The organism is Halohasta salina, assembly GCF_024178165.1.
Taxonomy (GTDB): Archaea; Halobacteriota; Halobacteria; order Halobacteriales; family Haloferacaceae; genus Halohasta; species Halohasta salina.
Map to the genome: position 1 here is coordinate 221289 of NZ_JAMZIE010000003.1, position 52224 is coordinate 273512.

The window sequence follows — 52224 nt, forward strand, 5'->3', positions numbered from 1 at the left end:
GATCCCGTCGGTGCTGCTGTTGGTCGTCTCTGGGCTCTCGATGGTCGTCATTCTGCGGCAGGACGGCAGCGGCCACTAGGGGCGCCCGCCGAGTTCGACCGTGACGGTCTCCCGGCTGCCCGCCCGCACGACCTCGACGTCGACGCTCTCGCCGGGTTCGGTTTCGAGGGCGATCTGTCGCAGGAGGTCGTGGTCGTCGCCGATCCGGCTCTCGTCGACGCGGACGATCACGTCGCCGCCGACGGGCACGCGCTGGCCGTCGACCGTTTCGGCGCGCTGTGGGCCGCGAAGCAGTCCGGCGGCCGGCCCCTCGGGGTCGACGGCGACGACCGCCGCGCCGCTGGTCTCGCCGAGGTCGTTGGCCGCGGCGATCGCCGGCACCACGGTTCGGGTCTCGACGCCGAGATACGGATGGGTGTAGTCGCCCGACGCGATCAGCGCGGGGACGACCCGGTCGACGATGGCCGCCGAGACGGCGAAGCCGACGTTGTCGGCGTCGGCGCGGACGGTGTTGACGCCGATCACGCGGCCCTCGGCGTTCAACAGTGGGCCGCCGCTGTTGCCGGGGTTGATCGCGGCGTCGGTCTGGATCCCGTCCGGCACGAGCGGCCCGCTCGGCAGCCGTAAGGCCCGGTCGACGCCGCTGACAGTGCCGGTAGTGATCGTCCCCTCAAGGCGGAGCGGCGAGCCGATGGCGACCGCCGGCGCTCCCTGTCGTGGGGGCTCGGCGGCCGTCGACAGCGGGGTCGCCGATGCCGGCGGCTCCTCGATTTCGAGGACCGCGAGGTCGGTCCGCCGGTCGACACCGACGACGCTCGCCCGCCGCCACTCGCCGCGGGCCCCGAACTTCACGTCGACGGTCCCCGCGCTGTCGATCACGTGGAAGTTGGTCACGAGGTGGCCGGCGTCGTCGTAGACGAACCCCGAACCGCTCGAACTCCCCGACTCGCCGACGACGTACACCGTGACGACCGAGTCGATCGTCTCCTCGTAGAGTCGCTGGCTGTCGATCGGGACGGGGGCCGCGTCGTCTGTAGAGGGATCGTCGTCGGGAGCCGGCTCCTCGTCGGCCGCCCCGCCCGTGCCGGTACAGCCGGCCAGCGCCGCCGCCCCGAGGAACCCCCCGGCCCCCCTGAGCACCGCCCGCCGGCCGGTCGACCCGCTGTCGTGTGCTGTCATCTAGCCCGTTCGACGGATCCCACACTGATAAGATCACCAGACGGTCGAGCAGTCGTGACAGTCGGCCGGTCGCGTCGTCCGGGCGAGTCCGCCTCATCGGTCGACACACACCCCCATGCTCGACGGAAGCCACAAACCATTTATTTTGCCTAATGAGATGTAATTACACGATGAGCGCCGATTTCCCCGACTACCTCGACGTCGACTACACCGACGGCGAGGGCGAGGAACCGACGGACTACCCGTCGCTGGAGCACAAGATCGAGAAAGCCATCGAGGTCACCAAGACCGGCCTCGAACAGTACGACAACCCCGCGGTGATGTGGACCGGCGGCAAGGACTCGACGCTGACGCTCTACTTCATCAACCAGGTCGCCGATAAGTTCGGCTACGAGAAGCCGACGGCGGTCTTCATCGACCACTATCAGCACTTCGACGAGATCACCGACTTCATCGAACACTGGGCCGACGAGTGGGACATCGACCTCGTCTACGCCCGCAACGAGGACGTCGGCGCCTACGCCGACGAACACGGTCTCGAACCCGGCGACGACATCCCGGTCGACGCACTGTCGGAGCACAACCAGCACCACGTCCGTGAGATCCTCGAATACGAGGAGGACTCCTTCCCGTTCCTGCTGGACACCTACGTCGGCAACCACCTGCTGAAGACGGTCGCGCTCAACGACGCCCTCGAAGCCCACGACATCGACGGCGTGATCTCGGGTGTGCGCTGGGACGAACAGGAGGCTCGCGCCGACGAGACGTTCTTCAGCCCCCGACATGATCCCGACATCTACCCGCCCCACGACCGCGTTCAGCCCATCCTCCAGTTCGACGAGCGCGACGTCTGGGACGTCTTCTGGAACTACGTGGTTCCGGATACGGTCGAGGCCTTCCCCGAGGACGGCTACGTGCCGGAGTCCGCCGAGGATCTCCCCGAGGGTGTCGACCAGTCGGACGTGCCGATCTCCCCGAAATACTTCGCCGGCTTCCGGAGCCTCGGCAGCGAGGTTAGCACCGAAAAGACGACCGACGAGCCAGCGTGGCTGCAGGATCTCGCCAACACGACCGAACGCGCCGGCCGGGCCCAGGACAAAGAGGACCTGATGGAACGGCTGCGCGATCTCGGCTACATGTAGGCCGCGGCGGCGAGCGCGACGGCGCGGTGTACGAACCGACGCTGCTGGCGGACGTCCTCCACGACGCCCGGATCATCCACGAGGAGCAGTTCGGCCCGGTTGCCGCCGCGACGAGTTTCGCGGCGGAAGACGAGGCCATCGATCTCGCCAACGCCGGCGACCTCGCACTGGACGCCTCGGTGTTCACCACCGACCACGACCGCGCCATGCGGGTCGCCGAGGCCGTCGACGCCGGTGGCGTCCGGATCAACGGCGCACCCTCCCACGGGCTCGGTGACGTCCCCTACGGCGGCAACGGGGCCTCGGGAACCAACCGCGAGGGGGTCCACACCACTATTGAGCAGATGCTCCGGACGAAGTCGATTATCCTCTGATCGACGGCTGCACGCGACGAAAACGGTATGATCCGGGCAGGAACCCGAACCACCAACACGTTTACAGACCCACTAGATCGATCCGTTTGAGGTGCGTACCTCACGAATAGTTCTCTGCCACGGTTCAAATAGCTTCGTTAGTATCACAGCAGATAATCGGGGGAGAGGGTTTAATTAATTGTTGAACGTCAAGTCAATCAACGTCTGTTACCCACACAGACTATACACACATGTTCAAACCAGACAACCGAGGTCAAGTCGGCATTGGCACACTGATCGTGTTCATTGCCATGGTCCTCGTGGCGGCGATTGCAGCGGGCGTTTTGATCAACACGGCCGGGCTCCTCCAGACGCAGGCCGAAGCGACCGGCGAGGAGACCCAACAGCAGGTCAGCGACCGGCTCCAGATCCAGAGTGCAACAGGAACGGTCGGTGATTCGGACCCGATAAACGTGACTGAGATAAACATTACCGTGACCAAGACCCCGGGCGCTGGTAATATTCAACTCGAAAACGTGACCTACGAGTTCGTCACGAACGATGCGGTCAACACGGATGTCGTCGACCCGAGTTCCGACATCAAATACATCGTGAACGAAACAAACGATAACGTCATTACCGATCGTAGCGATCGATACATCCTGTCGTTCGACACCGCGACACAAGTCGGTGAGGATGGCGTGAAACTCCAGGGTGGCGATACGGTAACGGTGACGCTGACGACCGCTCAGGGTGCCTCGACGATCAAGGAACTCCGCGTTCCCGACTCGCTGGTCGATCGCAGTGCAGTGAAACTGTAGACGCGCGTTTCGATTCCGTTTTTTTCGCGGCCGCTCGGTGCCCCACAGTCCGTGGTCGACCCACACATGTGGGTTCCGCGATTCGCACCGCCAGCCGGCTGTCGGCCGTAGCGAGCGCCCGCCGGCCGACGGTCGGGACCCAAAGCCGTATTATCCCTGCCGGTCTCCGGTGTGGTATGACAGACACGTGGGTCAGCCTCTTTTCGGGCGGCAAGGACTCCTCGTGGGCGCTCTATCGGGCCTTGGAGGAGGGACTGGACGTGAGCCGGCTGCTGACGGTCCACCCCTCCGAGGAATCCTACATGTACCACGTCCCGGAGACCCAACTGGCTCGGCTGGCCGCCGAGAGTATCGGGATCGAACTGGTGGAGGTCGAGCCGGGCGATCTGGCGGCCGCCGAGGCGGTCGACTCCGCCGCACAGGGCGACGCCGAACTCGAACCGCTGGAGGCGGCGCTCACCGACCTCGCCGAGGAGGTCGACCTCGCGGGAGTCACCGCTGGAGCCATCGAAAGCGAGTTCCAGACCAGCCGGATTCAGGGGATGTGTGACCGGCTGGGGATCGATCTGTTCGCGCCGCTGTGGCAGCGCGATCCCGACGAACTCGCCGCGGAGATGTTGGAGGCGGGCTTCGAGATCACGATCCTCCAAGTCGCGGCCTACGGCCTCGACGAGTCATGGCTCGGCCGACCCCTCGACGCCGAGGCGATCGAGGAGCTCCGGGAACTCAACGCCGAGTACGGCGTCCACCTGCTGGGGGAGGGCGGGGAGTTCGAGACCTTCGTGACGAACGGTCCGCACATGGATCGGCGGATCGACCTCGAATACGACACCGAATGGCACGGCGACAGCGGCCGGATCCGGATCACTGACGCGCGCCTTGCGGAGTAGTCGACCGGCAGGCTGAGGACGCTGGCGGCCCTCGCATCGGTATGGCCGACGCCTACTGCCGGCGCTGCGGCGAGGCCCTTCTGGAGAGCGTCGTTGCCACCGAACAGCGGGCCTGCTGTCTCAACGCCACGCCGATCGTCGGTATCTGTCCGACCCACGGCCCGCTCGGGCCGCACCATGTCGTCGACACGGCTGGCGACGCCCGAAACCCTTAGCCGATGGCGTCCCTCCCGGCAGATATGACAGCTCCACTCGACGGACAAACCGCGATCGTGACCGGAGCGAGCTCCGGTATCGGGGCGGCGACCGCCCGCCAGCTCGCCGCCGCAGGCGCGAACGTCGTGCTGGCGGCCCGCAGCGAGGACCGCCTCGACGAACTGGCCGACGAACTAGCGGCCGACTACGACGCCGAGACGCTGGCGGTCCCGACCGACGTCCGCAAGGAGTGGGCCGTCGACAGTCTGCTGACCGAGACGGTCGACACCTTCGGCGGGATCGACGTCCTCGTCAACAACGCCGGGCTCTCCCGCGGCAGCGACGTCGCAACGATGGACACCGAGGACTACGAGGCGATCCAGGAGACCAACGTCGACGGCGTCTTCTACACGACACGGGCGGCGATCCCCCATATCCGCGAGCGGGAGGGCCACCTGATCTTCGTCGGGAGTTTCGCGGGTGAGTATCCCCGGTCGTTCAACCCCGTGTATGCGGCCTCGAAGTGGTGGGTTCGGGGGTTCGCCAAGAGCATCGCCGCGCAGGTCGGCGACGACGGCGTCGGCGTCACCGTGGTCAACCCCGCCGAGGTCCGCTCGGAGTTCGAGTCGACCGACGGCCGGTCCTTCGCGGAGGTCTTCGAGGCGGGCGAGGCCAGCGAACCGAGCGAGGTCGCCGAGGCGATCGTCTTCGCGGCCACCCGCGAGGGATCGAGTATCAGCGAGATCGATATCAACCGCCGGGACAAGTTCGCCGACTCGTTTTAGCTGATCACAACGGTGATCAACGCCGGGCCCCGAAGGAGGAGACGACGGATGGAGTATATTTACACCGGGACTGCACACGAGGCGCTGGTCGACGCCTACCGCGAGGACGACGACCGGTTCGGGACGCACTGTCGCTCGGATTTCCCTACGCGTGAGCCCCCTATTGAGGAGGTCGGCATGCTCCGGCGGCTGTTGTTTCCGGGCTGCTGGAACGCCGCCGAGTTGGTCGACGACGAAGCGGCCGTCCGCGAGGCGTTCGACGCTCTCGGCGAACTGTTCTGCAAGGGGATCCAGCCCTACGCGTCGGCCTGCCTCTCGGATACTGTCACCGCGGTCCTCGACCGACTGCCCGAGATCCGCCGGCTGCTGAAACGCGACGTCGAAGCCGCCTACAAGGGCGATCCGGCCGCCACGAGCTACGTCGAGATCGTCCGGTCGTACCCCGGCCTCGAAGCCGTGATGGTCCACCGCGTGGCGAACGCCATCTACCGACAGGGCGAGGGGGCCTACGCCCGCGAACTCGCCGAGGCCGCCCACCGGTCGACCGGGATCGACATCCACCCCGGCGCGGAGATCGGCGAACACTTCTTTATCGACCACGGCAGCGGCGTCGTCATTGGCGAGACCGCCACCATCGGCGACTGGGTCCGCATGTATCAGGAGGTCACCCTCGGGGCGCTCCACTTCGAGGAGGAGGAAGACGAGGAACACGCGCTGAAAAAGGGGTACAAGCGCCACCCCGATATCGGCGATAACGTCGTCATCGGGGCCGGAGCCAAGATTCTCGGGCCGATCACCGTCGGCGACCACGTCAGCATCGAGGCCAACGCGTGGGTCACCGACGACGTCCCCGACCGCACGAGCGTCTTCATCAAGCATCCTGAACAGGAGCGCAAGCGGGTCGACTGACCTTCGGCGGTCGACGTACTGTGGTTCGTCGACGCAGAAGTGAATTATACATTAGCTCCTCCGATAGCCAAACAGTCCTCTCTGCATTCTGTCAGAATACTGCATGCAAGATAGACAGCGCGAATGTAGTACAAATCGGGACCAATCAACAGGAGTGAGCAATCGGACAGCACAGAGTATATGCTTCATGATATCCGTTTCGATGAATCCACATCGCTACTGTAAGAGCCCATAGAATGAGAATATAGACGTACACCGGGAGAAAGTCGATTAATTCGGTTATTTCAGTCATACCAATGACCATCAGAAATAGACCAAAAGGAACACCCACTTTCTCAAACGCTGTCCAGTCCTGTATGTCCGTCATAAATTATATATAAATAGTGTTGTAATAACGGTTATCTTCGTACGCTCGTTCCATCAAGTGATTCAGGATCTTTTGAAGAATATAACGTAGTTCTCGTGCTGACTACATCCTCTATATCTTGCACGCCAACTGGTAGCAATGTCGGATAGCTGTCTGCTGTTTCACGACAGTCGACACGTACGTTTCCAATCCCCCGCCGCACGACCTCCCCTCGCACAGTAATTTATAATAATCTATCAATAAAGTTTTCAAACTATCCACCATTGAATAGTTTGTTATGGCCACTCTCTCCGCGGCCGACCGGGACCGTCTCAGAGCCGAGTTCGACCGCCAACTCGACGTCGGGTTACACCACGGGGCCCAACTCGCGGTGTACGTCGACGGCGACCTCGCGATCGACTTCGCCGGCGGGGTCGACGGCCCCGAGGGCGAGCCGACGACGCCCGAGACGCGGCATCTGCTGTTTTCCTGTACCAAACCGTACGCCGGCGTCGGGCTCCACCAACTCATCGAGGCCGGCGAGGCCGACTACGATGATCGGGTCGTCGACCACTGGCCCGCGTTCGCCGACGAGGGGAGTCAGAAGGCCGAGATCACGATCCGCCACGTCCTGAGCCACACCGCCGGCATTCCCTACGGCGAGTTCGATCAGGCCGTCGACCAGTGGGGCGACTGGGACGCCGTCGTCGCGGCGATGGAGGCCATCGAGCCAGTGTTCGAGCCGGGCGAACAGCCGGCCTACCACACGTTCAACTACGGCTGGCTCGTCGGCGAGCTGATCCGCCGCATCAGTGGCCAGCCCGTCGAGGCGTACGTCGACGAACACGTCTTCGAGCCGCTCGGCCTCGATCAGACGTCGATCGGCGTCCGTGGCGACGCCGATCCCGATGCGGTGGCGACCCTGTCGGGCTTCGAGAGCTTCGACCGCTGTCGGGACCCGGGCGAGGGGTTGGACAACCCCGCCTCGGATGCGGCAGCGCTGTTCAATCAGCCGGGGGTCCAGCGGGCGGTGATCCCGGCGGCCAACGGCGTCGGGACCGCCCGCGACATGGCTCGGTTCTACGCCTGTATCGCCAACGGCGGCGCACTCGACGGCACCCGGCTCGTCGAGGCGTCGACCGTCGAGGAAGCCACCACGACCCACGCCGAAACCGACTCCGACGGCACCCTCTCGCGGCCGGCCCGCTACGGGCTGGGCTTTTGGACCGGCGGGCTGGCCAACGACATGTTCGGCTCGGTCAGCCGCGAGCGGATGTTCGGCCACGCCGGCCTCGGCAGCATCTTCGCGTGGGGCGACCCCGAGTTGAACGTCGGCTTCGCCTACGTCACCAACGGCATCCGCGAGGAGTCCTACGAACACGCCGCCCGCGTCAGTGGCCTCTCGGATTCCGTCCGACTCCTGCTGGCCGAGTGAGTCGGGGTCGACGCTGACCGGGCTCCCCTGTGGAGACGGGCTTTTCTCCGCCGAGCCCCGAGAAGAGATATGACCGATTCGACGCGGCGCGAACGGCTCGCCGAGACGCTCGTCGACCGGCCGGCGACCGCCAGCGAACTCGCCGCCGAACTCGATGCCCCGGCCTCGACCGTCTATCAGGACCTCAAACACGTCGCTCGCTCGCACCGCTACAAAGACGACAGCGAGTTCCTCGTCGCGCCGCCGGAGTGTGAGAACTGCGGGTTCAGCGCCTTCGACGACCCCGTCAACTACCCCTCGCGGTGTCCGGACTGCCGCAGCGAGTCGATCGAGGAAGCCGTCTTCAAAATCGAGTAACTGCTTACGCCGGCGTTTCGACGCCGAGTTCCTCCAGCAGTGTTTCGGCCGCGGCCGCCGAGGATTCCGGCCCGCGGGCGGTGATCAGATCGCCGTCGACCGTCACGCTGGTCTCCTTGTCGAGTTCGGCGTCCCAGTTCCCGCCGGCGGCGATCACTTCGTCCTCGACCATGTAGGGGAGTTTCCGGCCGTCGGGCATCAGGTCGTTGTCGTCGACGATGTCGACCTCCCACTCGTTGGGGAACCCCGTGACGTCGCGGCCCTCAACGAGGAACTCGCCGTTCGCCTCGCGCGTAAAGGCGAGGATCCCGACGGCGTGACAGACGACGAGTGCCGTCCCCTCGTCGCCGGCGACCGCGTCGGCTAGCAGTTGGCGAGCGTGGCGGTCGGTGTTGATATCCCACGCGGTGCCGTGGCCGCCGGGGAAGACGACGGCGTCGTAGTCGTTCGCCTCGACGGTGGCGATTGGCTCGGGGTCGGCCAGTCGCTCGTCGTTGTTGTCACACTCTTTGACCCGGCTGGCGACCTCCTTACCGACCGCTTCGGGGTCGATCGACCGCTCGTCGACCACCGGCGGCTCGCCGGTCGGCGTGGCGACCGTCGCGTCTACGCCTGCCTCATCGAGGGCCAGCAACGGCTCGATACATTCCTCGCCCCAATAGCCCCGCTCGCTAACCACGAATAGTGCGTTCGTCATGCAGTCGGTGTTGGGACTGAAGCCGCAAAAGGGACCGTGTCGACCGGTTGGACTGTTCAGTCAGCCGAAAGCCTCAGGCGCTCGGGACGGCGGCGTCGAGGGCGCGGCGGGCCTTGTCGATCTCGGTCTGGACGATGAACGTGTCGTCGGCGCCGTGGTCGACGACCGCTTCGAGCGCTCGTTTGGTGCCGATCTGCCGGAGCGCCCACGCGGCCTGTGCGCGGACGGTCGAATCCTCGTCGGCTTTGAGGGTCTCGGAGAGCGGTTTGATCGCCCGTGTGTCACCGATGAGCCCGAGCGCGCGGGCGGCCTGTGGCCGAACGGTGTCGTTGTCCATCAGGAGTTTGTTGGCGAGTGGTTGGACGGCCGCTTCGTCGCCAATCTCGCCGAGCGCGCGGAAAGTGACCTTCTGGAGCGCCGGGTCCGAGTCGGCGTCGACGTACTCCACCAGCGTCTCGACGGCCTCGGTCGCACCCATCTTGCCGAGGATCTTGATCGCAGTTTTGTCCCGTTTGCCGGCCAACTGGAGCATCTGGTCGATGGCCTCGTCGGTCGCCGCGACCGGACCCATCCGGGCCAGCGCGTCGAGGCAGTGTTCCTCCATGAAGTCCGAATCGAGGCTGTCGTACGCGAGGAGGACCATCTCGGTGTTGCCCTGCTTTTCGTGTTCCTTGAGGGCGGCCCACTCCGGCGGGTAGTCCTTGATGTGGCCCAGCACGTCGTAGTAGCCTTCGGCCCGGAGCGTCTCTCGAACGGTGAGATCCGCCCACTCCTCGGCGTCGTCGAGGTCGGCTTCGAGCTCGTCGGCTGCCTCGACCAGTTCCGCGATGGTTTCGCTATCCTCGTCGGCGTCGAGGCCGGCGTTCGAGACGACCGCGGCGGCGTCGCTGAGCGCGTCGAGCGCGCTGTCGACGCCCGTCACGGCGTCGTCGACCGGCGAATCGAGAATTTCGCCGACCGCCTCGGCGAACGCCGCGACGGCGTCGACGGCCTCGCCTTCACCCTGTTCGGTCCAGTCGCCGTCCTCGATGGTCGACTTGGCGTCCTCGGCGACCGCGACCACGTCCTCGGCGTAGGGGCCGCGCTGACTTTCGAGTTCCTCGCGGTACTCTTCGATCCGGGATTCCAACTCGTCGGCGGGACTTTCCTCGTCTTCGTCGTCGGGCACCGGCAGTTCCGATTCTTCGAGTTCCGACTCGATGTCGTCGAGGTCGCCCTCGATCTCGTCTAGATCGGCCTCGGTCTCGGCGGCCTCTAGGGCCTCGCCGACGGCCTCCAATCGCTCGGTGAGGCTGTCGACGGTGTCGGCTTCCTCGTCGCCGTTGCTCATATACGCTACCTCCGTGAGTCTCTCAAAAGAGCGTTTCCATTCAGCAGTCTCTGCTGCCGCCGTGAGCGACGAGGAGCTACCCACGGCACTGAATCATCTCCTGAGTATTTTATTTGTGTGAATATTAACTATTCACACCGAACTGTGAACCGACGATCAGTGGTGGCTGGCGTGGCAGTCTGGCTCGCTTCGGGTGCGGGGTGTGTCGCGTTGTCTCCGTCGATGCCCGGCGGCGGCCTCGTCATCAGAAACAACGACACGAACTCACACACGTTTTCGTTCGAGATCTTACAAATGAGCGAGGACGACGACCTTCCCCCTTCGCCAAACAGACCAGAGCGCCCGGATAGCCAACCACTGAACCAGTGGGAAGAGACCTTTGACGTCGCTGCGGGTGACTCACGTCGAGAACGGGAGTTCATCACCGAACCGGGTGCGTACTTCGTCGACGTCACGATCGAGACCGGTGTGACTGCCAGCGGTTGGATCGGACTGTATGCTGCAGGTCCCGATGGCCAACAACTCGCAGAATCACATCTTGCCGTTACAGCACGGGACGATGGTGAACTGAGCCTGTCTGCTGTTACCCTCGATTAGGGTGTGTCTTTGCCACCACCGTGGTGGCTGGTGCACAGAGCCACGGTGCGTCGACCACCTACCGGAACAACCGCGTCACCAGCAGGTGGTAGTCCTCGTGGGGGTCGTAGCCGCGGAACAGCAGGCTGTTTGTCATCACGCTGACGCTCGATCCGGCCATCGCCAGCCCCGCCAGCGCCGGGTTCAGCAGCCCCAGCGAGGCCACCGGGATCAACACCGCGTTGTACCCCAGCGCCCAGAAGAGGTTCTGGCGGATCTTCGAGAGCGTCGCCTCAGAGAGCCGGATGATCTTCAGCACGTCCGCCGGATCATCGCGCATCAGCGTCACGTCGGCGCTCTCGATGGCCACGTCGGTCCCCGAGCCGATGGCGACGCCGACGTGAGCGGTGGTCAGGGCTGGGGCGTCGTTGACGCCGTCGCCGACCATCATCGCGCGGCTGCCATCGGCCTGAATATCCGCTACGGCGTCGGCCTTGTCCTCCGGCAGCACCTCCGCGCGGACGTTGTCGGGGTCGATCCCGACCGCTTTGGCAACCGCGCTCGCGGTGCGTTCGTTGTCACCGGTCAGCATCACGACCCGAAGGCCGCGCTCGCGGAGTTCGGCGACCGTTTCCTTCGCGCTCTCGCGGACGGTGTCGGCGGTGGCGACGACGCCGACCAGCCGACCGTCCACGGCGACCAACATCGCCGTCTTCCCTTCCGATTCGAGCCGTTGCATCGTCTCGCTGGCCGGGGCGGGATCGACACCCTCGTCGGCCATTAGCTTCCGGTTCCCGATGAGCGTCTCGCCGTACTCGCTTTCGGCCCGGACGCCGTGACCCGGCACGTTCTCGAAGTCGGTCGGCTCGGCGAGGTCGACGCCGCGCTCGCGGGCCGCCTCGACGATCGCCTCCGCCAGCGGGTGTTCGGAGCCCGACTCGGCGCTGGCTGCGGCCCCGAGGACGAACGCCTCATCGACGGGGTCGGCCTCCTCGTCGGGGACCGCCGCGAGGCCGCCGTCGGTCGCTGCGGGCGTGTCGACGACCTCCACGTCGGTCAGTTCCATTGCGCCGTGGGTCAGCGTCCCCGTCTTGTCGAAGACGACGGTGTCGACGTCGCGGGCGCGTTCGAGGATGTCCGCGCCCTTGAACAGGACGCCGTTGGTCGCCGAGATGGTCGAACCGACCATCGTCGCCGCGGGCGTCGCCAAGCCGAGCGCGCAGGGACAGGCAATGAGGAGGGCGCTCGCAAGGACGATCGTCGAGAACTCGACGAGTGGGACGCCACCCGCCACCGGACCGCCGCCGACGGGCGACCACAGCGGCAGCGACTCGGCGACCGCGGCCAGCGTCTCGGGGAACAGGAACCACAGCGTCGCCCAAAGTACGGCGTTGGCGATCACTGCGGGGACGAAGTAGGCGCTGATTGTGTCGGCCAGCCGCTGGATGTCGGGCTGGCGGGCCTGGGCCTGTTTGACCCGCTCGACGATCTGCTGGATCGCGGTGTCCTTGCCGACCCGGGTCGCTTCGACAGTCAGCACGCCGTTCTCGTTGATCGTCGACCCCACGACCTCGTCGCCCGGTGCTTTCTCGACGGGGACGCTCTCGCCGGTCACCATCGACTCGTCGACCGCGCTCTCGCCGTCGACGACCACCCCATCGGTCGGCACGCGCTCGCCCGGTCGCACTTTCAACCGGTCGCCGACGTCGACCTCGGCAAGCGGGATCGTCTCTTCGGTGCCATCGTCGTGGAGCAGCGTGGCCTCCTCGGCTTCGAGTTCGAGCAGCGAGCGGAGGGCGTCGCTGGCCTGGGCCTTCGAGCGGGCTTCGAGCCAGTTGCCCAGCGTGATGAACCAGAGGATGAATGCCACGGCCTCGAAGTACAGGCCACTCTCGACTGACAGTAGGCCCAACAGGACGATGGTACTGTAGACGTAGCCGACCGAGGTACCCATCGCCACGAGGGTATCCATATTCGCTTGGCCGTTGTTGACCGCCGCGTGGTAGGCACCGACGAGGAACTCCCGGCCCAGCGTCGCCATCAACAGGGTGGCGAGGCCGAACTCGATCCAGCCCACCGGGATCCCGGCGACCGACTCCGGCATGACGTTGCCGCCGAACATGTCGACCATCACCAACAGGAACGGCGCGGTCAGAATCCCGCCGAAGACGACGAGTTTCCACTGCTTTTGCATCTCGCGTTGGGCGACCGACTCGCGTTCGGCCTCCGCTTCGTCGTCGCCCGTTTCGGGACGCACCGGCTCGTAGCCCGCTTCCTCGATGGCGTCGTAGATCGCCTCGATCTCGGTGTCGACCGGGTTGTACTCGATGGTCGCCTCGTCGGCCGCGAAGTTGACCGTCGAGTCGATGACGCCCGGCACCCCTTCGGTCGCGTCGGCGACCGCCGCCGAACAGGTCGCACAGGACATCCCGCCGACCTCGACCGACAGCGTTGCCCGAACCGGCTCGTACCCCGACTCCGTGATCGTCTCGTAGATCTCGCCCAGACTCATCCGTTCGGGATCGTAGGTCACCGACCCCTCGTCGGACGCGAAGTTGGCACTCACCTCGTCGACGCCGTCGAGGTCGCCGACCGCCTCCTCGACGTTGCCCACGCAGGTGGCACACGACATGCCCTCGATCTCTAGCCGTGCTGTTCGTGTCATGGGTGTATCTACGGGTGCCTATTTCATGCGGATTGTGGTTTCAAACCGAAAGTAAATATCCGAGTCGACTTTAGATCCCTGACTGGAGTTCCTCGAACCGCTCCTCGAAGTTCGCCAGACAGGAGCCACAGCAGAAGTGATACCGGGTGCCGTCGATGACGGCCGATTCGCCCTCGGTGGTGACGGCGTTGCCGCACTCGTCGCAGTCGACGGCCAGTGACGCCTCGCTGATCCGGGGTGTCCACGACGCATCCGACAGCAGGCTGACGTCGACCTCGCGGAGGTGGTCGGTGTCGACGCCCGCGAGCAGGTCGTCGACGCCACCCGGACCGAGGGCCGCGTGGACGACCACCCGCGCGTCGGCGGTCACGTACTGGTGTTCGACGCGTTCGAGATCGGCCAGCGACTCGGCGACCGCCTCGGTTTGGCCGGGATCGACCGCGAGGTCGACGAGGACCTCGACGCCCTCCCGGAGCATCGAGGAGTCGAGATCGAGTGTGAACCCCTCGATGACGCCGAGATCTTCGAGGCGATCGATCCGATCGGCGACTGCGGGCGGCGAGAGGTCGACGTGGTCGGCGAGGTCGCTGTAGGGCCGGCGGGCGTTCTCCAGCAGGAGTCGGATGATCGTCCGGTCGGTGTCGTCCAGATCGCGCATGGCCGGTCTACGTGGTCGCCACGCCTGTCGCTTTCGGTCCGACTTTCGATTCCAAAGTCTGTGTGTCGGCTCGGTTTACAACGCCCCGTCGCTGTCGAGGACCACTCGGCAGCACTGTTCGGCTGCCGCGATGTGGCGGTCGGCGGTCTCGTCGCCCGTTTCGGCGGCTGAATCGAGCAGATCGGCGGCCTGTTGGACGCGCTTGCGGCGCGTCTCACTGTCGAGGCCCTCGCTGGCGGCGTCGCGGGCGATGGCCTCGGCTTCCCCGAGCCACCGGTTCGTGGCCGGCGGGACCGGTCGCTCGGCGGTCGCGGTGAGATGGGCGGCCAGCGCGTCGACTGCGGCCCGTGGCTCGTCGGGGACGTCGCGTGTGTCGTCGCTCACGGATGGGGGTTCGGTCGGCGGTCGGGTAGCCGTTTCGCTCGCCTGTCGGTCGATCACCCTGTTTATATGCATGGGGTCATGACCTTCGGACTAGTCTTATGACTGACAATCCGACGTTCAACCGACGCCGCGTGCTCGAACTCTCCGGAATCGGCACGGGGGTCGCCGTCGCCGGCTGTATGGGACAGACTGGCGGCGGGGACGGCGAGAACCGACAGGTCGCGGTCTCGCTCCAGATCGACCAAGAGGAGGTCCAACGCCGACAACAGGAGCTCCAGCAGAAGGCGATCTCGGGGAACGCCTCCGAAGAGGAACTCCAGGCCGAACAAGAAGAAATTCAGGAACTCCAGCAGGAGGCGGTCGCCGACGCCGTCGAGACGGCCGAATCCGAGTTCGCCGACGCCGGGCTCACCGTCGAAGACCGACTCGAAGGCCAGGGGCTCCTGTTGATCTCGGGGCCGGACTCGGCCATTCTCGACACCCTCGAAACCGAGATCGTTCAGGCCATGGCAGCCGGCAGCCTCTTCGAGCAGGCACGGGCTGCCCAAGAGCAACAGCAGCAACAACAGCAGCAGCCGGCCGAGACCAACGAGTCCTGATCGCCGCACGCCGCGTCGACACCGATCCTTTTTGCGTCCCGCCGGCCCAGTAACCACATGAGCGATCCCCTCGCCCGCAACCGACTCGACGAGGAGGCCAGCCCGTATCTCCGCCAGCACGCCGACAATCCGGTCAACTGGCAGCCGTGGGACGACACCGCCCTTGAAGCCGCCCGCGAGCAGAACAAACCGATCTTCCTCTCGATCGGTTACTCGGCGTGCCACTGGTGTCACGTGATGGAAGAAGAGAGTTTCGAGGACGACGCGGTCGCCCAGCGGCTCAATGAGAACTTCGTCCCGATCAAGGTCGACCGCGAGGAGCGGCCCGACCTCGACAGCATCTACATGACCGTCTGCCAGCTCGTGACGGGACGGGGCGGCTGGCCGCTGTCGGCATGGCTCACCCCCGACGGCGAACCGTTCTACATTGGCACGTATTTCCCACCCGAACCGCGGGGCCAGATGCCCGGTTTCACGGAGCTACTGGACAACATCAGCACCTCGTGGGCCGATCCCGACCAGCGCGCCGAAATGAAACAGCGCGCCGAGCAGTGGACCGACGGCGCCCGCGACAAACTGGAGTCGACGCCCGACCGGCCCGGCGAGGAGCCCGGCGGCGAGGAACTCGATGACGCGGTCCGGGCCGCCCTGCGGTCGGCCGACCGCGAGTTCGGCGGCTTCGGCTCCGACGGCCCGAAGTTCCCCCAGCCCGGTCGGCTCGAACTCCTCCTGCGGGTGTACGCCCGCAGCGGCAACGCCGACGCCCTCGATGTCGCCACGACCACGCTGGATGCGATGTCGACCGGCGGCGTCTACGACCAGTTAGGCGGCGGCTTCCACCGCTATGCGGTCGACCGGGAGTGGTCCGTCCCCCACTTCGAGAAGATGCTGTACGACAACGCCACCCTGCCGCCGCTGTATCTGGCTGCCTCCCAACTCACGAGCCGCGAGGGGTACGCCGACGTCGTTAGGGAGACCCTAACGTTCGTCGACCGGGAGCTCACCCACCCCGAGGGCGGCTTCTACAGCACCCTCGACGCCCGCAGTGGCGACGAAGAAGGTACCTTCTACGTCTGGACGCCCTCGGACGTCCGCGAGCTACTGGACGAGGTCGACGCCGACCTCTTTTGTGACCGCTACGGCGTCACCGACGGCGGGAACTTCGAGCACGGGACGACCGTCCTGAACGTCTCTTCGACCGTCGAGGAACTCGCCGAGGCGTACGACCTCACTGCCGACGAGGTCGAGACTCGCCTCGATGCGGCCGAGTCGACGCTGGTCGAGGCCCGTGAGGACCGAACCCGACCGCCACGCGACGAGAAGGTTCTCGCCGGCTGGAACGGGCTGATGATCTCCGCGTACGCGCGGGCGGCCCGCGTGCTCGACTCCGAGTACGCCGACCGAGCCGCTGCCGCGCTTTCGTTCATCACCGACGAACTGTGGGACGCCGACGCCGGCCGACTCACCCGCCGCTACATCGACGGCGACACCAAGGGCGACGGCTATCTGGAGGATTACGCCTTCCTCGCCCGCGGCGCGTTCGACACCTATCAGGCCACCGGCGAGGTCGACCACCTCGCGTTCGCTCTCGAACTCGCCGAGACGATCGTCGCGGAGTTCTGGGACGCCGACGAGGGCACGATCTACTTCACCCCCCAGAGTGGCGAGCAGTTGGTGACTCGGCCGCAGGAACTCGACGACCAGTCGACACCCTCCAGCCTCGGCGTAGCGACCGACCTGTTGCTCGCCCTCGATGGGTTCGTTCCCGACGCCGACTACACCGAGATCGCCGGCCGAGTGCTCGAAACCCACGGTAACCGGATCCGAGGCAACCCCCTCCAGCACGTCTCGCTGACGCTGGCGGCCGACCGCTACACGGCGGGCAGCGCGGAGCTCACGATCGCGGCCGACGAGCTGCCCACCGACTGGCACGACGCCCTCGCCGACCGGTTCCTGCCGGCGGTCACGATCGCCCACCGTCCACCGACCGACGAGGGCCTCGAGGAATGGCTCGACCGGCTGGGCTTCGACGAGGCCCCACCGGTGTGGGCCGGCCGCGAGGCCGCCGGCGAGCCGACCGTCTACGCCTGTCAGTCGTTTAGCTGTTCGCCACCGGAGACCGATATCGAGGCGGCCCTCGACTGGCTCGACTCGAACCGCTGAAACGCGCCGTAGGCAGTTCCGACCGAGCTAACTGCCCGACGTAACGGGGATTCCCAGTTCTTAGGATTAGTGCGATACCGTTAAAAATTATCCGGCGAACGCATAGGTATGGCTGACCAAGCCAACCCGTTCGATAGCCTACAGGAACAGCTCGACGCCGCCGCCGAGTACGTCGACGCTCGTGATGACGTCCTGGAACGACTGAAACACCCCGAGCGCGTGCTCGAAACCACGCTCTCGGTCGAACTCGACGACGGCTCGATCGAACTGTTCGACGCCTACCGCTCGCAGTTCAACGGCGACCGCGGCCCGTACAAAGGGGGGATCCGCTATCATCCCGGAGTCACCCGTGACGAGGTGAAGGCACTCTCCGGCTGGATGGCCTACAAGTGCGCCATCGTCGACATCCCCTACGGCGGCGGGAAAGGTGGGATTGAGGTCGACCCCGCCAACTACAGCGAGAGCGAGCTCGAACGGCTCACCCGCGCGTTTGCGGCCGAACTCCGCCCGCTGATCGGCGAGGACCGCGATATCCCCGCCCCGGACGTCAACACCGGCCAGCGGGAGATGAACTGGATCAAAGACACCTACGAGACGCTGGAACACACCACCGCACCGGGCGTCATCACCGGCAAGGCCCTCGACTCCGGCGGCTCGGAGGGCCGCGTTGAGGCGACCGGCCGGTCGACGATGTTGACCGCCCGTGAGACCTTCGCGTGGCTCGGCCGGGACCTCTCGGAGGCGACCGTCGCCGTCCAGGGGTACGGCAACGCCGGCTCGATCGCCGCCCGGCTCATCGACGAGCAGGGTGGGACGATCGTCGCCGTGTCGGACTCCAGCGGCGGGATCTACGACCCCGAGGGGCTCGACGCCGAAGCGGTCGCCGACACGAAGGCCGAAACCGGCAGCGTCGTCGACCACGCCGGCGAGGAGATCAGCAACGACGAACTGCTAACGCTCGACGTCGACCTACTGATCCCGGCAGCGCTCGAAAACGCGATCGACGAGGCGTTGGCCCACGACGTCGAGGCCGACGTGATCACCGAGGCCGCAAACGGCCCGATCACGCCGGCTGCCGACGAGGTCCTCGCCGACAAAGAGGTCTATGTCGTCCCCGACATCCTCGCCAACGCCGGCGGGGTCGTCGTCTCCTACTTCGAGTGGGTCCAGAACCGCCAGCGCTTCTCGTGGACCGAAGAACGCGTCAACGACGAACTCGAAGCCGTGATCACCGACGCCTTCGACGACCTCGTCGAGGCCCACGAGACCAACGGCACGCCGACGCTCCGAACGGCGGCCTACGCTGTCGCCATCGAACGGGTCGTCGACGCCTACACGCAGGCCGGCAACTGGCCCTAAGGCTACCAACCGCTATTCGTTCGGCGCTCGGAGCTCTTTGCCGAGATAGACGGCGATCGGTACGGCTTCGGACTCGACGAACCGGACGAGTTCCTCGCCGTCCTTCTCGACGACGACCGTCGGGATGTACTCGATCCCGTACTCCTCGACACCGGGGCCGGTTTTCGAGCCGTCCTCGGCCTTTTCGACGGGGTAGTGTTCGACGTTTCCGGGGTCGACGCCCGCCGCATCGAGCGCGGCACCGAAATCCGGGAGCTGCTGTTGGCAGTCGATACACCAGTCGCCGCCCCAGACGTGAAAGGTGTAGTCGTCGGCTCCGAGCGCGGCGACGGACTCCTCGTAGCCTGCCGGCTCCCACTCCGTGTTCGGCTGCATCGTCTGTAGTTCCATACGCTTCCTTTGCCAGCCGCCAGTAAAACCTCCCCGGCTCCGAGGGTAGTCGGCGTATAACTACACCGGTCCGTTAGTCGTTTAGGCCCCGCTGTCGAAGCACGGCCCAATGGACGACAGCATTCTCGAAACGATCGGCTCGCCGCTGGTCGAAGTCGACGCCCCCGAGGGAGCGACGATCGCGGCCAAACTCGAATCGCGGAACCCCGGCGGTTCGGCCAAGGACCGACCCGCGCTGTGGATGATCGAAACCGCCGAAGAGGAGGGGACGCTCACGCCGGGTGACACCATCGTCGAGCCGACCAGCGGCAACACAGGCATTGGAATCGCCATGGTCGGGGCGGCCAAGGGGTATGACGTCCGGATCGTGATGCCCGCTTCCAAGTCGCCGGAACGGCGCTCGATCATGAACGCCTACGGCGCGGACCTCGAACTCGTCGAGGGCGACATCTCCGACGCCAAGGACCGGGCCGACGAGATCGAAGCCGACGAGGACGCCGTCCAGCTCCGGCAGTTCGACAACGAGGCCAATCCTCGCTCGCATTACGAGACGACCGGCCCGGAAATCCTCGAGCAGATCGGCGACCGGACCGTCGACGCCCTCGTAGCTGGTGTCGGCACCGGCGGCACGATCACGGGGATCGGTCGACGGCTCCGCGAGACGTTCCCGGAGATGGAGGTCGTCGCGGTCGAACCCGACGACTCGGCGGTGCTCTCCGGCGAGGAACCGACGGGCGACAGTTTTCAGGGGATGGGCCCCGGCTTTATCAGTCCGAATCTGGACACCGATCTCGTCGACTCGGTCGAGGTCTGTTCGGCTGCGGCCGCCGAAGCCGAGTGTCGACGCCTCGCTCGCGAGGAGGGGATCTTCGTCGGCCAGTCCAGCGGCGCGTCGAACCTCGCGGCCAAACGTGTCGCCGAGCGACTCGTCGACGTCGGGGTCGACGACCCGCTCGTGATCACGGTCTACTGGGACAGCGGCGAGCGCTACGTCTCGACCGGGATGTTCGACGCCGAGTAGGCGGCGACTACCTCCCCGCAGCCAGTGGCTACGGCAGCGCGGAATCCTTTTGGGGCGGTAGTTGCTCTGTCGGTCCATGCAATCCCGCTCGATGGCCCTCGTCGACGCCTTCACGACCGACCCGCTTTCGGGCAACGCCGCCGGCGTGATCCCTGACGCCGACGGCCTCTCCGACGCCCAGTGTCAAGCCGTCGCCCGCGAACTCGCAGTCAGCGAGACCGCCTTCGTCTCGTCGTCGACCGAGGCCGACCGGCAGATTCGGTACTTTACGCCGACACAGGCGGTCGACCTCTGTGGCCACGCTACTATCGCGGCCCATGCGTTCCTCCACGACGAGGGGCAACTCAACGCCGGTAGCCACAGCCTAGAGACGGCTGTCGGCACCCTACAGATCGAGATCGAAGCCGACGGCACCGTCTGGATGACACAGGACTCGCCTACGGTCGTCCAACAGACGATCGACTACGAGCGATTGGCCGAGGCCCTCGGGTGCGAGATCTCGACCCTGCAGGACGTGGGTGCGGATATTCCGGTCGCCCGTGCGTCGACCGGCCTTCCGGTACTCGTCGTCCCGATCAACTTCCTCGAATCGCTCGGTGGCCTCCAGCCGGATTTCGGCGCGATCGAAGCTCTCTCCGATGACTACGATGTCGCAGGGATATACGCCTTTACGTTCGACACGCTGTCGACCGATTCGACCGCTCACGGGCGGTTTTTCGCCCCCGCTGTCGGCGTCGACGAAGACCCCGTGACGGGGACCGCCAGCGGCGCGTGTGCGGCCTACTTCCACGCTGCCGGGAGCGCCGCCTTCGACGACCCGCCGACGGACCTCACCTTCGAACAGGGTGACTTTCTCGACCGAGCGGGGCGCGTTCGAGCGCAGATCGAGGACGACGGGTCGACACGCGTCCGCGTCGGCGGGCAGGCGGTGACGACGGTCGAGGGAACGATTACGATCCCCGACGACGAGACCGACGACATCATCGAAGCCTGACCCTCCGTATCAGTAGTCGGCCACTACTTATTGGCGTTCAGCGCCGACCTCGCGGCTTCGCGCATCGTGGTTCGTGGACGAGGCCCGATCGATCTCGGCTTCGGTTTCGACGATCTTCTCGAGACGGCGTTCGAACTCCGCGTCGTCCAACTCGCCGCGGACGTACTGCTGTTCGAGTTCGGTGACCGGGTCGACGGTGTCGGTCGACTCCGAGTCGTCGCTGCGGAGTTGCTGAATCCCGAACCCACTCGTGACCAGCAGCAGGAAAAAGGCAAAAAAGCCGAGGACGGCGTTGGCCTCGGCGAGGATGAAGACGGGAACGAGGAGCACCGAGAGAGCGCCGATGGCGATCGGGCCGCCGAACACGATGGCGATCGCTGCGACGAGCGGGTTTTCCCGAAACCACGCGGACCAGTCGGTCATACGCCTACGTCCACGTGGCAAATCAAAGACGTTTCGACCGCTCAAATCACGCCAGTTCTTGCTCGCGTTCGAGTTCGCGGAGTTTCTCGATCCGTTTTTCGGTCGGCGGGTGGGTGGAGGCGATCTTGCCGATGAATCCCGAGCGGATCGGGATGATGAAGAAGGCGTTCATCTCGGCCTGCTCGCGGAGGTCGTCCTGCGGCACCTTGTCCATCCGGCCGCTGATCGACATCAACGCGGAGGCCAACGCTCCGGGATTGCCGGTGATCGAGGCCGCACCACGGTCGGCGGAGTACTCGCGGTAGCGGCTGAGCGCCCGGATGAGGAAAAAGGAAATCACCCAGACGACCAGCGAGGCGATGATGGCCACGTAGACGGGGGCCTGATTCCGGCCGTTGCCGCCGAAGAGCCAGCCCCACCGGACGACGATGAATGCGAGCGTCGACAGGAACGACGCGATGGTCATCACCATCACGTCACGGTTCTTGATGTGGGCCAACTCGTGGGCTAACACGCCCTCCAGTTCCTCCTGATCGAGGGTTCGGAGGAGCCCGTTGGTCACCGCGACCGTCGCATTCTGCTGGTTCCGGCCGGTGGCAAAGGCGTTCGGGACTTGTGAGTCGGCGACCGCAACCTGCGGTTTGGGCAGGTCGGCCTGCTGGGAGAGCCGCTCGATGGTGCGGTGGAGTTCCGGCGCCTCGCTCTCCTCTACGGTTCGTGCCCCCATGCTGTAGAGGGCCATCTTGTCGCTGTAGAAGTACTGAATGAAGGAAAAGGCCCCCATTGCGATGACGATTCCGAGGAGGTTGGCGAACTGCGAGAGTACCGCTATGAAGGCGATATACAGGGCGAACAGGAGGAACATCGTCAGTCCCATCCGGCCGCGCAGTCCCCAATCTGTCGACCATTGCATACCTACCCATAGCAGTCCAATCCGTTAAACCCTGCCGGAGACTGGCGGCCCTCGGCCATTCGCCCCGGAGCTATTTGCGGCTCCGGTGCGAAGATGGTGTGGGTGAGTTTACCATGCCATTCACCGACCGCACCGATGCCGGAAACGCCCTCGCCGATCGGCTGATCGAGGCCGGTGTCGAGGCCGATCTGGTCTGTGCGATCCCCCGCGGCGGCCTCCCGGTCGGCCGGGCGGTCGCCGACCGGCTGGGGGTCGGCCTCGATGTCGTCGTCGCAACCAAACTCGGCGCGCCCTCGAACCCCGAACTCGCCATCGGGGCCGTTGCCGGCGACGGCAGCTACTGGCTCAACGACCAACTGGTCGACCAACTCGGCGTCGACGACGCCTACATCGACCGGGAACGCGAGCGGGAGGCCGACGTCGCCCGGCAGAAGGTCGCCGACTACCGCGGCGGCGAGCCGCTGCCCGACGTGAGTGGCAAGCGCGTCGTGTTGGTCGACGACGGGATCGCCACCGGCGCGACCGCCATCGCCTGCCTGCGCCAACTGCAGGCCACCGACGCCGCCGCGGTCGTACTCGGGGTGCCGGTCGCGCCACCCTCGGCGCGGGCCGACCTCGCCGACGAGGCCGACCGGGTGGTCGTCGTCGAGGAACCACAGCCGTTCACCGCGGTCGGCAGCCACTACCGGGAGTTCGGCCAAGTGACCGACGCCGAAGCCATCGATCTACTCGAAGGCTGATCCCGTTCGCCGTCGCCGGCCACACCCGACTGCCGCCGTACGATCGGTCGGTGTCGGGGCGCTTAACCGGTCGACCCCCATAAGGGGGAGATATGAGCGACACACGCGAGTTCTGTCCCCAGTGTGGGGATCCCGTCGCGCGGCCCGAGCCCCGCCCCGGCGAGCCGCGGGACGGGACGGCGCTGCTCTGCGACAGCTGTTATTTCGACGCCTTCGAGCTGATTGACGTCCCCGATCGGGTCCACGTCACGGTCTGCGGACGCTGTGGGGCGGTCCACCGGGGCAATCGGTGGGTCGATCTGGGGGCCGTAGATTACACCGACGTCGCCATCGAGGCGGTCTCGGAGGCACTGTCGGTTCACATCGACGCCGACGACGTCGAATGGGGGGTCGAACCCGAACAGGTCGACGAGACGACGATCCGGATGCACTGTTCGTTCTCCGGTGTCGTCCGCGGCACCCCGATTAGTGAGCAACTAACCGTGCCGGTCCGGATCGGCAAAGAGGTCTGCGACCGGTGTGGCCGGATCGCCGGCGGCTACTACGCCAGCATCCTCCAGATCCGCGCCGAGGACCGGCCGGTCCGACCCGACGAGGCCGACGCGGCCATCGAGGTCGCCGAGTCCTACGTCGCCGATCGGGAAGCTGACGGCGACCGCGAGGCGTTCATTACGTCGGTCGACCGGAGCGACGAGGCCGGCCCGAACGTCAAGCTCTCGACGAACAAACTGGGGCAGGCGATCGCCACCCGAATCACCGATCGGTTCGGCGGGACCGTCGACGACTACCCGACACTGGTCACGGAGGACGGCGACGGCAACGAAGTGTATCGGGTCACCTTCGTCGCCCGGCTCCCGAAGTACACCCCCGGCGACGTGGTCGACCCCGAGGACGGCGAGGGCCCCGTGGTCGTCACCAGCGCCCACGGCAACCTCAAGGGGACTCGGCTCCGCTCGGGGGAGCGCTACGAAGCGGGCCACGAAGACGGGACGACACCCGACGTGACGAAACTCGGGCGGACGAACGAGGCGGTCGACACCACGGTCGTCGCCGTCGAGGACGAGCATGCGGTCCAACTGCTCGACCCCGAGACCTACGAGGCCAAGACTGTCGGTCGACCCGACTACTTCGATCCCGACGCCGAGACGGTTCCCGTCCTCAAGGACGGACAGAACGTGTACATTCTCCCCGAAGAGATGGTATAAGCGGCGTCTTCGCTGGAGTAGCCAGTCGCTGTACTTGCGGTGTCGAGAATCTATCGGATAACACGAGAAAGTACCCTGTCTGTACTTTTTACACTGGTGACAACAGTCGTCCGTGGGAGCGCCGAACTGCGTGGTTCGACCGCTCCTCGGGGTGCCGAGCCGCCGTCGATCCCGCCGTGCCGGCTGCTGCGTCGTGGGGTGGGCCGAGCAGGCTTCTGATGCGGGCCGGCCGCGGCGCTCGTCTCGGTACCGCTGTCAGCCACGTCGTCCCGTTCGACGGGCGACTCAGGGGCCGAGCTCCTGATAGGTCGTCCGGAGCGTGACTGGTGTCACGGATGCAACCGTCGCCGCCTCACGCTGTGTGAGGCTCACGCCGTTTTCTTTCGCCGCCGTATACAGACAGGCTGCGGCCACGCCGCTGGGGTTCCGGCCGTTGAGGATCCCCTCGCGTTCGGTCCGGTCGGCCAGCTCGTGGGCGCGGTGTTCGATCTCGGTGGGCAGCTCTAGTTGGTCGGCATACCGAGGGAGATACTCCCGCGGATGGGTCGGTTCGACCGGCAACCCGAGATCACGGTTCAACGCGTCGTAAGCGGCCTGAAACTCCGACCGGCTGCTCTGGGAGGCGTCGACGATCTCGTCGATCGTCCGCGAGAGCGACTCGATCCGGCAGGCCGCATACAGACAGGCCGCGACGAACCCCTCGATCGATCGTCCCCGAAGGAGGTCCTCGTTTTGGGCCGAGCGGAACAGTGAGCAGGCGTGATCCCGGACCTGTTCCGGAAGCGATCGGTCGCTGACGATGTGTTTGATTCGCGTGAAGGCGTGGATCTGGTTGCGGGTCCGCTTGTCAGCGATCCGCGCACGGTTGTGTTGTCGACGTAGCCGGGCGAACTGCCGCCGCTTGTCCGGGCTGACGTCCGCCGAGTAGCCGATCTCGGTCGACAACCCGCGGTCGTGGCGGGCGTCGGTCAGCGGTGCGCCGGTCCGTTTGGGATCGGTCTCGTCGTCGGCAAACGACCGCCAGTCGGGACCACGATCCAGCCGGTCGGCCTCGACGACGAGACCACACTCCTCGCAGAGCTGTTCGTCCGCATCGGTGTAGATGTCGCTGCCGCAGTCGGGGCAGCGGGCAATGGTGGAGGGCATACCGTCGACTCCCCGTTTTTCCCCTGCCCCTATAACGGTTGGATAATAAACAAATTTGCGCGATTGTATGTGTTTTTTATACGATGACGTGACCAATGATAGAGCGATCTACGCGGACTGTTCGTCGGCGATCGCGTCGGCGATCTCGTCGAGTTCGTCTTCGGAGAACTCCGGGGAGTCGATGGCGATGGCGTGGATCGGGCCGCTGTTGTCACCCTCGAACCGGGGGATGATGTGGACGTGGACGTGCGGGACCTCCTGACCCGAGGCCTCGCCGTTGTTGATGCCGATGGTGGTGGCGTCGGCCTCTACCGCCGCCTCGATCGTGGGGGTGAGCTCGCGGACGGTCTCGAAGAGGTCCGCCGAGAGATCGGCGGGGAGGTCCTGTAGGTGTTCGTAGGGCTCTTTCGGAACGACGAGCGTGTGCCCTCGCGCAAGCGGGTGGGCGTCGAGGAACGCCAGCGTGGTCTCGGTCTCGTGGATGATCCGGGCGGGGATCTCCCCGTCTCTGATCTTCTCGAAGATCGTTTTGGACGCCATATCCGGCGTTTCTCGCGCCCGCATAAAGAACGTTGGTGGCGTCTCGCGTGGCGACCGCCGCGTCGACGCTACTCGGTCAGTGGGAGGGCGATGCCGAAGACGAACACCGCGATCATGCCGACGATGATGCCGCCGAACTCCATCGAGGTAAAGAGGGTGTTTAGCGCACCCGTAAGATCGCCGTACAGTAGGTGGCTGGCCTCCTCGCCGAGGAAGCCGGCCACCACCAGTAGTCCGCCGATAGCGACGCCGCTTTTCACCGCCCGTGAGTAGTCGAGGTCACCGTATCGTCCAGCCATACCTCCCGTTCTGCGGTGATCGGTAAAATGGGTTCCGGCTCGACGGCCGCGTTACTCGGTGAGGTTGGCCGCGATCGCCGATGCGACCGACACCTCGCTGACCGCGCGTTCGAGGGTGTCGGTGCCGACCACGCGCTCGACACCGGCCGCCGAGAGCCGCGTCAGCGCAGCCTCGGCCAACACCGGATGGACACAGACGGCGAACACCCGATCGGCTCCCCGGTCGACGAGCACCTCGACCGCGCCGCTCATCGTCCCGCCGGTGGCGATGATGTCGTCGACGACCACCACGTCCCGGCCCTCGACCGGCGCGTCGCTCGGTGTGAGTTCGACCTCGCCGGTCTCGTAATCCCGCTCTTTCTCGAAGTAGTCGACTGCGCCCTCGCCGTAGGCGTCCCGCGTGGTCGTCGCCAGTTCGATCGCTCCCTCGTCGGGTGCGACGAACAGCGGGTCGTCGAGATCGACGAGCGCTCCCGCCAGCCGGTCGGCAGCGTCGACGGCGTCGGTCGGTACCGTAAAGAACTCCGCCACTGCCGGCTCGTGGGGCTCGACCAGCAGCACGCGGTCGGTCCCGGTGCTGATCGCTCGGGCGGTCGCCCGCACCGAGATCGGTTGGCCCTGCTTGAACGCCTTGTCCTGTCGAGCGTATCCCAGATACGGGATGACCGTCGTCACCGTTGCCGCGCCGGCCTCGCGGGCGGCGTCCTGCAACTGCAGCAGTTCGATGTGGGCGTCGTTGGTCGCCGTCGACGCGACGATGATCGCCTCGTTGTCGTCGAACGCGGGGATCGCCGCCAGCGTCTCCCCATCCGCAAACCGGTCGTAGGTCGGCACCGTCAGCGCCGCGTCGAGTTCGGCGGCCAACTCGGCGGCCAGCGCCTGTGAGTCCGCCCCCGGGATGATGGTCGTCATACGCGCCCTTTTCCCGTCACCCCTAAACCACGTTTCGGTGTTCGGCCGTCGACCCCGATGACTGCCGATCGCTAGGCGGCGTCGCTGCCGGCTCCGACGGCGATCTCATTGACGCCACGGACGCCCAGCAGTTGGTGTCGCCAGCCGTCGCCGGCGTCGACACAGAGCGTCCCATCGTCGGTGACTGCAGCGACGATCCCTCCGCCGTAGGCGACGTCGACGGCCGGCGAGCCGCCCGGCAGCTCGGTCGGGGTCCACTCGCCGGTCTCCTCGACGCGCCGGCCGAGTCCCGTGGGGCCGACCGCGTGGGCGTGACCGTGGCCGTCGCTGGCCACCCGGTCGAACGCCCCTTCGGCGACCGACTGCCAGCCGTTGGCCAGCGCGAACAGGCCGTCGGCGGTCGCCGCCAGCGGCCGACCGTGGCCGGCGACGTCCCGCACGTCGTCGAGGCCGACGCGGTCCACTCCGGCCTCCGTCAGCCGGTAGACGCCGTCTTCGGCCGCGACCAGCCCGCCGTCGACCGCCCGGACGTTCCCAGTCTCGCCGAGGTCGACCCATTCGTCGTCGACGCGGCCGACGAGTCGGTCGCCGCCGGCGACCGGTCCTCCGGGCCCCCACCCGACGGCAACGACCCCTTCGATTGGGGCCTCGATCGGTTCGAACGTCCGCGCCTGGGCTCGCTCGGCCGCCCTGTCGGTCGGGTCGCTGTGGAGGACGCCCTCCGCGGTGCCGATCATCACGCCCCGGTCGCTGGCCGCAACCGTCTCGACCGGTCCCCGGTGGGCGAGGCCGAACTCGCCGATCTGGTCGGCCGACACCGAGACGCCGACGAGCCCGGTTTCGCTGGCGACGAACAGTTCTGTCGTCCCGCTTTTGTCGCCGAAAACCCGCTTTTCGGTGAGCGTCTGCATACCGGAGGTCCCGACCGAACCCAAATAATCCCGCCGGTCGGCTGCCGGCCGAACACCTGATGCTTAACCCGTGTCGGCCGAAAGGAACTGCTACTGTGACCGAGGTACTGTTGATTATTGGCGTGGTGGTAGCGATCTTCGTCGGCTACAACATCGGCGGGTCGACGACGGGACCCGCCTTCGGACCGGCGGTCGGTGCCGGAGCGCTCTCGAAGACGCTCGCGGCCGGCCTGATGACCGTCTTCTTCTTCATCGGCGGCTGGACCATCGGCCGCCGGGTCGTCGACACGCTGGGGACCGAACTGGTGACGAATCCGGAGATCTTCACACTGCCGGCCTCTATTACGGTCCTGTTTTTCATCGGCCTTGCGCTGTTCGTCGGCAACGTCTTCGGCGTCCCCGCCTCGACCTCGATGACTGCCGTCGGCGCGATCGCCGGGCTCGGTCTCGCCAGCGGCTCGCTGGACTGGGCCGTCATGGGCGAGATCGTCTCGTGGTGGCTCGTCGCGCCCGTCATCGGCTTCTGGATCTCGGCGGTCATCGGCCGCTACTTCTACGCGGCGCTCAACGAGCGGATCGCGCTGGCCCAAACCGAGGGCTCGCTGCTGACCGTCGACCGGTCGGGGATTATCCCGAAGATCGGCCTCGGCCCGAACACGACGGCGCGGGAGCTGTTCGGCATCACCGTCGTCATCGGGATCGGCTGTATCATGGCCTTCAGCTCCGGGACGAGCAACGTCGCCAACGCGATCGCCCCGCTGGTCGGCAGTGGCGCCCTCGAAATGAACACCGGCATTATCATCGCCTGTCTGGCGGTCGGCATCGGCGCGTTCACGATCGCCCGCCGAACCCTCGATACCCTCGGCAGCGACATCACCCAACTGCCGCTGACCGCCGCCATCGTCGTCGCCACCGTCAGCGCCGTTCTCGTCGTCGGGCTCTCGGCAATCGGGATCCCCGCGAGTTTCGTCGTCATCGCCACCATGTCGATCATCGGCCTCGGCTGGGGGCGGGCAACCCGAACCATGCGGGTCTCTCGCTCGGACATCTCGGAGAAAGCCGGCGAGACGCGGCTCTCGGTCGACTCGCTGGCCACCGACACCGAGGGCGAGTCCCTCCCGCCGATCGGCGAGGAGGACCCCGAGGATATCCCGAGCGCCGCCGATCTGTTCAACCCCGGGACGACCGCTCGGGTCGTCGTCATGCAGAACGTCGTCCCCGTCATCTCGACGGTCGGGGCGTATCTCGTCTTCCGGTTCCTGCCGTTCTTTGGCTTCTAAACGACGTTTTTCTACTCCGTCGCTCGCGTGCGCTCGCTCCGTCGGAAAAACGTCGATTAAAACGTTCCTCGCTCCCTCCGGAAGAGCAAGCTCTTCCGTGCTCTCGTTCGCTCTGCTCACGAGAACTACGGTCGCTCGTCACGATTCAATAACTGATGACTACCGCACTGCTACCGCACAGCAGTATGAAAAGCGTGCTACGCGAGCGGCGTCCGCTCGACGACCGTCCCGTCGACGGTCGGATACTGCTCGACGATCTCACCTTCGCTGACGTCGCCCTCTTCGACCATCTCTTCGAGGAGCCACCACGCCAGTTCGACGTGATCGGGCTTGACCGTGTAGAACTCCTCGGGGACGCCGAGTTCTTCGAGTCGGGCCTCAGATTCCCACGCCTTGCCGTAGACCAGCGTGCCGTCGTCGGTGATCTCGTCGAACTCCCGACGGATAACCCGTGCCATCCGCTTGAGGCGGTTGCGGTGCTGGGCGGCGTCCTTGAAGACACTCGTACAGAAGTAGACGCGCTCGTGGTCGCCCATCTCTTCGAGGATCGCCTCTTTCGAGCCGTCGACCGCCGACATGTGGCCCTCCTGGAGTTCGTAGCCCTGCTCCTGCATCCGACGGTAGTTGCCGTCGCTCATTTCGAACTCGTTGATGTTGCAGAACTCCGCCGCGCCCTCGTCGAGGAACTCCAAGAATTCGGGCTCGGCGCGAATGCCGGGGATCTCGAAGGCCGGTGTGAGGCCCTCCTCGCGAGCGATATAGAGGATTTCCTCCCACTCGGTGCCATGCAAGTCGCCCCACTGCTCGTATGGCGGGTGGAATCGGATCTCGTCGAGACCGGCCTCCGAGAGTCGACGCATGTTCTCCCGGCCGCCAGTGATGCCAGTATACAGGTGGGTGTGGTGGTCCTCGCCGAACTCGTCTTTGAGGAGGCTGAGGTAGCGACACGTCTTGGCCATCGCCTCCTGTGGCTCGCCGCCGGTGATCGAGGTGCCCAGCGCGTCCATCCGGTGGGCCTCCTCGATGATGTCCTCGTCGGCCTCGACTTTGCGTTCGTTGGCGTAGACGTCGGTGACGTTCTTGCGGTTTTCTCCCAGCGGGCAGTAGAAACAGTCCCGCTGGTCACAGTAGCCGTAGACGAAAAGCACCATCTTCCCGCCTTTGGCGCACTGTTCGCAGCCTTTGGAGATCATCAGTTAGCCTTCATACCGCCCGTGGCCACAAAAAGCGTCCGAAACAGCCACTGACCGTGAGCCTCGGTGTCGACCCACGCTCCCAGAAAAGCCTTAACCGAACGCTCACGTAGCATCACCTGAATGCTGCTTGTCCTCTGTGTCGACCTCGACGACGACGTTGGCCGGAAGACCGGCCTCTCGACGCCGGTCGTCGGGGCCGACGCCGTCCGCGAGGCGGCGGTCGCCCTCGCCACGGTCGACCCCGAGGACTCCGACGTCAACGTCATGTTTCAGGGGCTCTCCACGTACGAGGCGCTCCGCGAGGAGGGCGACGAGGAGGTCGAGGTCGCGGTCGTCACCGGCGTCGAAGGCAACGACGTCCGGGCCAACCGGACGGTCGGCGAAGAGATCGACACCACGCTGGCGGGCCTCCAGACCGGCGAGGAGGTCCGGGCGATCATCATCACCGACGGCGCACAGGACGAGTCCGTGGTGCCGGTGATCCGCTCGCGGATGCCGATCGACGGCGTCCGCCGCGTCGTGGTCCGGCAGGCCCAGAACCTCGAATCGATGTACTACACCATCAAGCAGGTACTGGCCGACCCCGAGACCCGCGGCACCGTGTTGGTCCCGCTGGGGGTGCTCCTGTTGATCTACCCGCTTGTGGTCATCGCCGGCGTCTTCGATATCGCCGGCGCGGTCGTCCTCGGGTTGCTCTCGGCGCTGGTCGGCCTCTACTCGCTGTTCCGGGGGTTGGGTCTCGAAGAGACCGTCGACACGACCGTCGACAGGGTCCGCAACGGGCTGTACGCCGGCCGGGCGACGCTGATCACCTACGTCGTCGCCGTCGCACTCATCATCGTCGGCGGCGTCCAAGGTGTCTCGATGATCGAGACCGTCGAGTCGACCACCGCTACCCCCGTCGAGATCCCCACCGCCGCGGCGGCGTTCGTCCACGGCGCAGTCCAGTGGTTCGCCGCCGCCGGCATCACCAGCAGTCTCGGGCAGGTCACCGACGAGTATCTCGCCGGCCGGTTCCGCTGGCGGTACCTCAACGCCCCCTTCTACGTCGTCGCCATCGCCATCGTCCTCTACGGACTCTCCGGGTTCTTCCTCCCGACGATCGACGGGATCGTCACCCTCTCGCTGACCGATCTGGCGGTGGCGCTGACCGTCGGGACGCTGATGGGCGTGTTGAGCACGCTTACCTTCGCTATCGCCGAATCCCGCTACCCCTCGCAGGCCGATCCTGCCTGATGGTTAGTCGGCCGCGGCGGCAGGCTCGCCGTGGCTGATCTCGTCGCCCAGCAGATCGAGGAACTCGGCGAGCCACTCGGGGTGGTCGGGCCACGCCTGACCGGTCACGAGGTTCCGATCCCGAACGACGCCGTCGACCCACGAACAGCCGGCGGCCTCACACTCGGCGCGAACCGCCGGGTAGGCGGTCAGTTCGTACCCCTCCAACACGTCCGCAGCCGCCAGGATCTGGGGGCCGTGACAGATCGACGCCACCGGCTTGTCGGCCTCGAAGAAGTGTTGGACCGCCTCGATGACGGCGTCGTACCCCCGGAGGTACTCCGGGGCGCGGCCGCCGGGGACACAGAGGGCGTCGTACTCGGTGGGGTCGACGTCGGCCATCGTCGCGGTCAACTCGAAGTCGTGGCCCCGTGTCTCCATGTAGGTCTGGTCGCCACGGAAGTCGTGGATCGCGGTCTTGATCGTTTCACCGGCCTCCTTGTCGGGACAGACGGCGTCGACGCTGTGGCCGACCATCTCTAAGGCCTGATACGGTACCATGATCTCGTAGTCCTCGCCGAAGTCGCCGACGATCATCAGGATATCTTTGGACATGCGTGTCTCTCCTACACCATTTGTCATTATAAAAACACCGTCGGCATCCGTGACTGTCGGGAATTCCACGCGGTCAGCCGCGCTATTGGTCGACCCGCTACTGGTCGGCCAGCAGTTCGCTGGCGTTCACCAGCGCGTCGAGTTCCAGGTCGTGGTCGGCGAGGTTCTCGGTCGCGCCCTCCTCGCGGTCGACGACCACCAGCACGCGGTTGACCGTCGCGCCGGCCTCGCGGAGTGCCTCGGCGGCGTCGACCGCGGAGTTGCCGGTCGTGGCGATGTCTTCGAGGACGACGACCTCCTCGCCCGCTTCGAGTCGACCCTCGATTCGGTTGCCCGTCCCGTACTCCTTGGCCTGCTTGCGGGCGATCACGTAGGGCCGGTCGGTCTCGGTCGCGGTGACTGCAACCAGCGGCACCGCACCGAGGGCGACGCCGGCGAGTTTCGGCTCCTCGATCTTTTCGGCGAAGGCTTCGGCGATGAGTTCCAGACAGTGGGGGTCGGTCTCGAAGAGGTACTTGTCGACGTAGTAGTCGCTGGTCCCGCCGTGGGAGAGTTCGAACTCGCCGTACTGGACCGCATCGGCCGCCCGGAGCGCGTCGATGAGTTCCTGATTCGTCATTGTGCGTCGTCGGCAGGCCGTCGGCTTAAACGGGCGGGATCCGATCCGCACCGCGTACTCGCCGACAGTTGTGGGTTGTTTTTACTATTCTCCATACTCGGCTGACGACTGATTCGATGTCCGAACCAGAATCAAACGCTTCGAATCGAAATCTCTCGCTTTGGCGACCGACAGTTTTGTATAATATGGGCACAACCAAACTGATATGCACACCGATCAGTCGACACCTGTCTTGCTGTCCGCGTGCCGTTCCGGCGCGCCGCCGGCCGCCGGCGCTCCGCTGCGGGTCGACGCCGGACGGATACTGTCGTCGACCGGCGGGAGGGGAGCATGATACGGTCGTATCTCATCGCGCTGAAGCAGAACTTGATCTACGTCGTGATCGCCTCGCTCGTGGGTGGCCTCGCTTTCGGGCAGGTCGCCGGGCCGGGAACCAAGGGGCTGCTCAAGACGGCGGTGGTGCCGGTGTTGTTCCTGATGATCTACCCGATGATGATCAACATCGATCTCCGGGAGATCCTCCACGTTCGGACCCACGCCAAGGTCGTCGCCCTCACCCTGTTGCTCAACTTCGGGTTCGCGCCGCTGCTGGCGGTCGGTCTCGGTCGGCTGTTTTTCGCCGGCTCGGTCGGCTACACCATCGGCCTCTACTTCATCGCGCTGATCCCTTCCTCGGGGATGACCGCCGCCTGGACCGGGCTGGCCGGCGGCGATCTGGAGTCGGCGCTGGTCGCCATGTCGGTGAACCTGCTGGCGGCGATCGCCATCCTCCCGGCGTATCTGTCGCTTCTGATTCCCGGCAGCGTCGGCTTCGAGCCCACGGCACTCTACCGCCAGCTCGCCACGGTGATCGTCGGCCCGATGGTCGCCGGCACGATCACCCGTTCGGTGATCCTTCGCCGGTACGACTCCGATGGGCTCAAACGGCTGAAACCAGTGTTCGGCGGCGTCAGTTCCCTGGGCGTGATGCTGATCGTCTTCATCGCGATGACGATGCGGTCGACCGCGATCCTCAGCGATCCGATCACCTCCGCGACTACGGTCGTCCCACTGCTCGCGTTTTACGCCGTTATTCTGGCCGTGGGCGCGGGGCTCGGCCGCCTGCTGTTGTCGGACGAACTGGGTATCTCGCTGGTGTACGTCACCAGCATGCGGAACCTCTCGATCGCGGTCGCCATCGTCGTCGCCAGCGACAGCCTCCCGACCGAGGCCGTCCTCCCGATCGCGCTGGCCTACATCATCCAGCCGCCGCTGGGGGCGGTGTACATGCACTACCGCCGGGACGTCGTCGACGAGGGGCTGTCGATCAGGCAGGCGGTCGCCAATATGGTCTAACCAGACAGCACGTGGACGTGTCGAACGAGCGTCCCGTGAACTCGCCGCTCGAACCGTCTGTCGACCGTCCACCCCGCGTCCTCGGCTTCCGCTTCCCACGACCGGTCGGCGACCACCACAGCTCTCGGGGCGATCCGGCGGGCCTCTGCCAGCGCTCCACCCACTAAGTCGGCGAGTTCATGGCGGGCGATCTTCGACTGGCGGCCGTAGGGGGCATCGAAGACGACGGCATCGGCGCAGTCGTCGACCATCGGCAGGGCGGTCGCATCGCCGTGGATGATCTCGCCGCCGCCGTCGAGCAGCGCATCGAGGTTCTCCCGACTGCCGCGGGTCATCTTCCACTGGGCGTCGACGCCCACCACCGCGCTGCCGACGAGTCCCGCCTCCAACAGGAGGCCGCCGGTCCCACACATCGGGTCGACGACCCGCGTGTCGGGCCCGGCTCCCGCGATATTGACGAGCGCGCGGGCGTCGAGGGGGGCCATGCTCCCCGGCTGAAAGAAGGGCCGGTCGGTGGGCCGGCGCTCGCCGAAGTCGCGTTTGCTCTCGACGGTGAGCCACCCAATGAAACAGCGGTCTCGGCGCTCGCCGTCGACCTCGCCCGCCGAAAACAGCACCCGAAGCTCGTGGTCGGGATCGTCGAGGTCGACCGAAAAGCCCCGGTCGACGAGTACCGCCCCCAGCCGCCGCTCGGCGGTTTGGGTGGAACAGCCGGTCGTCGACCGCACGTCGCGGGCCCGGACGGCCACCGAGCCCGTCCGGTCGATCGCCGCCGCTCGGAGGGCGGCTTCGGCGGCGTCGACCTCGGCGTCGGTCGTGGCGATCAGGTCGCTGGCGGCGTGGGTGTAGGCCAGCGTCCGGACCCCGTCGGCGTCGATCCCACGTGCGGTCGCCACCCCCGGCGCGGCAACCTCGAGTGCCGAGGCCGCCGACCGGGCCTCGCAGGCGGCGAAGGCGTCGTCGTCGCCGGCCAACTCCAGACAGTACACAGTCGACACTGCGGGATGGCGGCTATCAGCGTGTCGGTCCCGGCCGACCATCAGGAGTAATTGGCCGTTGTCGACGACTAATCGGGGGGTACTGATATGCCCCCATCTCTTGCAAGCGGTATGGACGTCTCGACGGCCGAACTTCGGTGGTGGTTGCTGGCCGTGTTGCTCTACGGCGTCGGCGACTACGTCACGACCGTAGCCGCGGTCCGGCGGCGGGAGGTCGTCGAGGCCAACCCTGCGGTGATCGCGTTGCTGTCGGACTCGCCGGGACCGGTGGGGTTCGCGCTCCTGAAAGGCGGAGCGCTGGTGGTCTGTTTTTTAGGCTTCCTCTCGATTTCGACGAGCCCGATTGCGGTCGGCGTCCCGATCGGCATCTCGGTGCTCGGGGCGGTCGTCACCGCCTCGAATACGGTGATGCTGCTCACAAGCGAGTAGGGGGCCCCTCGAACGCGGCGGATTCGATCCGCCCCGGATTGACTTACATTTATACATGGGACGGGCGATAGCCCAGATACGAATGCGCGATCCGAAAGAAACGATCTCCATCGAGAACGTGGTCGCCTCGACGGGGATCGGTCAGGAACTCGACCTCCAGAGCGTGGCGATGGACCTCGACGGGGCCGACTACGACCCCGAGCAGTTCCCCGGCTTGGTCTACCGCACCCAGTCGCCGAAATCCGCCGCGCTGATCTTCCGGTCGGGCAAGATCGTCTGTACCGGCGCGAACTCCACGACGGCCGTCCACGAGAGCCTCGATATCGTCTTCGAGAAGCTACGGGAACTCCAGATCCCGATCGACGACGAGCCCGAGATCACCGTCCAGAACATCGTCACCAGCGCCGATCTCGGGACCGACCTCAACCTCAACGCGATCGCCATCGGGCTCGGCCTCGAAAACATCGAGTACGAACCCGAGCAGTTCCCCGGGCTGGTCTACCGGCTCGACGAGCCGGAGGTCGTCGCGCTGTTGTTCGGCTCCGGCAAGCTCGTCATCACCGGCGGCAAGGAGCCCAGCGACGCCGAGGCCGCCGTCGACGTCATCACCGACCGGCTCGACGACCTCGGGTTGTTGGCCTGAAAACCGACAGTTTCGACACCCTACAGCGGCTACCGCCGGTATGGTGGCCACGCTCCTGTCGGCTCCGTTCGTCCTGCAAGCGCCTCCCAGCCCGATATCGGTGCTCGGCACCGTCGGTCTGCTGGCGCTGTTCCTCTCGCTGACCGCTCATCTAGCCGCCCGGAACGTCCTCGGCGACGTCTCGCCGGCCAAGGCCCTCGGCGTCGGCGCGGGGCCTGCGGCCGTCTCGGTCGCCACGCCGCTGTTGTCGTTGCCCGGTGTCGTCGGCATCCTCTCGGCGATCGTCGTCGACGGCGTGGCGATCAAACTGGTCTACGATCAGCCGCGCCGCGTGACCCTCTCGCTGCTGGCGGTCCACGCGATCGTCTCGGTGCTTCTCGGGACCGTCATCTTCGGCGGGCTGATCCTGCTGTCGACCGTCCCCGGCTGACTCCGATTCCGCAACCACAGCCTACAGGTAGCGGTGTGCCGATGGGCCGGTATGCGCCGTCTCCAGTGGCTCCTCTGGAACCGATCGGAACGCCGACTCCGCGCGCCGTGGCGGCTCGCGGTAGGCCTCGTGTTTTTCGGGCTGGTGGCGGTCGCCAGCGTGTTGGGCCTCCAACTCCTTCGGGTGGTCCTCGGGGTCGACGGGCTCCTCAATGCCGCCGGACCTACGGTCCGGCCGCTGGTGTTGAATGCCGTCGTCGGGCTCCTCGTCGCGGCGGCGCTCGTGGTGGTCGCTCGCCTCCTCGATCGCCGGCTGATGTCGGATTACGGCCTCGGAGTCGACCGCGAGTGGTGGGTCGACTGGGCGGTCGGCCTCGTGATCGGTGCGGGAGCGATCACGGCGGCCGTGGCGGTCGGGCTCGCCGGCGGCTGGCTCGCCGTCGACCGGGTCGGTCCTGCGGCCGGCTCGCTGCCGGCGTTTGCCGCGCTTACGGCCGTCTTCGTCGTCGTCGGTTTCTACGAGGAGTTGTTCGTCCGTGGCTATCTCCTGACCAACCTCGCCGAGGGGTTCCGGTGGGTCGATCGCTTCGGCGCGCCCGTCGCCGCCGCCCTCGCCACCCTGTTGTCGGCGCTGCTGTTCGGCGGTCTCCACGCGACGAACCCGAGTGCGACGACCGCGAGCACGATCGTCATCGCGGCGGCAGGGGTGATGCTCGCCCTCGGCTACCTCTACACCGGGGAGTTGGCGCTGTCGATCGGCATCCACACCACGTGGAACGCGTTTCAGGGACTCGTCTACGGCCTCCCGGTCAGCGGCATCAGCCTCCCGGTGTCGATCGTCCGCACCGCCCCCCGCGGGTCGACGGTCGTCTCCGGCGGCCCGTTCGGTCCGGAGGCCGGCCTGTTGGGACTGTTCGGTGTCATCGTGGCGGCGCTCGGCGTCGTCGGCTACTGTCGGTTCCGGTACGGTACCATCGCGGTTCGTCCGACGATCAGTTCGCCGACACTCCGGGCCGTTTCCGGCGAGTAGGCAGTGACTACTCGACGAGCCGCTCGATTTCGGTAACTAAAATATCGCTTGCACCTTCGCTTTTCAGATCGTTGATCACTTCGAACACCTGTCGTTCGTCGACAACCGCATGGACGGCCACGTCCTCGCTGCCGGCGACGTCCATCACCGTCGGGCCGCCGAGACCGGGAATGACGTTCTGGACGGCTGCGAGGTTCTTTTCGTCGACGTTCATCATGAGGTAGCGTTTGTCGTTGGCCGCCAGCACGGATTCCAGCGCCGTCACGAGCTGTTGGACCTTTTCGTTGCCGGCGGTTTCCTCGCGGGCGAACAGCCGGACCGAACTCGCCAACACCTCGTCGAGGACGGAGAGCCGGTTGACCCGCAGCGTGGTTCCGGTCGAGGTGATGTCGACGATGGCGTCGGCCATCTCGACGTGCGGGGTGAGTTCGGTCGCGCCCGTTACCTCGATGATCTCGGTGTCGATCTTCCGGGCGCGGAAGTACTGCTCGGTGATCGTCGGGAACTCGGTGGCGACCTTCTTGCCGTCCAACTGCTCGGGGTCGGTGATGTCGCCGTCTTCGGGGGCCGCCAGCACGAGCCGACAGCGGCCGTAGTCGAGATCGAGGAGTTCCGAGAGGTCCGCCTCCGACTCGTGGACCTGATCAAGACCGGTGACGCCGACTTCGGCCGCGCCGTCGGCGACGTACTCGGGGATGTCGGCGGCCCGTGCGAACAGGATGCTCACCTCGGGGTCGACCGTCTCGGCGTACAGCTTGCGGTCGGCTCCGTTCTCGATGTGGAGCCCCGCCCGTTCGAGAAGCTCCACCGTCGGCTCGTGCAGTCGACCCTTGTTAGGCACGGCAATGCGCATATCCTCCCTCTCTGTCGAGGGGGCAACTGTCTTTCCCTCCCGGAGCGCAACCGATTTGCCTCTCGGAGAACACCGACCGGTATGCCTGGGCTCCCGATGTATGCCGCCGTGCCGCTTCAGCTGTCGGTCGACCCAGTATGGTTCGTCGCGGTCGCCGTGGTCGTCTTCGGCGTCGGGGCGATCGTCGCGCCAGTGGTCGCGCTGTCGCTCCGGGAGACCCGAGCGCCGACACCCGACGAGCGCGACCGGCTCGCCCGGCTGGAGGCCACCGACACCGCTTCCGACCGGATCCGCATCGTCGACGGCGACGGGGTCGAGGTGTCGCTCCGCGGACCGCCCGGTAGGCGGTCCCTACTGGTGTCGACGGCCGTCTTCGACCTCGACGAATCGACGGCCGCTGCACTCCTCGCCGCCGAACGCGCCCGCGGTCGGTATCTGTATATCGAGTACCGCGCGCTGGCTGCTGCGAGCGTGATCGGCATCGCGACCGGGATGTTCGGCGGGCTGGTGACCTTTTCCGACGGCCTGTTTTTCATCGCGGTCGCCGCGCTCTGGCTGTTTTGGATGGGTCGACGGCTCCAGTTCGCGGCCGATAACGCCGCAGCCCGGCGGGTCGGCAGCGAGACGCTCGCGGCGGCCTTCGAGACCGCCGCCGCGCGCCGGGGCGTCGACCCCGAATCCGCGACCTGGCGGACCTACTTCGAGGTCCAACCGCCCTTGGGCCAGCGGATCGACCGGCTCCGGGACCGATCCTGATTTCTTAAGGGACCGCCGTCCGAACCCTCTGCATGGACGACGTATACGCGATCGAGGGCGGCCACGTACTGACGCCCGACTTCGAGGTGCGCAACGCCGACGTGCTGGTCGACCGCGAGGCCGGTGAGGTCATCGAGGTCGGAGACGTGTCGGCCGCCGAGACACTGGACGCGACCGGCTGTTTAGTTATGCCGGGGCTAACGAACGCCCACACCCACGTCGCGATGACGCTGCTCCGCGGCCACGCCGACGACAAACCGCTCGACGCGTGGTTGCAGGAGGACATCTGGCCGGTCGAGGCCGAACTCACTCCAGAGGATATCCGCGTCGGAACGGAACTCGGGCTCGTCGAGTTCATCAAAAACGGGATCACCGGCTTCGCCGACAGCTACTTCGAGGTCTCCGAGATCGCTGCTGCCACCGAGCAGTCCGGCCTCCGGGCCAACCTCTGTCACGCCTTCATTACCATCGGGAAGGACGACGAGGCCGCTCGGGCCGACGCTCAGGAGGGCCTCGATATCGCCCGCGAGTTCGAGGGAGCAGCCGACGGCCGGATCACGACCGCGCTGATGCCCCACTCGTTGACGACCGTCGAAACCGAGTACCTCGAAGCGTTCGTCTCGGAGGCCCGCGAGGCCGGCATCCCGCTGCACTACCACGCCAACGAGACCGAAAACGAGGTCGACCCTATCGTCTCCGAGCACGGCGTCCGCCCGCTGGAGTACGCCGCCGACCTGGGGATGCTGACCGACGATGACTTCTTGGCCCACTGTGTCCACGTCGACGAGACGGAGATCGACCTGCTGGCCGAGACGGGCGCGAGCGTGATCCACTGTCCGGCCTCGAACATGAAACTCGCGAGCGGAATCGCCCCGATTCAGGAGATGCTCGACGCGGGCGTCAACGTCGGTCTCGGCACTGATGGTGCGGCCTCGAACAACGATCTCGGCCTCTTCGACGAGATCCGCGATGCGGCGATGATCGGGAAGCTCGCCCGCGGTGACGCCCGCGATGTGGCCGCCGAAGACGCGGTGCGGATGGCCACCGAGGGCAGTGCCGAAGCCATCGGCCTGCCGGTCGGCCGACTCGAAGCTGGGGGGACCGCCGACCTCGCAGTGGTCGACTTCGACGCCCCACACCTCACGCCGATCCACGACTACGTGAGCCATCTGGCCTACGCGGTCCGCGGCTCGGACGTCCGCCATACGATCTGTGACGGCGAGGTGCTGATGGAAGACCGCGAGGTGCAGACGTTGGACGAAGCGGATGTGAAACAGCGGGCAAGCGAGGCCGCTGCCGCGCTGGTCGACCGCGCCGAGTAGGTCGATCCGCCACCGGAGGTATCGAGCCGGTAACAGGGAGTTCCTGTCAGCCACCTTGATTTAAAAGTATACGGCATATACTCATCCGTATGGAGCGGTCGACCGAGGCACTACTCACCGCGGTTATCGGGGTACTGGGGGCAGTTGGGTTTCTCGCATTGACGGTCTACCCTTTCCAGTATGGGTTCGGCGAGAGCCTCGTACTGATCGGCGCGCTCGTCGCTGCCCTCCTGTTCCAGACGGTGCTGGACGACACCTCCTTCTGACCCGCTTCGGTACCGTTTTCACCGCCTGCGGTGAACCTCCTGTATGAGCGAATCAGCGTACCCGCCGGTCTCTGCCCACCTCGACGATGTCGAGGCCGCCGAGGCCGAGGGTCGACGCAAGATGGAGTGGGCGCTACAGCACATGCCGATCCTGCAGTCGCTCCGCGAGGAGTTCGAAGCCGACCAACCCCTCGACGGCGAGACGATCGGGATGGCGATGCACGTCGAAGCCAAGACCGCCAATCTGGTCGAACTGCTTGCCCTCGGCGGCGCGGAGGTCGCCATCACCGGCTGTAATCCGCTCTCGACGCACGACGACGTGAGCGCGGCGCTTGACGCCCACGAGAACATCACCTCCTACGCCGTCCGCGGCGTCGACGACGATGACTACTACGCCGCCATCGACGCCGTCCTTGACCACGAGCCGACGATCACGGTCGACGACGGGATGGACATGATCGCGGCGATCCACGAGGATCACCCCGAGCTCATCGAGACCATCGTCGGCGGCTGCGAGGAGACCACGACCGGCGTCCACCGACTGCGCGCGATGGACGACGACGGCGCGCTCGAATACCCGGTCTTCGCGGTCAACGACACCCCGATGAAGACGCTGTTCGACAACGTCCACGGCACCGGCGAGTCCTCGCTGGCCACCATCGCGATGACGACGAACCTCTCGTATGCGGGCAAGAACGTCGTCGTCGCGGGCTACGGCTACTGCGGAAAGGGCGTCGCCAAGAAGGCCGCCGGCCAGAACGCCAACGTCATCGTCACCGAAGTCGACCCCCGGAAGGCGCTGGAAGCCCACATGGAGGGCTACGACGTGATGCCCATGAAGAAGGCGGCCGCCGAGGCCGACCTCATCCTGACGACCACCGGCAACCGCGACGTGGTCGTCGACGAACACTTCGACCAAATGAAGGACGGCGTCCTGCTCGCCAACGCGGGCCACTTCGACATCGAGATCGATCTGGTCGCACTCGAAGAGCGCGCGGTCGACACATACGAGGCCCGCGAGGGTGTCGAAGCCTACGAGATGCCGGACGGCCGCCGGCTCAACGTCCTCGCCGAAGGGCGGCTCGTCAACCTCGCCGCGCCGGTCGCGCTGGGCCACCCCGTCGAGGTGATGGACCAGAGCTTCGGCGTCCAGGCTGTCGCCGTCCGTGAACTCGCTCACAACGGCGCGGCCTACGAGCCCGGCGTCCACGAGGTGCCCGACGAGCTGGATCGGGAGATCGCCGAGATCAAACTCGACGCCGAGGGCGTCGACCACGACTCGCTGACCGACGAGCAACGCGAGTACATGGGCAGCTGGGATCACGGAACCTGAGGGCGGACTCCCGACTGTTTAAGACGGTCGGCCGAAAGATCACTGTATGAAAATCGGCTGGGCCTACATGGGAATCAGTGCGCTGCTGGTCATCGTCGGGACGTTCATGGCTATCGACGGGATCGACCCCTACGGCGATCTCCTGCTTGCGAGTTCGCTGCTGTTCATCTATTTGGGGTCGAACGCATTGGCCGACGACCGGAAGGCACGCGAGGCCGCCGAGGCGGACACCGAGTGATGCGACTCTCACCGCCCGTCCGCAGTAGTCTCTGCCTACTTCTCGATATGCGTACCACCGTGTCGATGGAGGGCATCGATGGCGGCCAATAGGAAGGGCGACCGCCGGGAACGCGAACTGGTCAACCGCCTCGACGAGGCCGGATTCGCAGTGATGCGAGCGCCGGCCAGCGGCAGCGCGACCGACCGGGAACTCCCCGACGTGTTGGCCGGCGACGGCGAGCGGTTCTACGCCATCGAGGCCAAATCCAGCAGCGGCGATCCGATCTACCTCTCGGGTGAGGAGGTCGAAGCCCTCATCTATTTCGCCCAGAACTTCGGCGCGAAGGCCCGCATCGGCGTCCGGTTCGACCGCGAAGACTGGTACTTCTTCCATCCCGGCGACCTCTATACGACCGACGGCGGCAACTACCGCGTTAAAAAGGAGACCGCACTCGCCGACGGCGTCGACTTCGAGGAGTTCGTCGGCATCAGCACCAAGACGACGCTCGACGACCTCTAGTTGCTAATCAATTCAGTCTAAATATATCTTCTTTGCTTTTTGAATAAAGGATATGAGCACGTAGCCGGAAGGGACACTAATGCGTCTCTATCGGCGCCGGGCAGTGGTGGGGGTGGTTTCGATGCTCGTCGCGGCGGGCTGTCTCGGCGATTCGTCGCTCCGCGAGCCGTTCGATCTGCGGATCGAAAACCGGGACAGTCGCCCCCGAGCGCTGTCGGTCGCCGTCGACCGCGTCACCGACGAGACCGTCTACGAGCAGCGCCATCGGCTCGATGCTGGCGAACGGATCACCGAGCCGGCCGTCGTCGAGACACCCGGTCGCTACCGGATCACTGCCACCGACGTCACGGCCGATACGGAACGGGCGGCCGAACGGAACGTCGAACTCACGACCGGTCGGCCCTTCTGTGGCTGGTTTTCGGTCCGGGTCGACGCCGAGTCGGTTACCGCCGCCGTACCGCGGTGCCCCGAGGAGTCGGCCGACCGGGCCGGTCCGGATCCCTAATGCTGTCGAGTCGAAACCAGCCGCCAGCGAGAGGCCGCTGTCGGTCGGCTCCCGTCGCTTTCGAAGCCCTTTTGAGATGGCCGGGGAAACCCAGCGGCATGGACATAGACGAGGAAATGCGCCGACAGACGGTGGTCTCACTGCTCGCCGTCGGGCTGTTCCTCGCTTCCCTCATCGGTATCGGCGTCGTGTTCGACGGTACCGAAGGGTTGCCGAGTGACGGCGCGCTGGCACTGGTCGGCGCGCTCGCCGGATTCGTACTGCTTATGGCCGCCGTCGGGCTCTTTCTCATCCGATCCGACGACTCCTCGGACTCCTGATCGGTCGACCAGCTCTGCGGACTCCCGTTGTTACCAACTGCTTACCGTTAGTAGCCACTGACTACTCGGCGTTCGTGTCCGCGCGCCAGTCGACCAGTTCCTCCTCGCGGTCCTCCAAGCGACTCTGATAGTACGCCAGCGGGTGGCTCGCGGTCTTCCAGTGGTCGTCTTCGTTGTGACAGATCCCGTAGGCGCTCAACGTTTCGCAGGACGGCGGCGGGTACTGGGTGCCGCGGTCGTCGGTGAGATACTCCGTCTGGTAGCGGATCCCCTCGGGATCCAGCGAGGATTCCGCACAGAAGTCGACGATCTCGTCGGGCTCCATCCCGATCCCGGTCAGAAACGCCATCAGCGTGAAACTTTCAAACGCCTCGAGTTCGATCCCGTCTTCGGCTTTCTGGAGCAGGTTCTCGATGCAGGGCGGGAACAGCGCCCGATTGACGAAGTCGATCCGGCCGACGGCGGTCCGCTCGGAGAGCAGCCGGCGGAGTTCGCCGAGATCGGATTCGAGGGGTTCGACGATCCCCTCGCCCTCGGTCAACCCCTCGAAGGGGAGGCCGTCGGCGATTCGCCGCCGGATCGCCGTCCCCAACAGCGAAAACAGCTCCTCGCGTTCGATCCGGACCTCGCCGTCGGCTACTTCGCGGTCGACCAGCCGCCAGCGGTCGCCGTCACCGGCGAGCCGCAGATACGCACCGAGTTCCACCCGGAACCACGCGGGCTCGCGGCTCGCGTGGTCGGCCGCCGGACGGATCGTCCCCGAGAGCCCCAACTCGTCGAGGATCGTCTCGCGGTCGAGCCTCGCGGTGGTCGTGCTCCGGAGGCCGTCGTCGCCGGCCGCGAAATCCTCTTGGAGCCGCTCGACGGCCGTCTTCGCCTCCGCGGCGGCGTACTTATCGATCGCCGCCCCCGAATCCAGCAGCGAGACGAGGATCCGGGCGATCGGATAGGAGAGCAGTTCGTCCTCGTCGCGCCACTCGTCTGGGTCTTCGGCGTCGACCCGGCCGGCCATCAGTGCGCGTTCGACCCGTTTACGCCCCCGGTCGACGGCGGGTGCGCCCTCGGCGATCAGCGTCTCGATGTCGACGCCCAGCTCGCCGACGGCCTGCCGGGCCGCTTCGAGGAACGGGTACCGCGCGTAGAGCCGGGCCGACATGACTACCGCCGACTTTCATGGCAGTATGAATAAGCCCGACGGTCGACCGGCCGCGGGATGACGGAATCTATAATTCGGTCGGGACCCAGCACCCGGTCGTGCCCCGTTTCAGCTACCCCTGTCCGGGCTGTCGAACCACCAACAGCCTCCACGAACTCGACTGCGAGTTCGAGGGGACGCCGTGGCCCACCATTGAGAAGGCCTACACCGACTGTCTGTCGGTGCTGTCGGCCAGCCCGACGCCGGTCGCCGAGTCGACGCTCCGGGAGTCCGTCCACGGCGAGTGGGGCCCGCTGCACGCCGCCGCGCTCCGGACGCTGACGGCGGTCGACCGGGTCGAACGGGCCGACGACGGGACGCTCCGGCTGCTGACCGCCGCCGAGTACACCGAACTCGTCTCCGAGCCCACCATCGAACCCATGCGGACGATCTACGAACACGGCTCGGTGCCGGGCTGTCACGACAACGCCGTCTTCGCCATGATCGCGTGGTACGAGATGGTCGACCTCTCGTGGGCCGAAACCAAGGAGGCGGTCGTCGAGTGGCTCCGCCAGTCGGGGGCGTGGGACCGCGGCGGCTTCGAGGAATCCTCGCCGGAGGAACTCGTCGAAAACAAACGGCACGTCTACGAGGCGGGGTACGGCTGGAAGCAAGCCGGCAGAGAGGCCAAGGCCGTCATCGACCGCCAGCGGTAGTCGACGGCTACTCGACTATTAGTCCGATAAACTGTGGTTACTCGACCGGGCTGATCGGTATGCGGTAGTTATTCGCTCTGGATCCGCGGGGCGAGCATGTAGGTGACGTGGCCCAGCCCCTCGGCGAACTCGTAGTGGAGCTTGACGGGGAACTCCTCGCCGAGGTCGACGGTCACCTCGGTCGCCTTCGGGATCGCCTTGTTCATATCCTTGAGGTAGTCCAGCGAGAACAGCGAGTCTGCCGGGCCGGCGGTGAGGTCGATGAGGTCCTCGCTGGTGAGTTCAAGGTCGACGTCGTCGGTGTCGCCCTCGGCCTCGATGTAGAAGGCCTCGCTTCCCTCGTCGACGCGCAGGGAGATGTGGTCCGAGACCATGTCGGCGGCGGTGATCCCGCGGTCGAGCTGGTTGCCTTCGAGGACGATCTGGGCGGGGAGGTCCAGCTCCGGGATGTCGGGCTCTTGGCGGATCGAATCGGGGTCGATCAGCGCCAACGTATACGAGAGGCCGTCGATCCCGATGTGGAGCTTGCGGGTCTCCTCGTCGAGTTCGAACCGGATGAGATCGCCGCTGTTGGCCATCCCGGCGATATCCTGCAGCCGGCCGAGGTTGACGCCGATGACGCCGCCGTCGGCCTCGTAGGACTCGAAAGCCGCAGCGTCTAACGAGAGGTCGACCATGCCGACGTTGGCCGGGTCGACGGCGCGGATCGAGAACTCCTCCTCATTGAGCCGGATCTTACACTCGTCTACCAGCACGCTCACCGAATCGAGCGCGTCTGTGAGCGTGTCGGCGCTCACGATGGCCTTGAACATATAATCCGTTCTACGAACGGCCCCGATAAAAAGGCATCCGGTTCCGGTACCCACCGTGTCGGCCCCCGAGGGTGAGCCGGTGTAGACGAGCCTGCCGAACCGCAGTCCGGATTGCCGTCTCGTGTAGAGGTAAACTATTTATTCGGGTCCACAGTTGCTGTACGCAGTGACAGTCGCGTCCTCCATCCAGTTGGCAGTCGTAGCCGGATGCGTGAGCATCGGGTACGTCTTCTTCGGCGGCTACCTGTTGCGACGCGACGATGGGATCGGCGTCGACAGCCTCGGAGCCTTCGCCGTCCTCTGGGGGGCCAGTTTCGTTCTTCAGTCAGTGCTCATCTACGTGTTTGGCTCGTACGGTATCACCGACGGGGCCCAACTCATCGAACTCCAGTCGTCAATGCCCACGTCGGTCCAGTCGGCACTGACCGGGATGGACCTCCTTGCCGAGCTCTTGACCGTCGGTGGCATCTTCATGTGGCTGTGGTTCGTGCTCAGGTACACCCAGCGGATCGGCCGTCGCGAAAAGCTCGCTTTGAGCGTTCTCGGTGGGGTCACCTTCCTGGTAGTAATGTTGAACGGGCTCATCGGGGCCGTCGACACCTTCGGCGTCATCGAAATCGAGCCGGCCTTCCGGTCGAGCGTCCACCAGTTCGGCTCCGTCGTCGAGGTGCTGGGAACCGGCGTTGCCGTCGGAATCGGGATCGCACTTCTGTATGCGACCGCCACCAACCACCGCCCGTTCCGTGAGATGACGGTTGTCGGGCTCTCGGCGCCCATCATCTTCCCCTGGTTGTTGCGGTATCTCTACCAGTTCGGTCTCGTTACCGGTTTTCAGGCGATCAGTGGGCTGCGAACTGCCGGTCTCTCGGTCGGTCTCGCCGGCCTCTGGCTGGCAGTAACGAAGTACGATCTGTTCGACCAGTTGCCGGCCTCACGGTCGGTCGGTCGACAGACTGCCTTCGACTCCTCCGATACCGCGTTGGTCGTCGTCAACAACGACAACAACGTCTCGGACCTCAACCCCGCGGCCCGGAAACTGTTCTCCGTGTCAGCACTCGACAGTATCGGCGCGCCGCTGGACGACCTGTTGCCCGACCGAGTCGATAGCGACGACCTCCGGCAGTCCGAGCCAATCATCTTCCGAATGCCCAACAGCGACACGATCATCGAGGCAGTGATGACCACCGCGACCGATGACGACGACACCCAGATCGGGCGGACGGTCGTCTTCACCGACATCACTGCCGAGCGCCGCCGCCAGCAGCGCATTCAGGTGCTCAACCGCATCCTCCGGCACAACCTCCGCAACGACCTCAACGCGGCCAAAGGCTACGTCGGCGTCATGGCCGACGGCGGCCCGGAGGCCGAGATCTACCAGCAGAAAGTCGAGGGGATCCTCGACGATCTAGTGACGATCGGCAAGAAGGCCCAGAGCACCGAGAACGTCCTCGACGCCGAGCCGCTGGCGGACTCGCCGACCCAACTGGGCGTGCTGATCAAAGACGCCATCGACGCGGTCAAATCCGAGTACGACTCGGTATCGGTGTCGGGGTCAGTGCCGGCGTCGGTGGCGGTTCAGATCAACCCGGTCGTCATCGGCTCGATCATCGAGGAGGTCATCGAGAACGCCGTCCGTCACACCGACTCGGCGATCACGATCAGCTACGACGCCGAAGCGGCGATCCTGACCATCGCCGACGACGGGCCGGGGATCCCCGACCACGAGATCGCCGTCTTGGACAACGCCCAAGAGACCGACCTCAAACACGGCAGCGGCCTCGGGCTGTGGCTCGTCAAGTGGGGTACTGACAGCTTCGGCGGCACCGTCCGCTTCGATACCGACGAGACCGGAACCCGTGTTCGGCTCTCCCTCCCCGACGATCTGGTCGAAGAGATAGAGTGACGCTCCGTGACTCCGATCGAAAAAGCGAGTCGCCGTGTCCTCCCAGCGTCTAGACCAACGGTTCGACCAGGTCGACGCCCTCCTCAAGCAGGGTTTCGAGTCGATCCTCGCTTCCGGCTTCACCGTACACGCGGAGTTTGGGCTCGGTGCCGCTGGGTCGGATCAGGAGCCACGAGCCGTCTTCTAAGAGGAGTTTGAAGCCGTCGAGGGTGACGGTGTTGGCGACCGCCGAGCCGGCGACAGACTCGGGGATGTGGTCTTCGAGATCCGACAGGACGCGCTCTTTCTGGTCGTCGGGACAGGCCACGCTGCGTTTGCTGGCGTGGATCTCGCCGTGCTCGTCGAGGAGTTTGTCGACGCGGTCGTCGAGCGGTTCGGCCGCCGTGACCGCACCAGCCAGCAGCGCCATCAGGACGCCGTCTTTCTCGCGAATGTGGCCGCGGATCGAGAAGCCGCCGGACTCCTCGCCACCAATCAAGGCATCGGAGTCGCCCATCGCCTTACCGACCCACTTGAAGCCGACCGGCACCTCGACGACTTCTTCGCCGTTTGCCTCGGCGATGCGGTCGATCAGGAACGTGGTCGACACCGAGCGCACTGCGGGGCCGGAGTCGGTTTCGAGGAGGTAGTCGTACACTGCTGCAAAGAAGAGGTTCTCGTCGAGATAGCCGCGCTCTGGCGTACAGATGGCGATCCGGTCGGCGTCGCCGTCGTTGGCGATGCCGAGATCGGCGTCGTGTTCTTCGACCGCATCGGCCAGCGGCTGGAGGTTGCTCGGGGACGGTTCGGGCTCGCCGCCGCCGAAGGTCGGGTCCTTCTCGCAGCGTCGACGGATCACTTCCGCGCCTGCCGATTCAAGCAGCGCGTCGGTGACACCTTGGCCGCTGCCGTAGAGGGCGTCGTAGACGACCGTGAGATCCGAGAGGTCGGCGTCGACCAGCTCGTGGGCGTGGTCGGCGTGGTTCGGGATCGGATCGACCTCCCGGATTTCGCCCCACTCCTCTTCGGGCAGGAGGTCGGGCTCGGCGAGGTTGTCGACGATTTTCTCGGTGCGTTCGGGCAGCGCGGGCGCGCCGTCCTCGGGAATGAATTTGACGCCGTTGTATTCGGGCGGGTTGTGCGAGGCGGTGACCATCAGTGCACACGACAGCCCGCGGTCGACGATCGCATACGCGATCACCGGGGTCGGGCAGTCCCGCTCGGGCAGCAGGACGTCGAACCCGTGGCCGGCGAGGATCTCCGCGAGGCTCTCGGCGAAGCCGGGCGAGGTCTCCCGTGCGTCGTAGCCGACGATGACCGGGTCGGTGTACCCTTCCTCCTCGAGATAGCGGGCGACGGCTTCGCCGACGATGCGTACTCGTTCGTCAGTGAACGTATCGAGGGTGGCGCGCCACCCATCGGTGCCGAAGGCAATCTTGTCCATACGCTATCTGCTGTCGCATCTGATAAAAATGTGTGAGGTACAACACCTGCGCTAGCTGTCAGGTTCTTCGGCCGTGCCGGTTTCGATCAGCCGGACTTTCCGGCTACGGCGGAGTTGTTTGATCTCGTACTCGCGGCTCATCGCCGCCGACTGGCTGTCGTAGGATTCGACGTGAACGAGGTCGACCGGTGTCCGGCCGCGTGTGTATTTGGCCCCCTCGCCCGCGTTGTGCTCACGGAGGCGGCGCTCGGGGTCGGTTGTGTAGCCCGTATAGAGGGTGTCGTCAGCACACCGCAGAATGTAGACGTAGTGGTCGCTCACGGCTATCGGTGGCTCGCGGCGAGCAAAAATGTCGGCGTCCCGGAAACGCCGGCCACTGACCGACTCGTGTCGGCTCCCCTGGTGGCCGGTCGCGTTCGACGAACGGTACTCGATCCCCCGATTAACTGCGGGTCCGGTCCCGGGCGGCTTCGGCGATACCGGCGTTGGCCGAACAGGACGGACAGGCGAATACCTGTCCGAACTCGTCGGCAAACACCCGCGCGAAGCGATCCGAGATGTGGGAACCACAATGGTCGCAACGTGACATGTGTGCCCGGCTCCCCTTCAAGCCGGCAGTCTCACTACGCGTAGCGCCGACAAATACTCTTCTTTTAATTGTATACCAATTTATATTATTTCATTACCAGTTACGGATCGGCGTCGATCCCTCGGGCGATCAGCGCCGCCTGTGCGCCCGCGGTGAAGCCGGCGTCGACGTTGACGACCGACAGCGCCGTACAGGACTGCAACAGCCCCGCGAGTGCGGCCTCGCCGTCGCCGCCGTGGCCGTAGCCCGTCGAGACCGGCACGCCGATGACGGGGCAGTCGACCTGTCCGGCGACGACGGTGGGCAGGGCCGCCTCGCGGCCGGCGACCGCAATGACGACGTCGGCGGCCCGGATCTCCTCGAGTTGGTCGAACAGCCGGTCGATGTTGGCGACGCCGACGTCCTCGATCAGTCGGCAGTCGGCCCCCACCGCCTCGACGACGGCGGCGGCCTCGCCGGCCACCGGGTAGTCCGACGTGCCACCGGTGACGATCCGGACCGCGGCCGCCAGCGAGGGCTGGTCGAAGGCCTCGCCCGTCACCGAGACCGTTTCGGCGCGCTCGTCGACGCTCACGGTCGCTCCGGTCGACCGAAACGCCGCCTCGACCGCCTCGCGGACGTCGGCGTCGGCTCTAGTCACCAGCGCGTGGCCGGTCGTCTCGACAGCCGCCTCCGCGAGGTCGACTACTTCCGCGGAGGTCTTGCCTTCAGCCAGGATCCCCTCGGGGATCCCCCGACGGTGTTCGCGGGCGGCATCAAACCGGCCCGACGGGGTGGTCGCATACCCCGACAGCCGCGCCTCGGCGGCCGCTACCGACAGCTCGCCGTCCGCAACCGCCTCGAGCGTCTCTCTCATACCTCAGCGGATGGGTTCGACCGAGTCGTAGCTGTCGCTCTTCGAACGTATATAATAGTGGCGAAACCGGTGGGGATCGACATTCATAATTTGGCTCATACAGGGGTCGAAACCCCCGTCCAGCCGGTTTGCCCACGAATTACATAACAACCCTTATTAAGCAGGACTCGGTACGACAGGGTGCATGGCAGATCTCATCGTCAAAGCAGCCGTTAAGGAAGCGCTGAACGACAAAAACGTTGCTTCGGATTTCTACGACGCACTCGATGCGGAGGTCGAGGAGCTCCTCGAAGACGCCGCCCGACGTGCCGAGGATAACGACCGGAAGACGGTCCAGCCGCGCGACCTGTAAGGCCGATCCGATCCCCGTTTTTTCGACCGCTAGCCCGCCAGCCCGTGGCTTCTCGGTCGACCGCGGTCAGCTTACCGCTCGTATTCGGTCACCGAGACGCCCTCGTCGCTGCCGACATAGACCGTCGACGCACGGCCGACGAACAGCCCGTGTTCGACGACGCCCGGAATCGCCGAGAGCGACGCGGCCAGCGCTTCTGGATCGTCGATCACGCCGAA

General features: G+C 65.8%; 61 protein-coding genes and 1 pseudogene (2 of these 62 running past the window's edge). 36 read left to right on the forward strand and 26 right to left on the reverse strand.

The annotated features are described in order from the left end of the window. Positions 1-79, forward strand: the end of a protein-coding gene (locus tag NKJ34_RS08285; protein WP_253737819.1) for an ABC transporter permease. It extends 1550 nt beyond the left edge of the window; only the last 79 of its 1629 coding nucleotides appear in the window; the start codon falls outside the window, past its left edge; it ends in the stop codon at positions 77-79. Here the strand turns inward: NKJ34_RS08285 and NKJ34_RS08290 are convergent. After that, complete coding sequence (locus NKJ34_RS08290) at positions 76-1179, reverse strand: S1C family serine protease (protein ID WP_253737820.1); 1104 nt, start codon at positions 1177-1179, stop codon at positions 76-78. The genes NKJ34_RS08285 and NKJ34_RS08290 overlap by 4 nt on opposite strands. A gap of 170 nt (positions 1180-1349) precedes the next feature. On the opposite strand from NKJ34_RS08290, the gene NKJ34_RS08295 reads away from it, so the two are divergent. The 9 genes and pseudogenes from NKJ34_RS08295 to NKJ34_RS08335 all read left to right on the forward strand — a co-directional run bounded on the left by NKJ34_RS08295 (position 1350) and on the right by NKJ34_RS08335 (position 8412). Beyond that, entirely contained in the window at positions 1350-2321 is a 972-nt protein-coding gene (locus NKJ34_RS08295; protein ID WP_253737821.1) for a phosphoadenosine phosphosulfate reductase family protein, read from the forward strand. Positions 2322-2323: 2 nt separating this feature from the next. Continuing rightward, positions 2324-2695: pseudogene (locus NKJ34_RS08300) on the forward strand (aldehyde dehydrogenase family protein); the annotation flags it as partial. 230 nt (positions 2696-2925) lie between these two features. Further along, positions 2926-3495 (forward strand): archaellin/type IV pilin N-terminal domain-containing protein, encoded by a 570-nt coding sequence (locus NKJ34_RS08305; RefSeq protein ID WP_253737823.1) that lies wholly within the window; start codon positions 2926-2928, stop codon positions 3493-3495. Positions 3496-3671: 176 nt separating this feature from the next. Continuing rightward, positions 3672-4385, forward strand: a complete 714-nt coding sequence (locus NKJ34_RS08310; protein WP_253737824.1) for a diphthine--ammonia ligase — start codon at positions 3672-3674, stop codon at positions 4383-4385. 41 nt (positions 4386-4426) lie between these two features. Continuing rightward, positions 4427-4600 carry a hypothetical protein gene (locus tag NKJ34_RS08315; RefSeq protein ID WP_253737825.1) on the forward strand — a complete coding sequence of 58 codons (174 nt, stop codon included), beginning with the start codon at positions 4427-4429 and terminating at the stop codon, positions 4598-4600. 24 nt (positions 4601-4624) lie between these two features. Continuing rightward, positions 4625-5365, forward strand: a complete 741-nt coding sequence (locus tag NKJ34_RS08320) for an SDR family oxidoreductase (protein WP_253737826.1) — start codon at positions 4625-4627, stop codon at positions 5363-5365. A gap of 48 nt (positions 5366-5413) precedes the next feature. After that, positions 5414-6274 carry a serine O-acetyltransferase EpsC gene (gene epsC / locus NKJ34_RS08325; protein WP_253737827.1) on the forward strand — a complete coding sequence of 287 codons (861 nt, stop codon included), beginning with the start codon at positions 5414-5416 and terminating at the stop codon, positions 6272-6274. Positions 6275-6918: 644 nt separating this feature from the next. Continuing rightward, positions 6919-8055 (forward strand): serine hydrolase domain-containing protein, encoded by a 1137-nt coding sequence (locus NKJ34_RS08330; protein WP_253737828.1) that lies wholly within the window; start codon positions 6919-6921, stop codon positions 8053-8055. A gap of 69 nt (positions 8056-8124) precedes the next feature. Further along, positions 8125-8412: a transcriptional regulator gene (locus NKJ34_RS08335; RefSeq protein ID WP_253737829.1), complete on the forward strand. Its 288-nt coding sequence runs from the start codon at positions 8125-8127 to the stop codon at positions 8410-8412. A 4-nt stretch (positions 8413-8416) separates the two neighbouring features. On the opposite strand, the gene NKJ34_RS08340 is transcribed toward NKJ34_RS08335, so the two are convergent. Beyond that, positions 8417-9109 carry a type 1 glutamine amidotransferase domain-containing protein gene (locus tag NKJ34_RS08340; RefSeq protein ID WP_253737830.1) on the reverse strand — a complete coding sequence of 231 codons (693 nt, stop codon included), beginning with the start codon at positions 9107-9109 and terminating at the stop codon, positions 8417-8419. A 73-nt stretch (positions 9110-9182) separates the two neighbouring features. Further along, on the reverse strand, positions 9183-10439 hold the full coding sequence (locus NKJ34_RS08345) for a HEAT repeat domain-containing protein (RefSeq protein WP_253737831.1): 1257 nt from the start codon (positions 10437-10439) through the stop codon (positions 9183-9185). A gap of 144 nt (positions 10440-10583) precedes the next feature. Between NKJ34_RS08345 and NKJ34_RS08350 the strand changes: the two genes are divergently transcribed. Then, the gene (locus tag NKJ34_RS08350; protein ID WP_253737832.1) at positions 10584-11036 is read left to right on the forward strand and encodes a hypothetical protein; all 453 of its coding nucleotides are present in this window, start codon (positions 10584-10586) and stop codon (positions 11034-11036) included. Positions 11037-11094: 58 nt separating this feature from the next. On the opposite strand, the gene NKJ34_RS08355 is transcribed toward NKJ34_RS08350, so the two are convergent. The 3 genes from NKJ34_RS08355 to NKJ34_RS08365 all read right to left on the reverse strand — a co-directional run bounded on the left by NKJ34_RS08355 (position 11095) and on the right by NKJ34_RS08365 (position 14722). Then, on the reverse strand, positions 11095-13680 hold the full coding sequence (locus tag NKJ34_RS08355) for a heavy metal translocating P-type ATPase (protein ID WP_253737833.1): 2586 nt from the start codon (positions 13678-13680) through the stop codon (positions 11095-11097). Between the two features lie 70 nt (positions 13681-13750). Continuing rightward, positions 13751-14338, reverse strand: a complete 588-nt coding sequence (locus NKJ34_RS08360; protein ID WP_253737834.1) for an AsnC family transcriptional regulator — start codon at positions 14336-14338, stop codon at positions 13751-13753. A gap of 75 nt (positions 14339-14413) precedes the next feature. Continuing rightward, complete coding sequence (locus NKJ34_RS08365) at positions 14414-14722, reverse strand: DUF8152 family protein (protein ID WP_253737835.1); 309 nt, start codon at positions 14720-14722, stop codon at positions 14414-14416. Positions 14723-14820: 98 nt separating this feature from the next. Between NKJ34_RS08365 and NKJ34_RS08370 the strand changes: the two genes are divergently transcribed. The 3 genes from NKJ34_RS08370 (at position 14821) to NKJ34_RS08380 (ending at position 18843) form a co-directional block, all read left to right on the forward strand. After that, a complete protein-coding gene (locus NKJ34_RS08370) occupies positions 14821-15321 on the forward strand; it encodes a hypothetical protein (RefSeq protein WP_253737836.1) in 501 nt (166 codons plus the stop codon). A gap of 57 nt (positions 15322-15378) precedes the next feature. Then, positions 15379-17484 (forward strand): thioredoxin domain-containing protein, encoded by a 2106-nt coding sequence (locus NKJ34_RS08375; RefSeq protein WP_253737837.1) that lies wholly within the window; start codon positions 15379-15381, stop codon positions 17482-17484. 108 nt (positions 17485-17592) lie between these two features. Continuing rightward, the gene (locus NKJ34_RS08380; protein WP_253737838.1) at positions 17593-18843 is read left to right on the forward strand and encodes a Glu/Leu/Phe/Val family dehydrogenase; all 1251 of its coding nucleotides are present in this window, start codon (positions 17593-17595) and stop codon (positions 18841-18843) included. A 12-nt stretch (positions 18844-18855) separates the two neighbouring features. Here the strand turns inward: NKJ34_RS08380 and NKJ34_RS08385 are convergent, their stop codons facing one another. Further along, positions 18856-19233, reverse strand: a complete 378-nt coding sequence (locus NKJ34_RS08385; protein ID WP_253737839.1) for a thioredoxin family protein — start codon at positions 19231-19233, stop codon at positions 18856-18858. 109 nt (positions 19234-19342) lie between these two features. Here NKJ34_RS08385 and NKJ34_RS08390 point away from each other — a divergent pair, with 109 nt between their 5' ends. Then, positions 19343-20254: a PLP-dependent cysteine synthase family protein gene (locus NKJ34_RS08390; protein WP_253737840.1), complete on the forward strand. Its 912-nt coding sequence runs from the start codon at positions 19343-19345 to the stop codon at positions 20252-20254. 76 nt (positions 20255-20330) lie between these two features. After that, entirely contained in the window at positions 20331-21248 is a 918-nt protein-coding gene (locus NKJ34_RS08395) for a PhzF family phenazine biosynthesis protein (protein ID WP_253737841.1), read from the forward strand. A gap of 27 nt (positions 21249-21275) precedes the next feature. Here NKJ34_RS08395 and NKJ34_RS08400 read toward each other — a convergent pair whose 3' ends face one another. Together NKJ34_RS08400 and htpX are read right to left on the reverse strand one after the other, a co-directional pair. Then, on the reverse strand, positions 21276-21671 hold the full coding sequence (locus NKJ34_RS08400; RefSeq protein WP_253737842.1) for an SHOCT domain-containing protein: 396 nt from the start codon (positions 21669-21671) through the stop codon (positions 21276-21278). A 46-nt stretch (positions 21672-21717) separates the two neighbouring features. Further along, positions 21718-22584 carry a zinc metalloprotease HtpX gene (htpX, locus tag NKJ34_RS08405; RefSeq protein WP_253737843.1) on the reverse strand — a complete coding sequence of 289 codons (867 nt, stop codon included), beginning with the start codon at positions 22582-22584 and terminating at the stop codon, positions 21718-21720. A 113-nt stretch (positions 22585-22697) separates the two neighbouring features. On the opposite strand from htpX, the gene NKJ34_RS08410 reads away from it, so the two are divergent. Beyond that, on the forward strand, positions 22698-23324 hold the full coding sequence (locus NKJ34_RS08410; protein ID WP_253737844.1) for a phosphoribosyltransferase: 627 nt from the start codon (positions 22698-22700) through the stop codon (positions 23322-23324). Between the two features lie 92 nt (positions 23325-23416). After that, positions 23417-24529, forward strand: a complete 1113-nt coding sequence (locus NKJ34_RS08415; protein WP_253737845.1) for a 60S ribosomal export protein NMD3 — start codon at positions 23417-23419, stop codon at positions 24527-24529. A 285-nt stretch (positions 24530-24814) separates the two neighbouring features. On the opposite strand, the gene NKJ34_RS08420 is transcribed toward NKJ34_RS08415, so the two are convergent. The 5 genes from NKJ34_RS08420 to NKJ34_RS08440 form a co-directional block, all read right to left on the reverse strand. Further along, entirely contained in the window at positions 24815-25675 is an 861-nt protein-coding gene (locus NKJ34_RS08420) for a transcription initiation factor IIB (protein ID WP_253737846.1), read from the reverse strand. Positions 25676-25783: 108 nt separating this feature from the next. Then, positions 25784-26215: an HIT family protein gene (locus NKJ34_RS08425; RefSeq protein WP_253737847.1), complete on the reverse strand. Its 432-nt coding sequence runs from the start codon at positions 26213-26215 to the stop codon at positions 25784-25786. A gap of 68 nt (positions 26216-26283) precedes the next feature. After that, positions 26284-26514, reverse strand: coding sequence for a DUF7860 family protein (locus tag NKJ34_RS08430; RefSeq protein WP_253737848.1), 231 nt, complete (start codon positions 26512-26514; stop codon positions 26284-26286). A gap of 51 nt (positions 26515-26565) precedes the next feature. Next, positions 26566-27426: a ribose-phosphate diphosphokinase gene (gene prs / locus NKJ34_RS08435; protein WP_253737849.1), complete on the reverse strand. Its 861-nt coding sequence runs from the start codon at positions 27424-27426 to the stop codon at positions 26566-26568. A gap of 71 nt (positions 27427-27497) precedes the next feature. Continuing rightward, positions 27498-28337, reverse strand: a complete 840-nt coding sequence (locus NKJ34_RS08440; RefSeq protein WP_253737850.1) for an HVO_0234 family beta-propeller protein — start codon at positions 28335-28337, stop codon at positions 27498-27500. A gap of 95 nt (positions 28338-28432) precedes the next feature. Between NKJ34_RS08440 and NKJ34_RS08445 the strand changes: the two genes are divergently transcribed. After that, positions 28433-29617, forward strand: a complete 1185-nt coding sequence (locus tag NKJ34_RS08445; RefSeq protein ID WP_253737851.1) for an inorganic phosphate transporter — start codon at positions 28433-28435, stop codon at positions 29615-29617. 197 nt (positions 29618-29814) lie between these two features. Here NKJ34_RS08445 and NKJ34_RS08450 read toward each other — a convergent pair whose 3' ends face one another. Then, complete coding sequence (locus tag NKJ34_RS08450; RefSeq protein WP_253737852.1) at positions 29815-30810, reverse strand: radical SAM protein; 996 nt, start codon at positions 30808-30810, stop codon at positions 29815-29817. Positions 30811-30933: 123 nt separating this feature from the next. On the opposite strand from NKJ34_RS08450, the gene NKJ34_RS08455 reads away from it, so the two are divergent. Further along, on the forward strand, positions 30934-32049 hold the full coding sequence (locus NKJ34_RS08455; protein ID WP_253737853.1) for a DUF373 family protein: 1116 nt from the start codon (positions 30934-30936) through the stop codon (positions 32047-32049). Positions 32050-32052: 3 nt separating this feature from the next. Here the strand turns inward: NKJ34_RS08455 and NKJ34_RS08460 are convergent, their stop codons facing one another. Both NKJ34_RS08460 and pyrE read right to left on the reverse strand, forming a co-directional pair. Continuing rightward, on the reverse strand, positions 32053-32643 hold the full coding sequence (locus NKJ34_RS08460; RefSeq protein WP_253737854.1) for a DJ-1/PfpI family protein: 591 nt from the start codon (positions 32641-32643) through the stop codon (positions 32053-32055). A gap of 97 nt (positions 32644-32740) precedes the next feature. Beyond that, positions 32741-33262, reverse strand: a complete 522-nt coding sequence (gene pyrE, locus NKJ34_RS08465; protein ID WP_253737855.1) for an orotate phosphoribosyltransferase — start codon at positions 33260-33262, stop codon at positions 32741-32743. Between the two features lie 330 nt (positions 33263-33592). On the opposite strand from pyrE, the gene NKJ34_RS08470 reads away from it, so the two are divergent. Next, positions 33593-34597, forward strand: coding sequence for an arsenic resistance protein (locus NKJ34_RS08470; protein ID WP_253738122.1), 1005 nt, complete (start codon positions 33593-33595; stop codon positions 34595-34597). Here the strand turns inward: NKJ34_RS08470 and NKJ34_RS08475 are convergent. Then, positions 34594-35586 (reverse strand): methyltransferase domain-containing protein, encoded by a 993-nt coding sequence (locus NKJ34_RS08475; RefSeq protein WP_425491794.1) that lies wholly within the window; start codon positions 35584-35586, stop codon positions 34594-34596. The genes NKJ34_RS08470 and NKJ34_RS08475 overlap by 4 nt on opposite strands. Before the next feature lie 120 nt (positions 35587-35706). On the opposite strand from NKJ34_RS08475, the gene NKJ34_RS08480 reads away from it, so the two are divergent. The 4 genes from NKJ34_RS08480 (at position 35707) to NKJ34_RS08495 (ending at position 38126) form a co-directional block, all read left to right on the forward strand. Then, positions 35707-36024 (forward strand): DUF5658 family protein, encoded by a 318-nt coding sequence (locus NKJ34_RS08480; protein ID WP_253737856.1) that lies wholly within the window; start codon positions 35707-35709, stop codon positions 36022-36024. Between the two features lie 82 nt (positions 36025-36106). Continuing rightward, entirely contained in the window at positions 36107-36667 is a 561-nt protein-coding gene (locus NKJ34_RS08485) for a TATA-box-binding protein (RefSeq protein ID WP_253737857.1), read from the forward strand. A gap of 40 nt (positions 36668-36707) precedes the next feature. Beyond that, complete coding sequence (locus tag NKJ34_RS08490; protein WP_253737858.1) at positions 36708-37097, forward strand: DUF7473 family protein; 390 nt, start codon at positions 36708-36710, stop codon at positions 37095-37097. A 51-nt stretch (positions 37098-37148) separates the two neighbouring features. Next, positions 37149-38126: a CPBP family intramembrane glutamic endopeptidase gene (locus NKJ34_RS08495; RefSeq protein WP_253737859.1), complete on the forward strand. Its 978-nt coding sequence runs from the start codon at positions 37149-37151 to the stop codon at positions 38124-38126. A 7-nt stretch (positions 38127-38133) separates the two neighbouring features. Here the strand turns inward: NKJ34_RS08495 and hisG are convergent, their stop codons facing one another. Then, positions 38134-38979 carry an ATP phosphoribosyltransferase gene (hisG, locus tag NKJ34_RS08500; protein ID WP_253737860.1) on the reverse strand — a complete coding sequence of 282 codons (846 nt, stop codon included), beginning with the start codon at positions 38977-38979 and terminating at the stop codon, positions 38134-38136. A gap of 81 nt (positions 38980-39060) precedes the next feature. On the opposite strand from hisG, the gene NKJ34_RS08505 reads away from it, so the two are divergent. From NKJ34_RS08505 to NKJ34_RS08540, 8 genes are all read left to right on the forward strand, one after another. Beyond that, a complete protein-coding gene (locus NKJ34_RS08505) occupies positions 39061-39735 on the forward strand; it encodes a peptidase (protein ID WP_253737861.1) in 675 nt (224 codons plus the stop codon). Between the two features lie 32 nt (positions 39736-39767). Further along, on the forward strand, positions 39768-41057 hold the full coding sequence (locus NKJ34_RS08510; RefSeq protein WP_253737862.1) for an amidohydrolase: 1290 nt from the start codon (positions 39768-39770) through the stop codon (positions 41055-41057). Between the two features lie 89 nt (positions 41058-41146). After that, positions 41147-41323, forward strand: a complete 177-nt coding sequence (locus NKJ34_RS08515; protein ID WP_253737863.1) for a hypothetical protein — start codon at positions 41147-41149, stop codon at positions 41321-41323. Positions 41324-41366: 43 nt separating this feature from the next. Beyond that, the gene (locus tag NKJ34_RS08520; protein ID WP_253737864.1) at positions 41367-42656 is read left to right on the forward strand and encodes an adenosylhomocysteinase; all 1290 of its coding nucleotides are present in this window, start codon (positions 41367-41369) and stop codon (positions 42654-42656) included. A gap of 46 nt (positions 42657-42702) precedes the next feature. Further along, positions 42703-42894, forward strand: coding sequence for a hypothetical protein (locus tag NKJ34_RS08525; RefSeq protein ID WP_253737865.1), 192 nt, complete (start codon positions 42703-42705; stop codon positions 42892-42894). A gap of 78 nt (positions 42895-42972) precedes the next feature. Further along, positions 42973-43395 carry a Holliday junction resolvase Hjc gene (gene hjc, locus NKJ34_RS08530; protein ID WP_253737866.1) on the forward strand — a complete coding sequence of 141 codons (423 nt, stop codon included), beginning with the start codon at positions 42973-42975 and terminating at the stop codon, positions 43393-43395. Positions 43396-43474: 79 nt separating this feature from the next. Continuing rightward, positions 43475-43900, forward strand: coding sequence for an Ig-like domain-containing protein (locus NKJ34_RS08535; protein ID WP_253737867.1), 426 nt, complete (start codon positions 43475-43477; stop codon positions 43898-43900). 98 nt (positions 43901-43998) lie between these two features. Further along, on the forward strand, positions 43999-44220 hold the full coding sequence (locus NKJ34_RS08540; protein WP_253737868.1) for a DUF7472 family protein: 222 nt from the start codon (positions 43999-44001) through the stop codon (positions 44218-44220). A gap of 61 nt (positions 44221-44281) precedes the next feature. Here the strand turns inward: NKJ34_RS08540 and NKJ34_RS08545 are convergent, their stop codons facing one another. Continuing rightward, positions 44282-45376 (reverse strand): DNA primase large subunit PriL, encoded by a 1095-nt coding sequence (locus tag NKJ34_RS08545; protein WP_253737869.1) that lies wholly within the window; start codon positions 45374-45376, stop codon positions 44282-44284. 98 nt (positions 45377-45474) lie between these two features. Between NKJ34_RS08545 and NKJ34_RS08550 the strand changes: the two genes are divergently transcribed. Further along, positions 45475-46071, forward strand: coding sequence for a DUF7474 family protein (locus NKJ34_RS08550; RefSeq protein WP_253737870.1), 597 nt, complete (start codon positions 45475-45477; stop codon positions 46069-46071). Positions 46072-46139: 68 nt separating this feature from the next. On the opposite strand, the gene NKJ34_RS08555 is transcribed toward NKJ34_RS08550, so the two are convergent. Beyond that, positions 46140-46883: a DNA polymerase sliding clamp gene (locus NKJ34_RS08555; protein ID WP_253737871.1), complete on the reverse strand. Its 744-nt coding sequence runs from the start codon at positions 46881-46883 to the stop codon at positions 46140-46142. A 166-nt stretch (positions 46884-47049) separates the two neighbouring features. Here NKJ34_RS08555 and NKJ34_RS08560 point away from each other — a divergent pair, with 166 nt between their 5' ends. Then, the gene (locus NKJ34_RS08560) at positions 47050-48786 is read left to right on the forward strand and encodes an ATP-binding protein (protein ID WP_253737872.1); all 1737 of its coding nucleotides are present in this window, start codon (positions 47050-47052) and stop codon (positions 48784-48786) included. Positions 48787-48835: 49 nt separating this feature from the next. On the opposite strand, the gene NKJ34_RS08565 is transcribed toward NKJ34_RS08560, so the two are convergent. The 4 genes from NKJ34_RS08565 to larB form a co-directional block, all read right to left on the reverse strand. Beyond that, a complete protein-coding gene (locus NKJ34_RS08565) occupies positions 48836-50209 on the reverse strand; it encodes a phosphoglucomutase/phosphomannomutase family protein (RefSeq protein ID WP_253737873.1) in 1374 nt (457 codons plus the stop codon). A gap of 51 nt (positions 50210-50260) precedes the next feature. Next, on the reverse strand, positions 50261-50530 hold the full coding sequence (locus tag NKJ34_RS08570; RefSeq protein WP_253737874.1) for a GIY-YIG nuclease family protein: 270 nt from the start codon (positions 50528-50530) through the stop codon (positions 50261-50263). 121 nt (positions 50531-50651) lie between these two features. Next, entirely contained in the window at positions 50652-50798 is a 147-nt protein-coding gene (locus NKJ34_RS15960; protein ID WP_425491795.1) for a DUF7563 family protein, read from the reverse strand. A 100-nt stretch (positions 50799-50898) separates the two neighbouring features. Further along, positions 50899-51654: a nickel pincer cofactor biosynthesis protein LarB gene (larB, locus tag NKJ34_RS08575; RefSeq protein ID WP_253737875.1), complete on the reverse strand. Its 756-nt coding sequence runs from the start codon at positions 51652-51654 to the stop codon at positions 50899-50901. Positions 51655-51838: 184 nt separating this feature from the next. Here larB and NKJ34_RS08580 point away from each other — a divergent pair, with 184 nt between their 5' ends. Then, positions 51839-52006: a DUF1931 family protein gene (locus tag NKJ34_RS08580; protein WP_253737876.1), complete on the forward strand. Its 168-nt coding sequence runs from the start codon at positions 51839-51841 to the stop codon at positions 52004-52006. A 71-nt stretch (positions 52007-52077) separates the two neighbouring features. On the opposite strand, the gene rpiA is transcribed toward NKJ34_RS08580, so the two are convergent. After that, a protein-coding gene (gene rpiA / locus NKJ34_RS08585) for a ribose-5-phosphate isomerase RpiA (RefSeq protein ID WP_253737877.1) crosses the window boundary here: on the reverse strand, positions 52078-52224 show its end. Its footprint extends 552 nt past the window's final position; only the last 147 of its 699 coding nucleotides appear in the window; its start codon lies beyond the right edge, outside the window; the stop codon is at positions 52078-52080.

What these genes read in the sequence shown, in the direction of transcription:
- NKJ34_RS08290 (WP_253737820.1), bottom strand. Translation starts at nt 1,179, where the DNA reads ATGACAGCACACGACAGCGGGTCGACCGGCCGGCGGGCGGTGCTCAGG.
- NKJ34_RS08295 (WP_253737821.1), top strand. Translation starts at nt 1,350, where the DNA reads ATGAGCGCCGATTTCCCCGACTACCTCGACGTCGACTACACCGACGGC.
- NKJ34_RS08305 (WP_253737823.1), top strand. Translation starts at nt 2,926, where the DNA reads ATGTTCAAACCAGACAACCGAGGTCAAGTCGGCATTGGCACACTGATC.
- NKJ34_RS08310 (WP_253737824.1), top strand. Translation starts at nt 3,672, where the DNA reads ATGACAGACACGTGGGTCAGCCTCTTTTCGGGCGGCAAGGACTCCTCG.
- NKJ34_RS08315 (WP_253737825.1), top strand. Translation starts at nt 4,427, where the DNA reads ATGGCCGACGCCTACTGCCGGCGCTGCGGCGAGGCCCTTCTGGAGAGC.
- NKJ34_RS08320 (WP_253737826.1), top strand. Translation starts at nt 4,625, where the DNA reads ATGACAGCTCCACTCGACGGACAAACCGCGATCGTGACCGGAGCGAGC.
- epsC (WP_253737827.1), top strand. Translation starts at nt 5,414, where the DNA reads ATGGAGTATATTTACACCGGGACTGCACACGAGGCGCTGGTCGACGCC.
- NKJ34_RS08330 (WP_253737828.1), top strand. Translation starts at nt 6,919, where the DNA reads ATGGCCACTCTCTCCGCGGCCGACCGGGACCGTCTCAGAGCCGAGTTC.
- NKJ34_RS08335 (WP_253737829.1), top strand. Translation starts at nt 8,125, where the DNA reads ATGACCGATTCGACGCGGCGCGAACGGCTCGCCGAGACGCTCGTCGAC.
- NKJ34_RS08340 (WP_253737830.1), bottom strand. Translation starts at nt 9,109, where the DNA reads ATGACGAACGCACTATTCGTGGTTAGCGAGCGGGGCTATTGGGGCGAG.
- NKJ34_RS08345 (WP_253737831.1), bottom strand. Translation starts at nt 10,439, where the DNA reads ATGAGCAACGGCGACGAGGAAGCCGACACCGTCGACAGCCTCACCGAG.
- NKJ34_RS08355 (WP_253737833.1), bottom strand. Translation starts at nt 13,680, where the DNA reads ATGACACGAACAGCACGGCTAGAGATCGAGGGCATGTCGTGTGCCACC.
- NKJ34_RS08360 (WP_253737834.1), bottom strand. Translation starts at nt 14,338, where the DNA reads ATGCGCGATCTGGACGACACCGACCGGACGATCATCCGACTCCTGCTG.
- NKJ34_RS08370 (WP_253737836.1), top strand. Translation starts at nt 14,821, where the DNA reads ATGACTGACAATCCGACGTTCAACCGACGCCGCGTGCTCGAACTCTCC.
- NKJ34_RS08375 (WP_253737837.1), top strand. Translation starts at nt 15,379, where the DNA reads ATGAGCGATCCCCTCGCCCGCAACCGACTCGACGAGGAGGCCAGCCCG.
- NKJ34_RS08380 (WP_253737838.1), top strand. Translation starts at nt 17,593, where the DNA reads ATGGCTGACCAAGCCAACCCGTTCGATAGCCTACAGGAACAGCTCGAC.
- NKJ34_RS08385 (WP_253737839.1), bottom strand. Translation starts at nt 19,233, where the DNA reads ATGGAACTACAGACGATGCAGCCGAACACGGAGTGGGAGCCGGCAGGC.
- NKJ34_RS08390 (WP_253737840.1), top strand. Translation starts at nt 19,343, where the DNA reads ATGGACGACAGCATTCTCGAAACGATCGGCTCGCCGCTGGTCGAAGTC.
- NKJ34_RS08395 (WP_253737841.1), top strand. Translation starts at nt 20,331, where the DNA reads ATGCAATCCCGCTCGATGGCCCTCGTCGACGCCTTCACGACCGACCCG.
- NKJ34_RS08400 (WP_253737842.1), bottom strand. Translation starts at nt 21,671, where the DNA reads ATGACCGACTGGTCCGCGTGGTTTCGGGAAAACCCGCTCGTCGCAGCG.
- htpX (WP_253737843.1), bottom strand. Translation starts at nt 22,584, where the DNA reads ATGCAATGGTCGACAGATTGGGGACTGCGCGGCCGGATGGGACTGACG.
- NKJ34_RS08410 (WP_253737844.1), top strand. Translation starts at nt 22,698, where the DNA reads ATGCCATTCACCGACCGCACCGATGCCGGAAACGCCCTCGCCGATCGG.
- NKJ34_RS08415 (WP_253737845.1), top strand. Translation starts at nt 23,417, where the DNA reads ATGAGCGACACACGCGAGTTCTGTCCCCAGTGTGGGGATCCCGTCGCG.
- NKJ34_RS08420 (WP_253737846.1), bottom strand. Translation starts at nt 25,675, where the DNA reads ATGCCCTCCACCATTGCCCGCTGCCCCGACTGCGGCAGCGACATCTAC.
- NKJ34_RS08425 (WP_253737847.1), bottom strand. Translation starts at nt 26,215, where the DNA reads ATGGCGTCCAAAACGATCTTCGAGAAGATCAGAGACGGGGAGATCCCC.
- NKJ34_RS08430 (WP_253737848.1), bottom strand. Translation starts at nt 26,514, where the DNA reads ATGGCTGGACGATACGGTGACCTCGACTACTCACGGGCGGTGAAAAGC.
- prs (WP_253737849.1), bottom strand. Translation starts at nt 27,426, where the DNA reads ATGACGACCATCATCCCGGGGGCGGACTCACAGGCGCTGGCCGCCGAG.
- NKJ34_RS08440 (WP_253737850.1), bottom strand. Translation starts at nt 28,337, where the DNA reads ATGCAGACGCTCACCGAAAAGCGGGTTTTCGGCGACAAAAGCGGGACG.
- NKJ34_RS08450 (WP_253737852.1), bottom strand. Translation starts at nt 30,810, where the DNA reads ATGATCTCCAAAGGCTGCGAACAGTGCGCCAAAGGCGGGAAGATGGTG.
- NKJ34_RS08455 (WP_253737853.1), top strand. Translation starts at nt 30,934, where the DNA reads ATGCTGCTTGTCCTCTGTGTCGACCTCGACGACGACGTTGGCCGGAAG.
- NKJ34_RS08460 (WP_253737854.1), bottom strand. Translation starts at nt 32,643, where the DNA reads ATGTCCAAAGATATCCTGATGATCGTCGGCGACTTCGGCGAGGACTAC.
- pyrE (WP_253737855.1), bottom strand. Translation starts at nt 33,262, where the DNA reads ATGACGAATCAGGAACTCATCGACGCGCTCCGGGCGGCCGATGCGGTC.
- NKJ34_RS08470 (WP_253738122.1), top strand. Translation starts at nt 33,593, where the DNA reads ATGATACGGTCGTATCTCATCGCGCTGAAGCAGAACTTGATCTACGTC.
- NKJ34_RS08480 (WP_253737856.1), top strand. Translation starts at nt 35,707, where the DNA reads ATGGACGTCTCGACGGCCGAACTTCGGTGGTGGTTGCTGGCCGTGTTG.
- NKJ34_RS08485 (WP_253737857.1), top strand. Translation starts at nt 36,107, where the DNA reads ATGCGCGATCCGAAAGAAACGATCTCCATCGAGAACGTGGTCGCCTCG.
- NKJ34_RS08490 (WP_253737858.1), top strand. Translation starts at nt 36,708, where the DNA reads ATGGTGGCCACGCTCCTGTCGGCTCCGTTCGTCCTGCAAGCGCCTCCC.
- NKJ34_RS08495 (WP_253737859.1), top strand. Translation starts at nt 37,149, where the DNA reads ATGCGCCGTCTCCAGTGGCTCCTCTGGAACCGATCGGAACGCCGACTC.
- hisG (WP_253737860.1), bottom strand. Translation starts at nt 38,979, where the DNA reads ATGCGCATTGCCGTGCCTAACAAGGGTCGACTGCACGAGCCGACGGTG.
- NKJ34_RS08505 (WP_253737861.1), top strand. Translation starts at nt 39,061, where the DNA reads ATGCCTGGGCTCCCGATGTATGCCGCCGTGCCGCTTCAGCTGTCGGTC.
- NKJ34_RS08510 (WP_253737862.1), top strand. Translation starts at nt 39,768, where the DNA reads ATGGACGACGTATACGCGATCGAGGGCGGCCACGTACTGACGCCCGAC.
- NKJ34_RS08515 (WP_253737863.1), top strand. Translation starts at nt 41,147, where the DNA reads ATGGAGCGGTCGACCGAGGCACTACTCACCGCGGTTATCGGGGTACTG.
- NKJ34_RS08520 (WP_253737864.1), top strand. Translation starts at nt 41,367, where the DNA reads ATGAGCGAATCAGCGTACCCGCCGGTCTCTGCCCACCTCGACGATGTC.
- NKJ34_RS08525 (WP_253737865.1), top strand. Translation starts at nt 42,703, where the DNA reads ATGAAAATCGGCTGGGCCTACATGGGAATCAGTGCGCTGCTGGTCATC.
- hjc (WP_253737866.1), top strand. Translation starts at nt 42,973, where the DNA reads ATGGCGGCCAATAGGAAGGGCGACCGCCGGGAACGCGAACTGGTCAAC.
- NKJ34_RS08535 (WP_253737867.1), top strand. Translation starts at nt 43,475, where the DNA reads ATGCGTCTCTATCGGCGCCGGGCAGTGGTGGGGGTGGTTTCGATGCTC.
- NKJ34_RS08540 (WP_253737868.1), top strand. Translation starts at nt 43,999, where the DNA reads ATGGACATAGACGAGGAAATGCGCCGACAGACGGTGGTCTCACTGCTC.
- NKJ34_RS08545 (WP_253737869.1), bottom strand. Translation starts at nt 45,376, where the DNA reads ATGTCGGCCCGGCTCTACGCGCGGTACCCGTTCCTCGAAGCGGCCCGG.
- NKJ34_RS08555 (WP_253737871.1), bottom strand. Translation starts at nt 46,883, where the DNA reads ATGTTCAAGGCCATCGTGAGCGCCGACACGCTCACAGACGCGCTCGAT.
- NKJ34_RS08565 (WP_253737873.1), bottom strand. Translation starts at nt 50,209, where the DNA reads ATGGACAAGATTGCCTTCGGCACCGATGGGTGGCGCGCCACCCTCGAT.
- NKJ34_RS15960 (WP_425491795.1), bottom strand. Translation starts at nt 50,798, where the DNA reads ATGTCACGTTGCGACCATTGTGGTTCCCACATCTCGGATCGCTTCGCG.
- larB (WP_253737875.1), bottom strand. Translation starts at nt 51,654, where the DNA reads ATGAGAGAGACGCTCGAGGCGGTTGCGGACGGCGAGCTGTCGGTAGCG.
- NKJ34_RS08580 (WP_253737876.1), top strand. Translation starts at nt 51,839, where the DNA reads ATGGCAGATCTCATCGTCAAAGCAGCCGTTAAGGAAGCGCTGAACGAC.